Origin of the sequence: Burkholderia sp. BKH01 (assembly GCF_025685725.1) — a bacterium.
In the GTDB taxonomy this organism is placed as follows: Bacteria; Pseudomonadota; Gammaproteobacteria; order Burkholderiales; family Burkholderiaceae; genus Burkholderia; species Burkholderia pyrrocinia_C.
The window spans coordinates 112,077-167,315 of sequence record NZ_JAOTQT010000016.1; the positions used below are offsets into that span (position 1 = coordinate 112,077).

The following is a 55,239-nucleotide window of genomic DNA, read 5'->3' on the forward strand; positions in this document are numbered from 1 at the left end:
GAGCTCGCGAAGGCGGGCGCGGCTGTCGCGATCGCCGACCTGAACCAGGACGGCGCGAATGCGGTCGCCGACGAGATCAACAAGGCAGGCGGCAAGGCGATCGGCGTCGCGATGGACGTGACGAACGAGGAAGCCGTGAACAGCGGCATCGACAAGGTTGCCGAAACGTTCGGCTCGGTCGACATCCTCGTGTCGAACGCGGGCATCCAGATCGTGAACCCGATCGAGAACTACTCGTTCTCCGACTGGAAGAAGATGCAGGCGATCCACGTCGACGGCGCGTTCCTGACGACGAAGGCCGCGCTCAAGCACATGTACAAGGACGATCGCGGCGGCGTCGTGATCTACATGGGTTCGGTGCACTCGCACGAAGCGTCGCCGCTGAAGTCCGCGTACGTGACGGCCAAGCACGGGCTGCTCGGCCTCGCACGCGTGCTCGCGAAGGAAGGCGCGAAGCACAACGTGCGCTCGCACGTCGTGTGTCCTGGCTTCGTGCGCACGCCGCTGGTCGACAAGCAGATTCCGGAGCAGGCGAAGGAGCTCGGGATCAGCGAAGAGGAAGTGGTGAAGAAGGTGATGCTCGGCAACACGGTCGACGGCGTGTTCACGACGGTGCAGGACGTCGCGCAGACGGTGCTGTTCCTGTCGGCGTTCCCAAGCGCCGCGTTGACGGGCCAGTCGTTCGTCGTCAGTCACGGCTGGTTCATGCAGTAACGTCCTCGCCTCCCTAATGGGAGGCGATTCCCACACCTGGCGATGCACGTCCGCATCGGAACTTCCTGTTCCGTTTGAGCGCGTGCTTCCATGTGTCGTTGCAGAAGTTCCAGACGTAGTTCACCGCACGGCTCTGCTTGTTCAGGAGTCCGTTGAGCGACTTCACGCGATAGCGGTAGACAAGGATCATGCTGGTCATTCTAACGATGGAATGCCGTCTGTCGACGTCACTCCTTTCCTCTCCGCCATCGATGGCGGGATTTCTCGGAGCAACTGATGAAACCGCATGCCCGTACAGAAAAGCAGGCCGTCGATGAGACAGACCTGCACGAAGCCGGCGCGCCTACCGCTGCGCGGTCATTGCCGTACGAAACGATCGCGCTCGTCCTGCAGGGCGGCGGCGCGCTCGGCGCGTATCAGGCCGGCGTGTTCGAAGGGCTGCACGAGGCGGGCATTCCGCTCGACTGGATCGCGGGCATCTCGATCGGCGCGCTCAACACCGCGCTGATCGCCGGCAATGCGCCCGAGCATCGCGTCGAGCGACTGCGCGAGTTCTGGGAAACGATCTGCCAACCGGCGTTCTTTCCGGCGATTCCGGCCGCGTTCGAATTCGCGCTGTTCAACAGCATCGACCAGATCCGCACGTTCTTCACCGCGTCGCAGGCTGCAAGCGCGATGATGCAGGGCCAGCAGGGCTTCTTCTCGCCGCGCTTCCCGCCGCCGCTGCCGGGCGTGTCCGACCATCCGGAAAAGATCAGTTGGTACGACACGTCGGCGCTGCGCACGACGCTGCTGAAGCTGTGCGACTTCGACCGGATCAATTCGGGCGAGACGCGCATATCGGTTGGCGCGGTCAATGTCGGCACCGGCAACTTCGTGTACTTCGACAACTCGCGCATCCGTCTCGCGCCCGAGCATTTCATGGCGTCCGGCGCGCTGCCGCCCGCATTCCCGCCGGTCGAGATCGACGGCGAGTATTACTGGGACGGCGGCGTCGTGTCGAACACGCCGCTGATGGAAGTGCTCCGCGCACGGCCGCGCAGCGACACGCTCGCGTTCCAGGTCGATCTGTGGAGCGCGCGCGGGCCGCTGCCGCGCACGATGGCCGACGTCGCGGAACGCACGAAGGACGTGCAGTATTCGAGCCGCACGCGTTTCGTCACCGATACGCTGCAGCGCGAACAGCGCTACCGCAACGTGCTGCGCCACGTGCTCGAGCAGGTGCCGGAAGAGCAGCGCAAGAACGACCCGTGGTGCGTCGAAGCCGACGCGATGTCGAGCGGGAAGAAGTACAACATCCAGCACCTGATCTATCAGCAGAAGGCGTACGAGCATCACTACAAGGACTATCAGTTCGGTCTGTCGACGATGCGCGACCACTGGTCCGCGGGTCTCGACGACATCCGCAAGACGCTCGCGGTTAAGGACGGCCTCGCGCTGCCCAACAACGACGCGGGCTTCGTGACGCACGACATTCACCGCCGCCGGTGATGCCGTGTGCGACGGATCGGCGCGATGCATGCGCCGGTCCGTCCTTTTCTCCGATCTCCGATTCGACATGCCGATTTTCATCGCACTGTTCGCGCTCATCGCCATGGGATGGGGCGCGGTTCACCTGTTTCACGTCATCGCCGCGCAGTTCGGCCAGCCGGTCGCGATCGCGGCCGCCGTGCTCGCCGCCGCGATCCTGGTCGCGCTGGTCGCGTGGTGGATCAAGCGCCGCCGCGACATCGCACCGAATACGAAGGAAGAAGGCTGGACGCATATCGTGCATCGCGCGTGGGGCGAGTTGCGTGTGTCCGCGACGCAAGGGCTGCTGTGGCTGTCGCACGACGGCGCGGACGGTCGTTATACGCTGTCGCAGCTCGACGGCTGCCAGGCCGCGCCGATCGGCGGCCGCTGGCATCTCGTCGTGCGCGTGCGCGACGCGGTGCGCAGCGAATGGCAGCTGCCGATGACGGACAAGCGCGATGCGCAGCGCTGGGCGCGCGTGCTGACGCTGGCGAAGGACAACCGGCTGTAAACCGGCTGGAACAGGCGAACGGATCGGCGCCGTCGTCGCGCAAGTTCAATGGTGATTTGCACGACGTCGCGCCGCTCACGTTTCGACTTTGCGCGCCTGGCCGGTCACGCTCGGTTCATCTTCCCGTAAAAGCTCACCTTTGGCCGGCCTCAGGCCATATCGTCACCCGCCGCGGCATTCAGGCCGGCCAGCGTCTCCGCCAGAAAATCCACGCACACGCGCACTTTCGCCGACGCCGCGACGCGTTCCGGATAAACCGCCCAGATGTTCGCGGGCTGGATCGCGTCCGGCAGCACGCGGCATAACGCGCCGCGTTCGATCAGCGGCCCGGCTTCCCAGATCGAGCGCAACACGATCCCGCGCCCGGCCAGCGCCCATTGCACGGCCACCTCGCCGTGGTTCGTCGACAGTGCGCCGCCAACCTTCACCGTGGCCGTTTCTCCACGCACGTTCAGCCGCCAGACGCCGAACGGGTGATCGCGCTCCTTGATCGCGAGACAGTCGTGCGACGCGAGATCCGCGAGCGAACGCGGCGTGCCGCGTCGTGCGAGATAGTCGGGCGACGCGCACAGCACACGGTAGTTCGCGGCGAGGCGGCGCGCGATCAGGTGATCGGAGATCTCGTCGCCGATGCGCACGTCGAGGTCGTAGCCTTCGCCCGCGACGTCGACGAGCCGGTCGAACAGATCGAGCCGCACGTTCAGTTGCGGATAGCGTGCGGAGAAGTCGAGCAGCGCCGGCGCGACGACGTGCCGGCCGAAGCCGAAGCTGCTCGAAATGCGCAGCGTGCCGCGCGGCACCGTACGCGTCGTCGACACGTCCTCGACGAGATGATCGACGTCGTCAAGGATCTTCTCGGCGCGCGCGAACACGCGTTCGCCGGCTTCCGTGACCGTCACGCGGCGCGTCGAGCGGTGCAGCAGGCGCGTGCCGAGTTGCGCCTCGAGCAGCGCAATGCGCTTGCTGACATAGGCGGGCGACACCGCGAGCTGCTCGGCGGCCGCGCTGAAGCTCGTCAGGCGGACGACCAGGCTGAACACGCGCAGATCGTCGAGGTTCGGTGATTTATTCACGATTCGTGGAAAGTCGATTAACCTTTCATGCGATTTTAATCCGAATGGAAATAAATAAAATGGCGTGACGTGCCACTGCATCCCCGGCAGCAGGCCGACCAGCCAAGGAGCTTTGCATGACCGACAGGACCTACAGAATTGCCGTGATCCCCGGCGACGGCATCGGCCGTGAAGTGATGCCCGAGGGCCTGCGCGCGCTCGACGCCGTGACCGCGCGCTTCGGCATCCGCTTCGACTTCGTGCAGATCGACTGGGCGAGCTGCGACTACTACGCGCAGCACGGCCAGATGATGCCGGACGACTGGAAGGCGCAGCTGTCGGGCATGGACGCGATCCTGTTCGGCGCGGTCGGCTGGCCCGCAACGGTGCCCGATCACATTTCGCTGTGGGGCTCGCTGCTGAAATTCCGCCGCGAGTTCGACCAGTACATCAACCTGCGGCCCGCGCGCCTGTTCGACGGCGTGCCGTCGCCGCTCGCCGGCCGCCGCCCGGGCGACATCGATTTCATGATCGTGCGCGAGAACACCGAGGGCGAATATTCGTCGGTCGGCGGCACGATGTTCGAAGGCACCGACCGCGAAGTCGTGATGCAGCAGTCGATCTTCACGCGTCACGGCACCGAGCGCGTGCTGAAATTCGCGTTCGAGCTCGCGCAGCGGCGCGCGAAGCGCCTCACCGTCGCGACGAAGAGCAACGGCATCGCGATCAGCATGCCGTGGTGGGACGCGCGCGCGGCCGAGATGGCCGAACGCTATCCCGAAATCGTCGTCGACAAGCAGCACATCGACATCCTGTGCGCGCGCTTCGTGCTGCAGCCGGACCGCTTCGACGTCGTCGTCGCGTCGAACCTGTTCGGCGACATCCTGTCGGATCTCGGGCCGGCCTGTACGGGCACGATCGGCATCGCACCGTCGGCGAACCTCAACCCCGACCGCACGTTTCCGTCGCTGTTCGAACCCGTGCACGGCTCCGCGCCCGACATCGCGGGGCAGTACATCGCGAATCCGGTCGCGATGATCTGGTCGGCGGCGATGATGCTCGACTTCCTCGGCAACGGCGCGGGCCGCGAACGCGAAGCACACGATGCGATCGTCGCCGCGACCGAGGAGGTGCTGCGCGCAGGGCCGCATACGCGCGATCTCGGCGGCAGCGCGGGCACGCAGGAAGTAGGCGAGGCGATCGCCGCACGGATCGCAGGCTGACAGCCAGGCCCGGCGCGAGCGATCGCGCCGGGTAGCGGCTTCACGAATCGACCGGCGGTGAGCGACACGCGATGCGGCTGCGCACCTGTGCGGGTTCCGATGCGTGCGTGGTGAAGTCGAGCGGTGAGCAACGACACACTGCAACGCGCACTGCTTGCAGTGTCTTTCGTTGAAATTGATCCGATCGGTGAGTTGCACATCATGTTCACGCACACCGATCGCCAACGCACTGCCGAACCGACTCGATCGGTGAGATGCATCTCATGGTGAAGCACACCGTTGCGCGTCGATACGTGCATGACTCGATATCGTCGAACCGGTCCGATCAGTGAGTTGCATCGCATGATGAAGCACACCGTTGCACATCGATACGCGCATGACGCGATATCGACGTGACATGGCCGCCTCACCCGGCGCGATGCCACGTCGATCTGCGCGAAGCACACCGCCTGACGCGACATTTCACCCGGTCCCGAAAAATCTCACCTTTAGCGCATCAACTCCCGAATTTCCTCACCATCGAGCACGGCCGATGCGTTCGCCGAGCCGCTGAACTGGCGCGGCGAGCACGTCACAGCCCGAGATCGGACAGCCCCGGATGATCGTCCGGACGGCGGCCGAGCGGCCAGTGATAGAGACGGTCCGCCTCGCGAATCGGCAGGTCGTTGATGCACGCGTAACGATGCGCCATCAGCCCGTTTTCGTCGAACTCCCAGTTCTCGTTGCCGTACGAACGGAACCAGTTGCCTGCATCGTCATGCCATTCGTACGCAAAGCGCACCGCGATGCGATTGCCTCCGAACGCCCACAGCTCCTTGATCAAACGATAGTCGAGCTCGCGCGCCCATTTCCGCTGCAGCAGCCCGACGATCTCGTCGCGGCCGGTCACGAATTCCGCGCGATTGCGCCATCGGCTTTGCGGCGTATAGGCGAGCGACACGCGGTGCGGATCGCGCGTGTTCCACCCGTCCTCGGCGGCGCGCACCTTCTGGCGCGCCGTTTCGAGCGTAAAGGGCGGAACGGGTTGACGGACTTCGGGGGAAGCGGACATGGGTTGCTCCTGTTCAGGGTTCTGGCCGCGGACGACCGCGGCCGGTTCGGATTCGCTGCATCGACTACCGCGAAACGGTGTCGAGCAGCAGTTCGGCTGTCGCGCGTGCATCGCGCGCGGCGTTGGCATCGCCGCTGACGAGCGCCACGCCGATCGCGCCGTCGATCAGCACGAGCCACTGGCGCGCAAGGCGCGCGAGCCCGCGACGCTCGATTCCCGTTGCGTCGGCATACGCATCGAACCGCTCGCGCACGAATGCCAGCAGGCGCGCCTTGTGCATACGCGCGACGACGCGCACGGGATCGTCGGCGTCGGGAGTCTCGCCCGACGCGTTCAGGAAAGCGCAGCCATGAAAGTCGTGCTGCCCGAACCAGTCGCGCAGCACGTCGAACATGCCGAGCAACTGCGCGCGCGGCGCGTTGCCGCGTGCATGGGTTGCATCGACGAACCAGCGCATCCAGCGCTCGTCGCGGCGCTCGAGCGCCGCGACCACCAGCGCCTCTTTCGATTCGAACTGCGAATAAAAGCTCTTTCGTGCCGCGCCGGATCGTTTCACGATCGCATCGACACCCGTTGCGTGGATGCCGCCCGAATAGATCAGCGCTTCGGCCGCATCGAGCAGCCGGTCGCGAACGCCCGGTTCGCCGGAAGTGTCGTGTCGTGTGTTCATGCGTTTACGGTAGAACGATCGTTCTCCCTCGTCAACTCCTGTGTGAAATGGCCATGTCGGCGAAAGGGCTGAATCGCGGCCTGGCCACACAGCCGCCGTGCGATGCGGCCCGCCGCGTTTACGACATTTTTTCTTGAAGCGGATGCGTGACGCTCACTACACTTCGGTCACCCTGTCTGGGCGAAAGGACATCATGCAGCGACCGGAATCCGCGCGCCCCGCGCGCGCCTATGCGGCTTATGCCAAGCGGCTCGACGGCCGCGTCGTCGTGCGGCGCTTCGATCCGCGCAGCGATTCGTACGACGCGCTGACCGCACTGCTGCATCGCGCGTTCGCGCCGCTCGGCGCGCTGGGCTTCAACTGCCCGTGCGTCGACCAGCCGGCATCGGCGACACGCGAACGCGTGCTCACCGGCGAGTGCTTCGTCGCGCTCGGCAATGCGCATCTGGTCGCGACGATAACGATGCGTTCGCATGACCCCGATTCACGCTGCGATCCGTATCGCAGCCGGCGCGTCGCGACACTCGGCCAGTTGGCCGTCGATCCCATCTGGCAGGAACGCGGCATCGGCCGCTCGCTGCTCGCGTTCGCGCAACGGCGGGCGGCCGCGCGCGGCGCGACGCACCTCGCGCTCGACGCGCCGTATGCGGCGGTCCGGCTCATCGATTTCTATCGTCGCGAAGGGTTTCAACCGGTCGACGTGATGCGCTTCCCGGGACACAACTACGACAGCGCGATCCTGTGCAAATCCGTCAGCGTCGCGGACAACCGCATGCGTGCCTGCGACACGGCGCAGATCGACGTTGCGCGGCAAGCCGGTGCGGCGTCATGAAACACGATGTGCCGAAGCACGATAGCGATGACGATCGCGCGCAGCGCGCCGTCCGGCAAGCACGCGTGCGTGCGGCGCTGCGGCTGCGCGGTGTGATGAAGCTGACGATCGTCACGATCGCGGCCGCGCATGCGCTGACATTCGCGTTCGAAGGCCTGCTCGTCGCGGCCGGTTTCGCGCCCGAAGCCGCGACGTTGCTACTGTTCCGTTTCGTGACTTGCGCGCTCGTCAGCTTCTGGCTGCAAGCCGATGCGCTGCGCGCCTGTCGTTACGCGGTGCAGCACGGGTTCGTCACGGTTTCCGGCACGCACGACGATCCGATCGACGTTGCCCCGCAGTGCCCGAAGCGCTGGCTCGTCGTGTTGAATCTCCAGCTCGAACCGCAATGGTTGAAGGGTGAACAGAGCAAGTAGCGGGCAGCGCACCGGTCGATGCAGATTGCCGTGTGTATGAGTGAGTCGTAACGAGGTTCACCGACTCACGGTTGACGTCCCGGTTCGGCACGGCATCGCATGTGGTGCGTAGCGAGCGATCGACCGACAAGCGAGCAGTGAAGCGTGCGGAACAGGAAGAACAGGCGCCGAATGGCGCGATGGGGTGAAGCTCGGCGGGGGCTGACAGGTGAAGTGAACGTGCGATTGCGAGTCACCGATACGCGATCGCGTCGCGATTCGACGCGCAAACACAGCTCCCGAATAATCTCACCTCAAGCCCGGATTCGCGCATTCCGACTTCGACGACGCACGTGTAAACGAAAGCGGGGCTACGCGACAAACAAGTCGCGCTGCCCCTTCGGCACTCAGGCCGTCCAGTCGAGAATCACCTTGCCGCTTTCGCCGGACAGCATCGCGGCGAAGCCTTGCTCGTAATCGTCGGCCTTGAAGCGATGCGTGATGATCGGCGACAGGTCGAGACCGCTCTGCAGCATCGCGACCATCTTGTACCAGGTCTCGAACATCTCGCGGCCGTAGATGCCCTTGATCTCGAGCCCCTTGAAGATCACCTGGTTCCAGTCGATCGCCGTCTGCGCGGGCGGGATGCCGAGCAGCGCGACCTTGCCGCCGTGATTCATCGCCTCGAGCATGCTCGTGAACGCGCTCGGCACGCCCGACATCTCGAGACCGACGTCGAAGCCTTCGGTCATGTGCAGGTCGGCCATCACGTCGCGCAGCGACTCGCGAGCGACGTTGACCGCGCGCGTCGCGCCCATCTTGCGCGCGAGTTCCAGCCGGTAGTCGTTGATGTCGGTGATGACGACGTTGCGCGCGCCGACGTGCTTCGCGATCGCGACGGCCATGATGCCGATCGGGCCCGCGCCGGTGATCAGCACGTCTTCGCCGACGAGGTTGAACGACAGTGCCGTGTGCGTCGCGTTGCCGAACGGATCGAAGATCGACGCGAGATCGTCGGAGATCTCGGGCGGGATCTTGAACGCGTTGAACGCCGGAATCGCCAGATACTCGGCGAACGCGCCTTCGCGGTTCACGCCGACGCCGACCGTGTTGCGGCACAGATGCCGGCGCCCCGCGCGACAGTTGCGGCAAAAACCGCACGTGATGTGGCCTTCGCCGGACACGCGATCGCCGATCGCGAAGCCGCGCACTTCCTGTCCCATCTCGACGATCTCGCCGACATATTCGTGACCGACGTGCATCGGCACGGGAATCGTCTTCTGCGCCCAGTCGTCCCACTTCCAGATATGGATGTCGGTGCCGCAGATCGCCGTGCGGCGAATCTTGATCAGCACGTCGTTGTGGCCGACTTCGGGACGCTTCACACGCGTGAGCGTGAGGCCGGGGCCGCGCTCGAGCTTTGCCAGTGCTTTCATGGTCGCGCCTCCGTCAGACGATGCCGAGCGACTTGCCGACGCGCACGAACGCGGCGACCGCCTGGTCGATCTGTTCGGGCGTGTGCGCGGCGCTCATCTGCGTGCGGATGCGTGCGCGACCGCGCGGCACGACGGGGAACGAGAAGCCGATCACGTAGACGCCTTCGCCGAGCAGCTGGTCGGCCATGTTCGTGGCGAGCTGTGCGTCTCCGAGCATCACCGGGATGATCGGATGCGCGCCGGACACGAGCGTGAAGCCCGCTTCGGTCATCTGCTCGCGAAAACGCGCGCCGTTCTCGCGCACGCGCTCGCGCAGCTTCGCGCCTTCGTCGCTGCCGAGCAGTTCGAGCACCTTCAGCGATGCCGCGGCGATGCTCGGCGTGAGCGTGTTCGAGAACAGATACGGGCGCGAGCGCTGGCGCAGCAGTTCGACGACCTCGCGGCGCGCGGCGACATAGCCGCCCGATGCGCCGCCGAGCGCCTTGCCGAGCGTGCCCGTGATGATGTCGACCCGGCCTTCGACGCCGCAATGCTCGGGCGTGCCGCGGCCGTGCGCGCCGATGAAGCCGACCGCGTGCGAATCGTCGACCATCACGAGCGCACCGTAACGATCGGCGAGATCGCAGATGCCTTTCAGGTCGGCGATGATGCCGTCCATCGAGAACACGCCGTCGGTCGCGATCAGCTTGTGGCGCGCGCCCGCCGCATCGGCCTCCTTGAGCTTCGCCTCGAGGTCGGACAGGTCGTTGTTCCGGTAGCGGAAGCGCTTCGCCTTGCACAGGCGGATGCCGTCGATGATGCTCGCATGGTTCAGCTCGTCGCTGATCACCGCGTCGTTCTCGTCGAGCAGCGTCTCGAACAGCCCGCCGTTCGCATCGAAGCAGCTCGAATAGAGGATGCTGTCCTCGGTGCCGAGAAACGCGGCCAGCGCGCTTTCCAGTTGCTTGTGCACGGTTTGCGTGCCGCAGATGAAGCGCACCGATGCCATGCCGAAACCGTCCTGGTCGAGGCCGGCCTTCGCCGCGTCGATCAGGCGCGGATCGTTCGCCAGACCCAGATAGTTGTTCGCGCAGAAATTGAGCACGCCGGCACCGCCGGCGAGCCGCACGGCCGCCGCCTGGGGGCTCGCGATCTCGCGCTCGGTCTTGTAAAAACCGTCCGCGCGGATCTGGTCGAGCGTCCCGCGCACCTGGGCGAGAAAGGCATCACGCATCGCAAAGCTCCTGACAGGGATTCGCATTCCGCGGCGCGTCGCTCGTGGCGGCGGCGCAACGGCCTGCTACTGTTATAGTCGGTCGTTCGGTTGACCGCATTTATCCAATATTCCGAACTAGAATTCGAAATACCGAACAACTCTAAGCGAACGGAATTCAAATGGCAAGTTCCTCCGGATCGCGGCGCACGCCTGCCGGCGCCGCACCGCAGCCGCCGGCCGCCACGCCGCCGCGGGTCGGCGAGCAGATCCAGCGGCTGCGCAACGAGCGCAAGCTGACGCTCGACGACCTGTCGCGCGCGGCCGGCGTATCGAAATCGATGCTCTCCGAGATCGAGCGCGACAAGGCCAACCCGACGATCGCCGTCGCCTGGCGGCTGACCAACGCGCTCGGCATCACGCTCGACGAGCTGTTCTCGCAGCCGAAGGCGCCAGAGACGATCCGTGTAGACGGCCCGCACGACATTCCGACGCTCGCCGGGCACGACGGCCGGTACCAGTTGCGTGTGTGGGGCCCGATCGATCTCGCCGGCAAGTTCGAGTGGTACGAGCTGACGCTGCCGGGCGGCGGCGCACTGGTATCGAACGCGCACGAACCCGGCACGCGCGAACACCTCACCGTGCTGCAGGGCGCGATGGAAATCGAAGCCGCGGCGGCCAGCCGGCGCCTGAAGGCCGGCGACACCGCACGCTACCCGGCCGACGAGCCGCACGCGATCCGCAATCCCGGCAAGGCCGAAGCGCGGGCACTGCTGATCGTGATACATCGCTGACGGCGCGTATAGCTGGCCAAAGGGCCTGTTGCGGAAAATACTGTATGTTTGTACAGTATACGAACATTCCGCCATGCATGGGCCGGAGCCGGCGCACGGAGGCGCCCGCCCCGGTCGACAGGAGCCTGCGATGACAGAAGAACAAGATTTGGCCGCACTCAGCTTCAAGGCCGCCGCGCACGATCTCGAGCTGATCGTTCGCCATATTGCCGGGCGCTACATCCGCCAGCGCGTCCCGCTGACGTGGCGCCTGCTGCACGCGATCGAAGCCGAGGCGCTTGCCGATCTCGGCTTTGCCAGCCGGCACGACGCCGGCATGCGTCAACTGTTCGAACGGCCGTCGGACATGACGTTTCCCGAAACGGACGATCCGATCGACTTCGGGCGCTCGAATGCGCTGCCCGCCGTCTTTTCGTTCGCGGTTCTCGCATACGAAGCGGCGGCAACGTCGCACGACACGGCCCCCCCCGCGCGCGCTCACCGTCCGTCCAAGGCGTGGGGCGACTGACTGCCGACCCGGGCCGCCGCGCATGGCGGCCTGTCCAGCCTTTAGCTGCCCGAGACGTTGCGAAAAGGGCTACGATATACGCAACTAACGGAATAAATAACATGTCCCTTCCCGCCTCTCCCGACACTCCGGCACGCCCGGAAGAGAAGGATCTGTTCGACCGCGGCGCATCCGACTGGATCGTATCGCCCGAAGCCGCATTCGATGCGTGGCTAGCCATGCAGGACTATCGCCGCTCGTCGGCCGACGTCTATCGCACGCAATGGGGCGCGTTTCTCACGTGGATGCGCGCGCATCAGAAGAATCTGGCAACGGTCGATACGGCAACGATCGCGAACTTCGTCGGCGAATTGCCGATCCGGAAAACCCAGCGATTGCGCTATCTGAGGCTGATCGAGCGTGTGCTCGACCACATCCGGCGCACCGAGTATGCATCGACCAACCCGGCCCGTTTCATTGCTCAGGATGGCGAAGCGAACTGGCGCAAGGCACGCGACAACGAGCCGACCGGTTTCCTGACACCGGCCGAACGCGCAACGTTGCTCGCGTATCTGTTTTCGCCGATCGGCGTATCCGGTTCCGCGTACTGGAAGGAGCGGCGCGATCGCGCGCTCGTCGCCGCGTTTCTCGGCGCCGGCATTAAAACCGGCGAAGCGCGTTCACTTACGATTAGTTGCGTCAATACGAGCGGAACGTCGCTGCAGATCCAGTCAGCGCACCCGGCTTACGCGCGCGAAACCCATCTGGCGTCGTTCGCGATCGCGCTGCTCGAAGCGTGGCTCACGGAGCGCAAGCGCCAGGAAATTCCGGGCGAGCTCGTGTTCCCTGCGTCGCATGCCGGGCGGCCGATGCACAAGGCGACGATGCTGCGCGCGATCGATGCGATCGTCGAATCAGCCGGGCTCACGTCGTCGCGCACCGCGCGCGCGAGCCCGCAAACGCTGCGCAATACCTACGCGGCCGAACTGTTCGAAAACGACGTGCCGCCCGAACGGGTCGGCAAATGGCTGGGCTTCATGCGACCGATCTCGTCGAACCGCCTGCATCGTGCATGGAAAAACTGGCGCGATGGCCTGACCGACAGCAACGGTGACGGTGACGGTGACGCGTCCGACAGCGACGAAACTCACTGATCCGGAAACGGCTGCTCACGCGACACGATCCGTGAGCAGCCTTGCGCGGCGCAGCCTCACCGTTTCACAGCTCCCGAAAAACCTCACCTCAAGCGTCCCGGATCGTCTCACCTGTGCAGGTGCCGCCGATCTTCGGGTCAGGTGTGCGCAAAACGCGCGATCGCTTCGAATCGGGACGGCCATGCGCCCGAAGCGTGCTCGCATTCCGGGCACGCCACTTCAAAACCCTCCTCGCTCTGCGACAGCTCCGGTTCGCCGTCGCAACGCGGGCACTGGGCCGGTACCGGAATCTCTTGATCCAGCGACGTACCGATCACGGCAAACGCTTCCGCATCCAGTTGCCCGGCATCGGCCAAGCGCCGGATCAGCGCCGCAATTTCCGGGTTCATCCCGCGGCTCGCGCGCAACGAACTCGCGTCACGCGTCGCACGTTCCAGCTCATCGCTCTGGCTGCGCAACTGTTCTTCGAGCCGGTCGGCGCGTGCCTTGGCCGAGCTCAATTGCTGAAGGAAATCGAATTCCTTGCGCTGGACGTCGCGCAAACCGCTCTGGTAGGTCGACGCCATGCTGCGCAGCGAGTCGAGCTCGACCAGCATCGGCTTGACGCGGCGTTCTGCTTCGGCCACCGCGTCCTTGATTTGCTGAGCGTAGTGCTCGGTACGCTGCTGCAGTTCGGCTTGCAGCGCATCGATGCGATCGCGCAGCACCGCGTTTTGCGCCTGTTCCGCGTCGACGCGGCCGGCTGAGGCGGTCAATTCCTTCTCCAGTCGGGCGACTGTGGTGAGCAACGTCGCTTCGCTTGCCGAACCGTGCGTCGTCTGTGATACGAGCTGAACCTCGAGTTCGGTCACGCGCGCCTGCAATTGCTCGTTCCGGGCTTCGCCGCGCGCGAGCGCGCTTTCGAGCGTCTCATGGCGGACGGTTGCGTCGCGCAACCGCTGTTCGGCGTCGGCAATGCCGGCGCGAACCTGTTCGCGGTCGCCATCGAGACTGTCGCGTGCCGCTTTCAACGCTTCTTCATAGAGTGCGCCGAGCAGCGCACCGGCCTTTTCCTCGACGGCCTTCGGAATTGCCGCACCGTCGAGCCTGATCTTGGATGCAGAACGGATGCGCTCCCAGAAATGATCGATGTCTTTCGGGATGTCGCTGGCGCTGCCGGTTTGGGTGAGATCGCGGACGTTGGCGGCCGACGGCCGGATGCCGAGATCGAAGAACAGGCGCTTGCACGCATGCAATGACAATTCCTGGCGCCGCGCACCGCTTGCACGCAGCGATTCCAGTTCGTCCCGAATGACTTGGCGCATTTCGTCCAGGGTCATGGCAGAGCTCACAGACATTGAGATGTCGCAATCATAACGAAATACGTATCTATCGATACCTTTTCCAGGTCGACGTTGCGAATTTACGTCGCTTTGCACAGAAATCGGGTCTGTGAGCTTATCCGGACGAATGTGGTCCGGAATTCCGTGAAACAAAGCGAGGAAAGTCCGCCAAGTCTTTGTAATGCAAGCATTTTCCAGCAGACCCCGAAAATCGGCATTTGTTTCACATGACGGCCGATCCGATTCCCGGTGGGTGTTCAGGGTTAGGGGTCTCTGTGGAAAACTCGTCAGCGAATGTCTTGAGAGTATTAGAAGTAAACACCCTTGAACCCTTAGTTAAAAACGTTAACGCCACGGCACATCCTTATGTAGCAAGGCTTTCCGGCCGACAAGGTGAAGTTTTACGGGAGCCAAGGTGATCTTCTGCGGGAGCTGACGTGATGGGGTTCAGGGAGCTGCGTGAGCCGTTGCAGGAAAGGTCGTGAGCGGATTCGGGATCACAGTGAAACACGAGATTTCCCAAAGGTGAGGGTTTTCGGGGCCTCACAGCCACAGAACCCGCGCTGTGCCGGGCTGCACAGTTTTCTGCCTGTGCAGACATAGGTGAGAATTTGCGGGACCTTCTTCGCGCCCCGATTCTGCCCATCTTTTAGGCAGTTTTTGCGAAAGGTGAGGTTTCACGGGACTCCACGGGAATTTGGTGTGAGGATTTCCGGGAACCGAACGCCATTTTGCACAGCAAAAGTGCTCTCCGGGGCCTGTGATGCACTAAAGGTGAGGCTTTTCGGGAGGGGAATCCGGGTTTTCCTGCCCCGATCACGCTAAGGTGAGCTTTTTCGGGGCATGGATCACAGGCAGTGATCGCGGTCACAGGTGAGCATTTTCGGGAACGGCTTTTGCTCGAAAAATGGTCAAAGGTGAGGCTTTTCAGGACCTGCGAGCGGTCGGATTCGCCGAAAACCGCGCCAGGACTGGAAGAAACATCGTTTTTGCTGTGCCCCTTTTTGGCACAGGTGAGGTTTTTCGGGAGCCGACATACGGTTGTCGTATGAAGGATTTCCGTCGAAAGGTGAGGTTTTTCGGGGGATGTCCAACGGGCACAGCCAAATCCATTCTGTGCATAAGTATCGGAAGGCATTGGGAATTTTGATACCGCGACAGTTACGGTGAGGTTTTTCGGGAGCCATTCCCGTGCCCGTTGGCGTGCCGCATTTTTCCACTGAGGTGAGCGTTTTCGGGAGGCCCTGGCGGTCAATCCCGCGCGTGCCGGGGATTCGGTGGGATCCGACCGAAAGAACAAACTGTGCTCAAGGTGAGCATTTTCGGGACCCGACGCGGTTTGTGCGCTGTACAATGCGCGCCCGGGCCGGCAAAGCAGGCCCGATCGGGCGGCGCGGGCCGGTTTCGAAGGCATCTTTCCGGATGCCGGACCCGATTGCGATCTCCCGGTGAACCGCGCCTGTACATGCATACAGCCCGATGCGGCGCGATCGGAGGCGCACCGTGAGGTGCGATCGCGACGCTGTGGCGAACTCGCGGTCGTGCAGTCGCAAAATTACGACAAATTGAAAGGTGAGCCGATACGGGAGCGAGTTTCGCACGTGTCATGCACAGGTGAAATTCTGTGAATCGGCGCATCCCGCAGCACGTCTGGACGAGTCCGGAACGCCGCAATTCCGGACCGGTGAGCGTTTTCGGGAGCGGTTGGGGTGAGTGCCGTTTTGCACGCACGCTTCACCGGCTATGGTGAGCATGTCGTTCTGGACGCACATCACCGCAGGCGCTATCCTTCCGGAAAACTTCTCCTCCGACCCGACGTATGGCCACGACGAAGCGCGCCAAGAAAACCGATGTGGATGTGGTGAGTGCCAGTTCAGCCGAATTGCGCAAGGCCGTCGAGGCGATCGCAATTCAGCCGAAGAGCGGCAAGATCACGCTCCTGACCCGCAAGCTGTTCAACGTCCTGCTGGCCGTGGCGCAGCAGGCCGACGACTCGGGCGATACGTATCGCGCGCTGCTGTCGGATATCGTCGCCAACTCCGCCTTCGATTCGAACGACACCGCACTGGTGAAGGAACACCTGCGCCGCATGGTGTCGGTGCAGGTCGAATGGAGCACGGGGACGTCGAGCCAGAAACCGGGCCGCAAGTGGGGGATCTCGACGCTGATCGCCGACGCGGAAATTCTCGAGGATCCGGCGACCCGCCGCGTGTGGGTCGAATTCTCGTTCGCGCCGAAGATCAAGAAGAAGCTGCTCGACCCGGTCCAGTATGCCCGCCTGAGCCTGCAGTTCCAGAGCCAGCTGCGCAGCAGCGCCGGTCTCGCGCTGTACGAAATCTGCGTGCGCTATCTGACGAACCCGAGCCACCTGACGATGCGCGAGCCGTGGGAATGGTGGCGGCCGATCCTGTCGGGCACGCCCGACACCGAAGCCGGCGACGAGGCGAAGCGCGAGTACAAGTACTTCAAACGCGACTATCTGCGTCCTGCGATCGCGGAAGTCAACGCGGTCACCAACATCTTCGTCGAGCTGATCGAGCATCGTGAAGGGCGCCGGGTCGCGGAGATCCAGTTCCGCGTGACCGAGCGCAAGCAGCCGATGCTGGCGCTCGACGAACACCCGAACGTGTTCGACAGCACGCTGGTCGACCGGATGGTGAAACTCGGGATCCCGCTGAAGGAAGCGCAGACGCTCTACGCGGACAGCGAAGAGAACCGGATTCGCGCCGCACTGCAGATGACCGAGCAGCGGATGCGCAGCACGACGCTGCCGCCGGTGCGCAGCGCGCCGGCGCTGTTCAAGGATGCGCTGAAGAAGGGTTATGCGCCGCCGGTCGAGTCGGTCGACGCGCTGCCTGCCGGCACGCCGTCCGCGAAGGTTGCAGCGGCGCAGCCGGATGACCTGAAGGCACGCCTGCTGAGCGAATTCTCTGCGTTCCGCCGCAAGGAAGCGAAGGTGCTGTACGAGGAGCAGGGTGACGCCGAGCGCGAAGTGGCGCGCGAGTCGTTCGAGTCGGAGGCGCTGCCGACGATGGGCACGCATTTGCGTGACGACTGGCGCAAGCGCGGCCTCGATTCCAAGCTGGCCGAAACGGCCTTTTTCGACTGGCTGGCCCAGAAGACCTGGGGCGAGCCGACGGACGGCGACCTGCTGTCGTTCACGCTGAACCAGTCGCGGGCCGCCTGAGGCCCGCTGACGGGCCGCCGCCGGCCTCCCGCTCAGCCGGGCGAGCCCGGCGTCCTCACCGGGCCCTGCCGGCCGCTTCCATCACTCCGACAACAGCATCCGCTCGAGTTGCTCGAGGATCGCGTCGCGCTTGTCCTTCGGGAGGCCGCGCAGGCGCAATTCGATGCGGTCTTCGCCATACGACTTCAGGTCGCCGACCGACTTGCCGCCGAGCTTGATCTCGAGACGCTGCGCGTAGCGCTGACGGCCCGCGGCCTTCGGCGTCTCCTGCGCAGCGACGCGGCCCTTGACGATGTCCGACACCTGGCGCGTGCTGAGATCGTCCGACACGATCTTGTTGATCAGCCGCAGCGTGGCCTCGGTGCCGCGCGCATTGTGATATCGGCCGACCTGATACGCCATGTTCGAACCGAAGCGATCGGGACGCGCGACCATTTCCTGCATGATGGCTTCCGGCAACTTGCCGATCGACAGCGCGACTGCCACCGTCGACTCGTCGAGGCCGAGATGCTCGGAGAGCTCCTTCTGGCTCTGGAAATGCTTGTCGTCGAGGAAGCGGCGCCACACGACGGCGTTGTCGAATACCGTCTGCGAATCGCGCTGGACGTTCAGGTCGTAGCCGAGCTTGTAGCTCTGGATACCGATCGGCACGTCGATCACGATCGCCTTCACCGATTCCTTGTTTGCTTCCTTCAGCGCGCGCACGCGACGGCCGCCGTCGCTGACGAAATACGTGCCCGGATTGTCGTAATCCGGAATCACGTGGATCGCCTGCTGCTGCCCCTGCTTCGCGAGGTTGACCGCAAGTTCGGCAATCGACGACTTCAGATAGAAGTGCCGCGGGTTGAACGGGCTATGTTTGATCGCCTTCAGCGACAGCTCGATCACCTGCCCGGGGGCATAGCGGTTCTCGAGACGCCACGCGCGATATTGCGGCGATTCGTCGATCGACGGATCGAGCGTGAGCTCCGGAACGGGCAGCGGTGCGATGTCTTTCTTCGCGGATTTGGTCGGTGCCGCAGCGGGCGTCTCGGACTTGACGATGCCGTCAATCGCATTGAGCCGGTCGAGCGCCGTGCGCTTTTCGCTCGTCGTGATATCCGGGCGCGCTTGGAATCCTTTTGCAAATTGGGAAGGTTTCATGTGACTCCTTTATGCGCATAAAGTCAGGGCAGCATGGCGACGATTTCGTCGGCACATGCGCGAATTTCAGCGGCGGCCAGCTTGCCGCCGCGATCGTTCATCTGCAGCACGGTCTGACCGAGCGCCATCGCCTGCTTGTACGCTTCCCGCGTCGGGATCTGCGTCTTCAGCAACGGGAAGCCGAGTTCCTCGAGCGCGCGCTTGAGCTCGCGGGTCAGCATGCGCTTCTCTTCGGTCTTGTTCAGCAGGAATACCGCGCGGAGGTCTTCGTTCATGACCTGCGCCTGCTGGATCAGTTTGACCAGCCCGACGCTCGACCAGTAATCGGCCGGCGACGATGAAGTCGGGATCACGGCAATCGATGCGGCCAGCAGGACAACGCCGGATACCTTCTCGGTGATCGACGGCGGGCAGTCCACGACGATGATGTCGTAGTCGTTGATGAACTTCTTGATCTCGCGATGGATCTGGCCGTCGGCTTCGGCAAGATTGACGACCGGAAACGGAATACCGGTGTCGCTGTCGCCGGATGCACTCGACCAGTGAACCAGTGTGTTTTGACGGTCTGCGTCGATGACGAGGATGCGCTTCCCTTTTTCATGGAACGCGGCGCCGAGGTGCATGGCAATCGTGCTTTTGCCGACACCACCTTTTTGTTGAGTGACTGCAATGATTTCCGCGGCCAATTTTCACTCCTATTTTGGTCGTTGGAATTCTACAGGACGATATTTATATTTCAATGAAATTGTCGTTCGACAACTACGCGTTAGCCATTCGGGCTATCGGTTTATGCGCATAAACGACACGGCGATGGTCGGTGGCGTGAACGGATGGCGTGGTTGATGTCGGCGGACGGCGACGAACCGCGCGATGAATGCGTCATCGCGACGCTAGCCGTCGGCACGCGCAGCGGGTTGCGGGCGATATCGCAGTGCGCTGCCCTTTCACTTGATGGTGGTGGCTGGTCGTAGCTGGCAGCGGGTGAGTTTGTGCGCATAAACTCCGCAGCGACCGGGGAGGCCAAGCGTGCGGCAGGACAGCGGGACATTCGTGAGCGAGGGTGTGATCTTATCCACCCTGGTCAGATATGCAGATCGGGAGGGGCGCCATTGAGCCTATGGGCATCGGCATCACGCCATGCCGAGCCGCTACGTTTATGCGCATAAACCGCGGTCGATGGATGGCGAGTGCCGAGCGATCACGTGCCGACCCTGCATCAATTCGGCAAGCCAGGATGCCCGGACAGTGCATCACATCGATGCGACGATCGCTTCGGTGCCGCGATTGTCGACGCTCGTCGGCGCGATGAATCGCCCGGTACCCTGTCGCGCAATCGCAGGCTTTATGCGCATAAACCAATCGACGTACCGAGCTATCGCTTGCGCACCTTGCCATCCGAAACACCCATCACGATGCGCTGGCTTGCGAATCCTTACCCTTGCCGCGAGATAGCGCGCCGCACGAATTTATGCGCGTAAACACATCAGCCCTTTGAAGCCCGTCCCCGATGCAGCACCTTTCACGAGACCGTGTCGCTGGCGGCACCTTCCCGCCAACCAGCCTCTCCAAAGCATCGAATCCGCGCACCGCTACCCCACTGCCGCCCGCGTCGAAGCTCTCGATGCAGACTGGCTACAATACAGCCCTCTCCCATCCAGACCTGAATGATGATCACGATCTATCACAACCCCCGGTGCTCGAAGTCGCGCGAGACGCTTGCGTTGGTCGAAACGCTGAACACGACCGGCACGCCGGTGAACGTTGTCGAATACCTGAAGACGCCGCCGACGGTCGAGGAACTGGAAGCGCTGCATCGGCAGCTCGGCCGCCCGGTTCGCGACATGCTGCGCGACGGAGAGGAGCCATTCAAGACGCTGGATCTGGCACGTGCGGATCTGACCGATGCGCAAGCCTACGAGGCGATTGCCTCTCATCCCATTTTGCTGCAGCGTCCGATCGTCGTTTATCGCGGGAAGGCGGCCATCGGCCGGCCGCCCGAATCGGTGCAAGCGCTGTTCGAATAATTCTTGTCCGGCGTATTTTTCTTATTGCATCATCCCGGCGTGCACGCCTGCAATCGAAGCCGGAGCGATCGCGGGGCAGCACACACCCCACCGCCCGGACGATAGCGGCAACGCGGGCTGGGTCTAGCCTGCCCCGGACGACGTGTCGTCGTCGCCCGGTTCCCGCCCCGCCGCCGCTTTCGCGGCCGTCCGCAGCAGTGCAATCTGCCCGCGATAGGCTCTGCAGCCACTGCAGGTCGGCAGGTGCACGCGCACCTGCAAGCGCTCATGCAGGGTCAGATGCCGGTCCAGCGCATCCGACAGCAGTCGCGTCACGTCAGTACATTTCCCCGGCAGCATCTTCGGTCGTCAGTCCTTTTTCGCTCAGGCAGGTTCGCAGGCGCGTGCGAGCCCGATACAGCAGCACGCTGCAATGATTCGTCGTCAGCGTCAATTCGCTGCAGATGTCCATAATCTCGACGTCGAGGAATTCGCGCATCATGAACACGCGCCCGATCTGCTCCGGAAGGTGATCGAGGCAGGCCTGGAACAGCGCCCAGAACTGCTGCTGCTGCAACAGCGTTTCGGGGCGCGGCCATGGCCGCGGCTTCGCATGCGCGGCCCAGTGCCCGTTTTCCTTGAACAGCTCGCGATCGAGCACGGATTCGCCGTCGAGCTCGGCGTCGAGCGCGGACAGGCTCACTGTCCGCTGCCGCGCACGCAGCACGTCGATCAGCTTGTTGCGCAGGATGCCGAACACCCAGGTCTTGTGGGCCGACAGCCCCGCAAAATCGCCCGCGTGCGACCACGCGGCGGTCAGCGCTTCCTGCACGGCGTCTTCGGCCGCGTCGGCATCGCGGAGCTGGAGTCGCGCGAAGCGCAACAGGTCGCGCCGCAGTTGCGCGAGATAAACGGGGTCGTCGTACGCGGACGGCATGTCTGGGTAGCAGTGTCTCGAGGCGATCGCGCTTGCGCCACAGGGCGGGCGCATCGCGGTGCGAGCAGCTTACTGGGCGCGGCGCCGGCCCGCAACGTATGTTCCGTCACGAATTCACGAAACCGGCCGGCGCGCTGCGCTATGCTTGCCGAAACCCGTATCGCGCGTCGAAGGCGCCGCGCGGCGGGCAGTTTGTAACGTCAGAACATAACGGTCGAGTTATCCACAATTTCTGTGGAAAACCTTGTGGAAAGTCGGCCGGACGGCCCCGTGGGGCGGTTCGCGGGCTGGCTTGCCTATAAACAGACCTTTGTCGCCTGTTCGGAAGCAATCGATCCGATTCCTCACTCACCGGAAGGAGAACGTCATGTCCTATCGTATTGCGGTCGTCGTCGGCAGCCTGCGCCGCGCTTCGTCGAACCGCGCACTCGCGCACGCGTTGATCTCGCTCGCCCCCGCCGATTTTTCGTTCGAGTTCGTCGAGATCGGCGAACTGCCGCTGTACAGCCAGGACTACGACGCGGATTTCCCGGAAGTCGCGAAGCGCTTCAAGCAGTCGATCGAAGCCGCAGATGCGCTGCTGTTCGTCACGCCCGAATACAACCGGTCGATTCCGGGCGTGCTGAAGAATGCGCTCGACTGGGGCTCGCGCCCGTGGGGTTCCAACTCGTGGTCGGGCAAGCCGGGCGCGGTGCTCGGCACGTCGCCGGGCGCGACGGGCACGGCGCTCGCGCAGCAGCACCTGCGCAACGTGCTCGCGTACCTCGACGTGAAGACGCTCGGGCAGCCCGAGATGTTCATCAAGCATGACCCGGCGCGCATCGACGAGCAGGGCCAGATCGTCAGCGAGGACACCCGCAAGTTCCTGCAGGGCTTCGTCGATCGCTACGCGGGCTGGGTGCGCCTGCTGAAGTCGGCCTGACGACTTCGGCCCGAACGCCGCGGCCGTTCATGCCGCCGACGCCGGCGCCGGCCCGCACGCCGCGGGTTACGTGCCGGTGTGCCGCGCGTCGCGCGCTTCCCGGATGCCCAGCAGGATCTCGTCGAGCAGCGCGATGTCGAACGGCTTCGACAGTACGCGGACGTTGACGGTGCGCGTGCGGTCGAGCTCCTCCGCGTAACCCGTGACGAGAATCACGGGCAGCTTCCCCGGCCGTTTCTCGACCGCTTCGGCGAGGTCGATGCCGTTCAGGCGGCCGGGCATGTGGATATCCGAAATCACGAGGTCGAACGCGTCGTTCGCTGCCGCGCCTTCGATCAGGCGCAACGCGTCGTCGGCGGTGGGCGCATAGGTCACGCGGTGCCCGAGCAGCGAAAGCAGCGCTTCGGTGCCGGCCGCGACTTCGCTGTTGTCCTCGACGAGCAGCACGTGCAGCCCGGCGAGCGCGCTGGTGTCGTGCACGACGGCCTGCGGCCGAGCCACGACGTCCTCGGCGCGCGCGCGCGGCAGGTAGAGGCGCACCGACGTGCCGGCGCCGACCGCGCTGTCGATCGTCGCGAGGCCGCCCGAGCGTTCGCAGAACGCGAACACCTGCGGCAGCCCGAGCCCCGTCCCCATCCCCTGCGCCTTCGTCGTGAACAGCGGTTCGAACGCGCGCGCGAGCACGTCGGGCGCCATGCCCGAGCCCGTGTCGTCGAGCGAGATCTGCACGAAATCGCCGGTCAGCGGAAAGCCGTCCTCGCGGCGCAGCGTCACGTTGCGCGCGCCGACCGTGAAGCGGCCGCCGGTCGCCATCGCGTCGCGCGCGTTGACCGCGAGGTTGATCACCGCGAGCTCGAGCTCCGCGACGTCGACGCGGATCGGCCAGACGCCGGGCTCGATCGCGACGACCAGCGACGATTTCGAACCGAGCGACGTCTTCAGCAGTTCGCGGCACGTGCCGACCCATTGCCCGACGTCGATCGTCTCGTTGTGCAGCGGCTGCTTGCGCGCGACGCCGAGGAGCTGGCGCGTGAGCGACTGCCCGTTCTTCAGCGCGCGTTCGATCGCGCCGAGCTCCTTGTCGAGATGCTGGACGCCGCGCCGCCGCGCGATCTGCACGTTGCTCGAGATGATCATCAGCAGGTTGTTGAAGTCGTGCGCGACGCTGCCGACGAGGTTGCCGAGCGCCTGCATCTTGCGCGACTGCCGGTACGCCGATTCGATCGAGCGCCGCATCGATGCTTCCGCCTGCCAGCGGTCCCACGCCTCCTCTTCCGCCTTCAGCCGCTTGAGCGACAGCCAGATCACGGACCACAGCGCGATCGACGGCGCGAACATCGAGATGAACAGCACGCTCAGGTGTTCGTACCATTCATGCCAGATCGCCGACGTGCGGTAAGCGCAGGTCACGTAGACGGGATAGCTTCCGACCTGGCGGTACGCGACGATCTCGCTCGCGCCGTCGTGGCGAACGCGCACGACGCCCGCGCGCGGATCGTTGCGCGCGTCGCCGAACGTGGCCGTGCGATCGGTATGCGCGAGCGACGGCGGCGGCGGATACGACGCGATCACCGCGCCGTCCGAGCGCGCGAGCGCCATCGTCATCGGCGTGGCCGCGCCGCCGAGCAGGTCGCGGTAGAACGCGTTGAAATACGACGACTTCAGCGCGATCGACACCATCCCGGCGAACGAACCGTCGCTATGGCGCCGCGCGACGCCCGTGTTGAACACGGGAATGTTCTCAAGCTTGAGCGGCCCCATCATCAGCCGCGAGATATGTTCGATGACCTTGCCGTCGCGGATGCCGGCGAAGTCGTCGCGGTTCGCGATCGACGCATAGGGCGCCGGATAGTAGAGGCTGTTGGCGAGCAGCATTCCGCTCGCGCCGAAGATCGACACGGCGGCCACCTGCGGGTAGCCGCCGCCGATCGTGTTCAGTGCTTCGTGAATGTCGGATTCCCTGTTGCGCACGGTCGCGTCGTCCATGTCCTGCACGAGGTCGACGATGCGCGCATCGAGCGTTTCGCTCAGGTCGAACACCTTGAGCGCGTGCTCTTCGGCGACCCGCACGGTGCGCATCGTCACGTCGCTCGCGGCGGCCTCGCGCGCCTTCAGGTCGTTGTACGCCATCACCACCACGTAGATGCACGGCAGCACGATCGCCGCGACGAGCAGCACGATCAGCGTCACGCGGCGGACCGCGAAATCGTGCTCGGGCGCACCGGACGCGTAGGTGCCGTCATCCTGCCAGTCGTCGGCGGGAGTGGAGGCGGGATCGTGGGAGTCGGCAGGCCGGTCGGACGTCATCGAAGCAGCGGGTGAGGCGGGAGTGCCTGCCATCATAAACGAGTTGCGACGGCCCGCCGCGCCGCCCGTACGCGCGCGATCCTGTCGATTCAGACAGGGGGAAACCGTCAGATTGAAAACGCGACGAATCCGGCAGCGCAAACGTACACAAGGAAAAATTTTGCGTACTTATCTCGAAAATGGTCGCGGCTGTTTTCGGAATGACGCGCGATCGGATCGATTTTGTTCGAAATGGTGAATATGGCGAGTTGCATCGCCTCCGGTTTACTCAGAGAATCGCGCCTTGCTTTCCCTATGACAGATATATGCGCCCGCCGGCGTTCGCCGCGCGGTGCGTCGCGCGCACCTGCGTCGCGGCGCCCGCGCACGGCCGCAAGGCGGTTGCCCGCGCCCGAACGCATGGCGCCTCAAGAAGCGCGCCGCGCGGTCGTTAACGCGAGAGAGACCATTCCGTATACCGCTTCGCTCCATGCCTTTGCCGATTGTAATTGCCGACGATTCACTGCTCGCTCGCAAACTTCTGACAAAGGCGTTGCCGGGAGACTGGGACGTTGACGTCGCGTATGCAGCGAATGGTCGCGAGGCCTTGGCGCTCTATCGTGACGGCAAAGCTTCCGTGATGTTTCTGGACCTGACGATGCCCGACTTGAGCGGATATCAGGTACTGGAGACACTGCGCCACGAAGACCTGAACACGTTCGTGATCGTGGTATCCGCCGATATCCAGCCGCAGGCGCAAGCACGCGTGCGCGAATTGGGCGCGATCGCATTCGTTGCCAAGCCCGTGACGTCGGAGGCATTGCTGCCCATTCTCAAGGAGTATGGGTTGTATGCCTGAATCGGTGTTCACGGCGGAGCAACGCGACGCGTTGCAGGAGATCGCCAACCTTGCAATGGGCCGCGCCGCCTCGCGGCTTGCGTTGCTGCTCGGGCGCTTCATCGAGCTGTCGGTGCCGCGCGTGCGCGTCGTGAAAGCGGCCGACGCGGGCGACGCGCTGCGCGAGATGACGGGCATTCACGACAACGTGACCGCCGTGCGCCAGGGCTTCCGTTCCGACATCAAGGGCGAGGCGATCGTGCTGTGCCGCAGCGCGGGCGTCGCGCGGCTCATGACGATCGTCGACCGTACGTTCGGCGATGGCGTGTACGGCGGGATGGCGACGCCGGACGAGCTGATGTTCGACGTCGCGAACGTGCTGATGGGCGCATGCGTCGCGTCGATCCTCGACGAGCTCGGCCGCAAGCCCGTGTTCTTTCCGCCGGGGCTGCTCGGTTCGAACGTGTCGTTCGACGACGTATTCCAGCCGCCCGAACTCGCGTGGAGCGTCGCGCTGCTGCTCGAGGTGAACTTCGGGCTCGAGGATCACGCGTTCCGCGCCCACTTCGTGATGCTGATGGCCGAGGATTCGATCCGGCTGATGGGCGACGCGCTCGACGCGTTGCTGTCCGCGCTATGACGGCCGCCGCGCCGTCGCTGAGCGACCTCGTGATCGAGCGGGTGGGCTTCGGCCTGTTCGTGCTCGACCGTTCGATGAGCGTGCTGATGTGGAATCGCTTCATGCAGGACCACAGCGGCATCCCGGCCGCCGACGTGATCGGCCGCAACCTGTTCGACTGCTTTCCGGACCTGCCGCGCGCGTGGTTGACGCGCAAGCTCGAGAGCGTGTTCCAGCTCGGCAGCTTCGCGTTCAGCTCGTGGGAGCAGCGGCCCTACCTGTTCCGCTTCGAGCACGACCGGCCGATTACCGGTGGCGTCGACTACATGCAGCAGGACTGCACGTTCATGCCGCTCACGCGCGGCCGCGATGTCGAGGCCGTGTGCGTGACGATCTCCGACGTCACGCATGTGAGCGTGATGCAGCGCGAGCGCGAGGAAGCGGTCGCGAAGCTGCGCGAACACGCGAATCGCGACGGCCTGACCGGTATCGCGAACCGGCGCTTCTTCGAGGCGCGGCTCGGCGACGAATTCGCGCGCTGGCAGCGCTACGGCGGCGACATGTCGGTGCTGCTGTTCGACCTCGACCACTTCAAGACGATCAACGACCGCTTCGGGCATGCGGCCGGCGACGCCGTGTTGCGCGAGACGGCCCGTCGCGTCGCGTCGATCGTGCGTGCGCAGGATACGTTCGGCCGTTTCGGCGGCGAGGAATTCGCGCTGCTGCTGCCGTGCACGAATCTCGACGAGGCGATGCTGGTGGCCGACAAGGTGCGCGATGCGATCGGCAGCGTGCCGGTCGATGCGGAAGGCGTCAGCGTGCCGGTGACGGCGAGCGTCGGCGGCGCGTGCGCGAAGACGGGCGCGCCGACCTGCGATGTGCTCGTCAACGAGGCCGACGCCGCGCTCTATCGCGCGAAGCGGCTCGGGCGCGACCGTTCGGTCGCCTACGCATAGGCGCGCCCGCCCCGCATCGCGCGAAGCGGCTTCGCCCCGCGCGCGCCGCGCTCAGCTTTTCGCGATGTCGGCCAGCACGCCGGCCAGCACGGCCGGCTGCGACACGAACGGCGAATGGCTGCTGTCGAGCTGGTGCACGTGGGTCGGGTTGCCGGGCGCGAACGCGTCGGCTTCGTCGATGAAGCGCTGCTGCAGCGCGGGCAGGATCACGCGATCCTGCAGGCACTTGATGTAGTGACGGTCGAGCGCGCCCCAGCGCGCGGCGGTCGTCGGGATCGCGGTCGCGAACGGCGCGGCCGGCACGTCGCAGGTCATCAGGTTCGCGACGGCCTCGAAGTCGGCCTGCGGCACGTCGTCGTACAGCGCGCGCTTCATCGCGTCGCGATACGCGGTGTCGCCGCTGCGCGGATCGATGCGCAGCGCACCGGCCACGCGCGGGCTCGCGAGCATCAGCGGGCCGAGCATCTCGCCCTTGTTCTCGGGGGCGCGCACGTAGTCGAGGCCCGGCTCGCCCGACGCGGGCATGAATGCCGCGAGATAGACGATCTTCGCGATCTTTTCCGGCGCGCGCTCGGCGGCCGCCGTGATCGCGAGGCCGCCCATGCTGTGCCCGACCAGCACGACCTTGCCGCGGCCGAGCGCATACGCGTCGTCGACGGCCTGCATCACCTGCGTCGCGTAATCGTCGAGCGTCGTGTTCGCGACCGGCGACGGCTCGGCGCCGAACGCATCCTTGTCGAGCGGCCGTTCGAGGTAGGACCCGGGAAAGCGGGCATTGATGCCGTGCGCGGGCAGGTCGCGCGCGATCGACAGGTAGCCGCGCGCGGCCAGCGCGGCCGCGACGTGCGCGTAGCACCACGCTCCGTGCCAGGCGCCGTGCACGAGTACGAAGACAGGATGGTCGGACTGCGGGGGGGTGGTTACGGTCGTCTCCATGGCGTTCGTGTTTTTTCGAGAAAGGTGTCATCTTAGACGAACCCGTGCGCATCCAAGCGCGAACGCACGGCGCGATTGCGCCGCGGGCTGCGATCCGTCCCTCTTGTCTCGCGCAGGCCACATTTCGTCCGGATCCGATATGAATTTGAGCCGAAGCACGCTAAGTTGTTGCTTTGCTCGCGATTGCTCCCCATGAACGTCGACTATCTCTTCTACCGGAAGCCGGACAAACCCGGCCCCTATTCGCTCGACGACCTGGGCGACATCGCGCCGCCGATCGGCCCGGGCGATCTGGTGCGCGCGGGGATCGCGCGCGTGTTCGAGCAGATCGACTGGCAGGAATCGCCCGACGTGCCGGGCGCGTGGTTCGGCATGGGCGGCGCGGTATTCCAGTTCACCGTGGAGCCCGACGGCCGCGTGACGAGCTTCATGGGCTCGCGCCTCGAACGCCGCTCGATGCTGCAGCTCACCCGCGAAATGGGGCTCATTGCGCTCGACCTGCAGCGCGATATCGTTTACGGCTGACGGGCCGCCGGCGCCCGCTGGTGTCGAGCGGCGCCCGTTCCCGCCGAGGCCGGCCGCACCGGCCTGCCAACGGCTCCCGGCGCCCCGCCGGGCGTGGCGCGTGTCCGCCATCGAACTTCAAAGATTGCTATACTTTCGCCCAATTCCGGCTTCCGGCCGGTAATTTGTGCCTGTCTGCGTCGATCGTTCGCATATCTCGCACGCATTGACACCCTGACCATCCCAGCCGGGCATGGCTTCTTCAATCGCCCCCCGTGGGTGTCTCCGTGGAGCTTGTCTTGGCCGTTTCAAATTCCGTCGTGGACGAACAAGAAACCGACGCCGCTGCCGTCACATCGGGCAGTTCTTTCTATCTTGCGATGCGCATCCTGCCGGCCGTGCAGCGCGATGCGATGTTCCAGGTCTACGCGTTCTGCCGCGCGGTCGACGACATCGCCGACAGCGACCTGCCGCGCGCCGAGCGCACCGCGGGCCTCGACCGCTGGCGCGCGGACATCGACGCGTGCTTCGCGGGCCGCCCGCCGCGCCATCTGGCCGCGCTGGATCGCGAGATCCGCGCATTCAACCTGCAGCGCGACGATTTCCACGCGATGATCGACGGAATGGCGATGGACGCGGTAGAAGACATCTGCGCGCCCGACGAGCCGACGCTCGACCTCTTTTGCGATCGCGTGGCGAGCGCGGCCGGGCGGCTGTCGGTGAGGATATTCGGGATGCCGGAAGCCGAAGGGATCGAGCTGTCGCACCACCTCGGTCGTGCGCTGCAACTGACGAACATCCTGCGCGACATCGACGACGACGCGGCGATCAACCGCTGCTACCTGCCGCGCGAGCTGCTTGCGCGCGAAGGCATCGCGATCGCCGATCCGGCGACGATCGTGCGCGATCCGGCGCTGCCGCGCGTGTGCGCGACGCTCGTCGAGCGCGCGCTCGAGCACTTCCGCCAGGCCGACGCGGTGATGGATACCTGCCCGCGTGCGCAGGTGAAGGCGCCGCGCATCATGTCGGGCGCGTATCGCTGCATTCTCGAAGCCGCGGTCGCACGCGGTTTTGCCGCCCCGCGCGCCCCGCTGCGCAAGCCGAAAGCGCGCATGCTGATGATCGCCGCGCGCTACGCGCTGTTCTGAGCCGACCGAGTCGATGCCCAGAACCGTCCACGTGATCGGTGCCGGACTCGCGGGCCTGTCGGCCGCGGTCGAGCTGCAACGCCGCGGGCGGCACATCGTGCTGCACGATGCGCACGCGCATGCGGGCGGGCGCTGCCGCTCGTGGTTCGACGGGATGCTGAACACGACGCTCGACAGCGGGCTGCACGCGGTCTTCGCGGGGCAGGCGGCAACGCAGCGCTACCTGCGTGCGATCGGCGCGGCCGATCAGCTGGTCGGGCCCGCGCTGCCTGAATTTCCGGTCGTCGACGTCGCGTCGCAGCAGCGCTGGACGCTGCGCTTCGGCAACGGGCGCTTGCCGTCGTGGCTGTTCGATGCGGCGTCGCGCGCGCCGGGCACGACGCCGCTCGACTACCTGGCGCTCGGGCCGCTCGCGTTCGCGCGCACGGGTCGCTCACTCGCACAGACGATGCGATGCGACGGCGTGCTGTGGGATCGTTGGCTGCGGCCGTATTTGCTCGGGGTGCTGAATGTCGAGCCGCGCCACGCGAGTGCCGAACTCGCGCGCGCAGTGATGTGCAGCATGTTTGTCGCGGGCGGCCCCGGTTGCCGTCCGCTCGTCGCGCGCCACGGGCTCGGCAGCGCATTCGTCGAACCGGCGCTGCGGATGCTGCAGCACGGCGGCGCGCAGATCCGGCTGAACTCGCGGCTCGACGCGTTCGAGTTCGGCGCGCACGGCAATGCGGTCGACGCGGCCGTGATCGGCGGCGAACGCGTCGATCTCGCGCCGGGCGACGCGGTCGTGCTGGCCGTGCCGCCCGAGGTCGCGTTGCCGCTCGTGCCCGAACTCACCGCGCCCGACACATTCAGCGCGGTCGTGACCGCGTATTTCGCGGTCGAGCCGCCGGCCGGCAGCCCGCTGCAGACGACCGTCGTCAACGGCGTCGTCGATGCAGTGCGCGCCGGCGGCGGCCAGCTCGCGGCGACGATCCGCGATGCGGGCCGCTGGCTCGACATGCCGCACGACACGCTCGCGCGGCGGATCTGGGAAGACGTCGCGCGCGTGACGGGCGCGAACCCGGAAACCATCCCCGCGTGGCAGCTCGTCGTCGAGCCGCGCGCGGGTTTTGCGGCGGTGCCGTCGCAGGAAATGAAACGTCCGGCCGTGCGTACGCGCTGGACCAATCTCGTGCTGGCGGGTGACTGGATTGCCACCGGCTTGCCCGCCACGATCGAGGGCGCGATCCGTTCCGGCCAGCTGGCCGCGGACGTGCTCCAGACACAATAAGAGAGGGACCGATGAACGATCTCACCGAAATGGCTACCCTGTCCGCCGGCACCGCGCCGGCCGGCGTCGACGCGGCCGTCGCGCGTGCGACCGACGCGCTGCTGGCCGCGCAGAACGCGGACGGACACTGGGTCTACGAACTCGAAGCCGATTCGACGATTCCCGCCGAATACGTGCTGCTCGTCCACTATCTCGGCGAGACGCCGAACCTCGAGCTCGAACAGAAGATCGGCCGCTATCTGCGCCGCATCCAGCAGGCGGACGGCGGCTGGCCGCTGTTCACCGACGGCGCGCCGAACATCAGCGCGAGCGTGAAGGCGTATTTCGCGCTGAAGGTGATCGGCGACGACGAGAACGCCGAGCACATGCAGCGCGCGCGCCGTGCGATCCACGCGATGGGCGGCGCCGAGATGTCGAACGTGTTCACGCGCATCCAGCTCGCGCTGTACGGCGCGATTCCGTGGCGCGCGGTGCCGATGATGCCGGTCGAGATCATGCTGCTGCCGCAGTGGTTCCCGTTCCACCTGTCGAAGGTGTCGTACTGGGCGCGCACCGTGATCGTGCCGCTGCTCGTGCTGAACGCGAAGCGCCCGCTCGCGAAGAACCCGCGCGGCGTGCGCATCGACGAGCTGTTCATCGACCCGCCCGTCAACGCCGGGCTGCTGCCGCGCCAGGGGCACCAGAGCGCCGGCTGGTTCGCGTTCTTCCGCGTGGTCGACCATGCGCTGCGCGCGGTCGACGGCCTGTTCCCGAGCTACACGCGCGAACGCGCGATCCGCCAGGCCGTGTCGTTCGTCGACGAGCGCCTGAACGGCGAGGACGGCCTCGGCGCGATCTATCCGGCGATGGCCAACGCAGTGATGATGTACGACGTGCTCGGCTACGCGGAAGATCATCCGAACCGCGCAATCGCGCGCAAGGCGCTCGATAAACTGCTCGTCGTGCAGGAGGACGAAGCATATTGCCAGCCGTGCCTGTCGCCGGTGTGGGACACGTCGCTCGCGGCGCACGCGCTGCTCGAAACCGGCGATGCGCGCGCCGAGGAAGCCGTGCTGCGCGGCCTCGACTGGCTGCGCCCGCTGCAGATCCTCGACGTGCGCGGCGACTGGATCTCGCGCCGCCCGAACGTGCGGCCCGGCGGCTGGGCGTTCCAGTACGCGAATGCGCACTACCCGGACGTCGACGATACGGCCGTGGTCGTGATGGCGATGGACCGCGCGCAGAAGCTCAGGCAGTCGGATGCGTACCGCGAATCGATGGCGCGCGCACGCGAATGGGTCGTCGGCATGCAGAGCAGCGACGGCGGCTGGGGCGCGTTCGAGCCGGAAAACACGCAGTACTACCTGAACAACATCCCGTTCTCCGATCACGGCGCGCTGCTCGATCCGCCGACCTCCGACGTGTCGGGCCGCTGCCTGTCGATGCTGTCGCAGCTCGGCGAGACGGCCGCGAACAGCGAGCCGGCCCGCCGCGCGCTCGACTACATGCTGAAGGAACAGGAGCCGGACGGCAGCTGGTACGGCCGCTGGGGGATGAACTACGTGTACGGCACGTGGACCGCGCTGTGCTCGCTGAACGCGGCCGGCCTCGGGCCGGAAGATCCGCGCATGAAGCGCGGCGCGCAGTGGCTGCTGTCGATCCAGAACAAGGACGGCGGCTGGGGCGAGGACGGCGACAGCTACAAGCTGAACTACCGCGGCTTCGAGCAGGCGCCGAGCACCGCGTCGCAAACGGCCTGGGCGCTGCTCGGCCTGATGGCGGCCGGCGAGGTGAACAACCCGGCCGTTGCGCGCGGCGTCGACTACCTGGTCGCCGAGCAGAACGAAGAAGGTCTGTGGGACGAGACGCGCTTCACGGCGACGGGTTTCCCGCGCGTGTTCTACCTGCGCTACCACGGCTATCGCAAGTTCTTCCCGCTGTGGGCGCTCGCGCGCTACCGCAACCTGAAGCGCGACAACGCGACGCGCGTCACGGTCGGGATGTAACGCGTGGGCGCATCACGGCACAACGGCGCATTGCCCGTCATCGCGGTGACGGGAATGGCGTTCGAGGCGCGCATCGCACGCGGCGACGGCGTCGAGGCGGTGTTCGCCGCGCGGGCCGACCGGCTCGAGCGTGCGCTGGCCGATGCGACCGCGCGCGGTTGCGCGGGCATCGTGAGCTTCGGCACGGCGGGCGGGCTCGCGCCCGATCTGGCGCCCGGCGCGCTCGTGATCGCGAACGCGATCGACGGGCCGTTCGGCCGCGTCGAGACCGATACGGGCTGGAGTGCGCGGCTCGTCGCCGCGCTGCACGACACGCCGGTATGGGCGCGCGTCACGCGCGGCACGATCGCGGCCGTCGGCGCGCCGGTCGTCAGCGCACGGGAAAAGACCTCGCTGCACCATGCGAAGGGCGCGCTCGCGGTCGACATGGAGTCGCATATCGCGGCGGCCTTCGCGGCCGCGCGCGGCGTGCCGTTCGTGGCGTGCCGCGCAATCGTCGATCCGGCGTGGCGCACGCTGCCGCGCGCGGCGACGGCCGGCCTGCGCGACGACGGTAGCACGGCGATCCTGCCGATCCTGCGCGAATTGCTGAAGCAGCCGTCGCAGCTCGGCCCGCTGCTGCAGGTCGCGAGCGATGCGCGCGCGGCGCGCACGACGCTGATCCAGGCGCGGCACGCGTTCGAGCGTGCGGGTGCGATGCGGATCGTCTGAGCGGCACGCGCCGCGTATCCGTCTCTCCCCCTCTTCCCGATTTCCCGATTTCCCGTTTCGCGCGGACAAAAAAAGAGCGCTGCATAATGCAGCGCTCTTTGTCTTTGCGGCGGTTGCCGTTGCAGCGTTACTGCGCGGCCGGACTGCTCGCGGGCATTGCCGGCGCGGCGGGCGTGACGTCGGCGGCCGGTGCCGTCGCCGGGCCCGACGATGCCGCCGTCGGTGCCGCGGCAGGCGCGCTCGCGGGCATCGCATTGTCCGCACCCGGATCGTCATACTGCGGCAACCCCGGCGCGGCCGGGGCATTGTTCGGCGCGGCGCCCGATGCACCGCCCGACTCGCCCGGATCCTCGTAGTTCGGCAGCCCCGGCACGGCCGGCGTCGCGGCCGGCACGGCGCCCGATTCGCCCGGCTCGCTGTAGTTCGGCAGCGCGGCCGACGACGACTGGCTGCGATACGTCAGCGACTTGCGCTGCTGCAGGTACGCGTCGCGCACGAACGAATACGGATCGAGCGCGGCCTGCTTCAGCAGGTCGGTCGCGCCGAGCAGGTCCGAACGCGCGCTGATGAACTGCGCGATGTACATCGGGTTGCGCGCGGCCGGCTCGATGTAGTTGAGCAGGTTGAAGCGCACGTCCACCGCGCGGCCGACACCGTCGCGGATCGTGCTCGGCCCGAACACGGGCAGCACGAGATACGGGCCGGACGGCACGCCCCAGCGCGCGAGCGTCAGGCCGAAATCCTGGTGATGCTTCGGCAGGCCGGCCGGCGTCGCGATGTCGATCAGGCCGGCGACGCCGAACAGCGAGTTCATCGCCACGCGCATCAGATCCTGCGTCGCATCGGTGATGCGCAACTGCAGCAGGTTGTTCGCCATGTTGCCGAGATCGCCGAGGTTCGAGAAGAAGTTGCTGATCGCGGTGCGCACGGGCGTCGGCGTGACCTTCTGGTAACCCTTCGCGATCGGCACGGCGATGTTCGAATCGACGGTGTCGTTGATCTTGTACATCGTCCGGTTCATCGGCTCGAACGGGTCGTTGGGATTGCGGTTCGGCCCCGTCGCGCAGCCGGTCAGCATCGCGCTGGCGGCGACGGTCGCCGCAATGATTCGCACCTTATTCATTGATTCCTTGCGATTGGTTCTTGGCGCGTTTGACGCGCGGTTTGCCCATCAGGACGGGCTGGAACACCACGGCGCCGATCAGCGTGCAGGTCAGTGCCAGCGCGAGCAGCTTGCCCATGCTCGACGTGCCCGGGTGGTGCGACAGCCACAGGCTGCCGAATGCGGTCGCCGTCGTCGCGGCGCTGAACAGCACCGCATGCGTGAGGCTCGATTGCAGCAGCCCCGTCTGCCCCGCGCGCCACGCCATCACGAAATACACCTTGAACGCGACGCCGACGCCGAGCATCAGCGGCAGCGCGATGATGTTCGCGAAGTTCAGCGGCATGCCGAGCACGACGCACATCTCGAGCGTCACGATGCCCGACACGAGCAGCGGCACCAGCGTGCGCAGCACGTCGCCGAAGCGGCGCAGCGTGATCCACAGCAGGATCGTGATCGAAATGATCGACCACAGCGCCGCATGCAGGAACGCGTTGATGATCGTGTCGGCCGAATGCAGGATCGAGATCGGCCCGCCGGTCGTGCCCGGTTCCGCGGCCTTCACGGTCTGCGCGAAACGGCGCAGCATCGTGTCGTCGTTCGGGTCGACGCCCTTCGGCACTTTCGGCGAGATCTGCACGAGCGCGTGGCCGTCCGGTGCGACCCAGTCGCGCACGAGCGGCGGCGGCAGCGATTCGCGCGTGATGTCCTGCGGCTGCAGCAGCGCCGCGAGCTGGTCGAGCGCGATGCGCAGCGTATCGGAGAACGCGCGTTCGGCGCGGTCGCGCGTCGCGCTGTCGGCGGCGGCGAGCTTCGCGAGCGACGCGGACAGGTGTTGCGCGGCGGCCGCGCCCGGGCCCGGGTGATCTTCCGCCGCGTAGCCGAGCAGATCCGACACGCGCTTGAGCGCGGCGACGCGCTGCGCGTCGGTCGCGGGCGGCGCGGCCGGCTGCGTCAGCGCGGGCAGCAGTTCGCTCGCGGCCGCGGCGATCGCCGCGCGCTTGGTCGGCTGGTCGGCGGGGATGAAGGTCGACAGGGTGGTCGTGCGGCCGACCTCGGGCAGCGCGTCGAGGCGCTTCGCGGCCGCATCGGCTGCGGCGAGCGACGGCGCGAGCAGCGTGACGTCGTTGACGGCTGCTTCGGGCGAATCCTTAAGCGCGAGCAGCGTCGCCATCGATTCGCTGTTCGGATCCTTCAGGTGCAGCGGGTTGAAGTCGAAGCGCAGGAACGCGAGCAGCGGCAGCGCGCCGATCACGACCACGAGCGTGCCGATCAGGATCGGTTTGCGATGGCGATCGAGGAAATCGTCGACCGGCGCGAGCCACGGAAAGCCGGGCGTCTTCGATTCGCCCGGCGGCGCGAACAGGCGCAGCAGCGCGGGCAGCAGCGTGAGCGTGGTCAGCAGTGCGACGAACATCCCGACGCCCGCGATCAGGCCGAGCTCGGACACGCCGCGATAGGCGGTGGGAATGAACGAGAAGAAGCTTGCCGCGACCGCCGTGGTGGCCAGCGCGAGCGGCATGCCCATCGAGTGCGCGGCGCCGATCAGCGCGTGATCGATACGCTGGTCGCGGAAGCGTTCCTCGCGGTACTTCACGCCGTACTGGATCGAGAAGTCGACGCCGAGGCCGACGAACAGCACCATGAACGCAACCGAGATCATGTTCAGCGAGCCGACCATCGCGAGGCCGAGCGCGGCGGTCACGACGAGGCCGACGAACAGCGTGACGAGCACCGAGCCGATCATCCGCTTCGAGCGCAGCGCAAGCCACAGGATGACGAGCACGGCGAGCAGCGTGAGCGCGCCGTTGAGCGCCGCGCCGTCCTCGACGGACGCGAATTCGTCGTCGGCGAGCGGTTGTTCGCCGGTCAGGCGCACGGCCGCGCCGTAGCGCTTCTCGAGGTCGAGCGAACGGGCAGCGTCGCGGATCACCTGGCTGGTTTCCGCGCCGGCCTTCAGCGCGCCGTAGTTGACCACGGGCTGCACGGTGACGAACGCGCGCGCGGGCTGCCGCGCCGAATCGCTGTCGACCAGCGCGCGCCACGAGAACGCGGCCGGCTTGCCGGCCAGCACGTCGTCGACCGTCGCGGCGCTGCGCGCGAGCAGCTTCGCCATCGCGGGCAGTTTCACCTGGCCGGTCAGGAGCGGCTGGCCGAGCGTGGTGGCCAGCGTCGTCGCGAGCCCGGTCAGGCTCGGGTTCTTCGCGAGTTCGTTGACGAGCGGGCGCGCGCTCGCGAGCTGCGACGTCGTATCGGAGACTTCCTGCGGCGACAGGAACAGCAGCCCGTTGTGCTCGAAGAACGGCCCGCCGCCGGGTTCGGCGACCTGGCCGATGCGGCCGGCTTCGGCCTGCTTCTGCAGCGCTCCGGTCAGCGCATGCGCGGCGGCATTCGCGAATTCGGGCGCGGGCGCTTCGACGACCGCGAGGATCGTGCCGTTGCGTTGCGGGAACGCTTTATCGACGGCCTGGCCGAGCGCAGCCCATTGCGGTTCCGCATCGACGAGCTTGCTGATGTCGGTGTTGATCTTGAAATGCTGCGCGACGTAGACACCGCTGAGGGCAGCGATGACGAGCGACAGGACGACGACCCAGACGGGACGGCGCACCGACCACGCAACGAGTCGGACGATGAGAGATGTCACCATGTGGCGGTGGGGAGCGGCTGGCAAGGGGCAAAGTAGCCAAGTATACCGGCGTGGCGTGGCGAAGGACGTGACGTTGCGGGTTTCGGGGCGGGAAGGAGATTTGTTCGCGGCGGCGGAATCGATGCCGGCGGTCGGTTGCTTTGTAAGGGGATATTTACATAATCGGAGCTGAGCTCAGCTGCGCCCTCGTGCCGTCGCCCGCGCCTGTGACAAATGAAGCTGAAAGGTAACAGTCGGTCACGGCGCGGCAACCGGGCGTCCGGCCCGGTATACTTTGCCCCACCGGCCGATGCAAGGAGCCGGTCGTTTTTTCCCATTGAGCGCGAATATTCGTATGAAACGTCATCTGTTTGCTTTCGTCGCGGCCGCCGCCGTGTCGGTTTCCGCTTTCGCGCAGAGCGCGCCGGTCGATATCGTCCGCAATGCGGTCGAGGGCACCGTCACCGCGATGAAGGCCGATCCGGCCGCCCGCGGCGGCGACATGGCGAAGGTCACGCAGGTCGTCGAGCAGCGTTTCCTGCCCGCGACCAACTTCGAGCGCACGACCCGCATCGCCGTCGGCGACGCGTGGAAGCAGGCGACGCCGCAACAGCAGCAGGAGCTGTACAAGCAGTTCAGGCTGCTGATGACGCGTACCTACGCCGCGTCGCTCGCGCAGCTCGGCAGCCAGGACGCGAAGTTCTCGTTCAAGGCCGGCGGCGCGTCGGGCGCCGACGCGCTCGTGCAGTCGACGGTGACGACGCCGGGCGACAGCCAGTCGGTCGGCTATCGGCTCGGCAAGGTCGGCAACGACTGGAAGATCTACGACATCGACATGTCGGGCGCGTGGCTGATCCAGGTCTACCAGGGCCAGTTCAAGAGCCAGCTCGCGTCGGGCGGGATCGACGGGCTGATCGCGTATCTGCAGAAGCACAATTCGCGGACGAACTGACGGCCGCTGCGCGGTCCGCAGTCCGGATGCATGAAGGGCGCCCTCGGGCGCCCTTGTTCGTTGCGGGCCGCGCGTCACTCGCCGGCGCCGAGCATCGGCAGGCAATCGCCGACGACGGCGTCGTGCGTGACGTCTTCACGGCCGGAATGATGCGGCGTGCAGGCGGTTGGTCGCGTCTTCCGCGGCGGATCGCCGCGTCGTCGCGCTGCCCTACCGCCGCCGATGCTCGACCGCGAACTTGATCAGCTCGGCCTGCCCTTCGATCTCGAGCTTGCGCTTCAGATTGAGCCGGTGCGTTTCGACCGTGCGCACCGACAGCCCCGTCTGCTGCGCGATCTGCTTGCTCGACAACCCCTCGGCCAGCGCATCGAGAATGTCGCGTTCGCGCGGCGTCAGCCGATCGAGCGGCGACGCGGTCGCGCTTGCGTGGATCATCCGCGCGGCGAGCCCTTCGCTGAAGAACGTCTGGCCGGCCAGCACCGCGCCGATCGCGCGGACGATCTCGCTCGCGGGCGAATCCTTCAGCAGGTAGCCGCTCGCGCCGGCACGCACGGCCTGCGTCACGTATTCGAGGTTGTCGTGCATCGACAGCATCAGCACGCGGATGCCGGGAAAGCGCTCGTGGAACACGCCCGCGAGCGTGATGCCGTTCATCCCGTTCATGCCGACGTCCATCAGCGCGAGATCGGGTTCGAGCGACGCGGCGAGCGCGAGCGCCTCGTCGGCGTTGCCGGCTTCGCCGACCACGGACAGGTCGGCCGCTTCGAGCCGCATCCGCAGGCCGTCGCGCACGAGCGGGTGATCGTCGACGAGCAGCAGTCGGGCGGCGGGCCGGGCGGTGTCGGGGGCGCTCATATGTGAAGGGTCTCCTGTTATGGGGCGCATCGTCACGCGGCGCTGCGCAGCGGCACGCGCGCGGCGACGATCGTGTGGCCGACCTGCGACGTGATCGTCAGCATGCCGCCGAGCGCGTCGAGGCGCTCGCGCATGTTGCGCAGGCCGATGCCGCGGCGCACGTCGGCCTGCGAACGTTCGGCGTCGAAGCCGCAGCCGTTGTCGGCGATGGTCAGCGTGACGGATAACGCGCCGACGTCGAGCGTGACGGCCGCGCGCGTCGCCTGCGCATGATGCACGATGTTGCTGAGCGCTTCCTGCGCGATCCGGAACAGCGCGGTGTTGACGGCCGCGGGCAGCGGCCGCGTGCCGCTGTGCGCGACCTGCGTATAACCGATGTCGATGCCGCTTTCTGCGCCGAGCTCGCGGACGAGCTGCTCGAGCGCGGCCGCGAGCCCGAGATCGTCGAGCATCGACGGACGCAGCGCATGCGAGATGCGCCGCACTTCGCGCAGCGTGTCGCCGAGCCGCCCGACACCCGACACGAGCGCCTGCTCGGCCTCGGGCACGCGCGACGTGCCGCGTTCGAAGCGCGCGAGCGCGGATTCGAGCATCAGCTTCGCGGACACCATCATCTGGCTGATCCCGTCGTGCAGTTCGCGCGACAGCCGCGCGCGCTCCTGTTCCTGCGATTCGACGACGCGCTGCGCGAGCAGCTTGAGCTTCGCGTCGGCGCTGCGCGACTCGCTGACGTTCAGCACCAGCGCGCACACCGCGATCGCCGCCGCGCCGGTGAGCGCGATCGCGGTGAGCCAGCTCATCGTGCGCTCGATGTTCGCGGACGCGCGCGCGTCGATGCGCTGCAGCGCGGTGTCGACGTCGTCGAGATAGATGCCCGTGCCGACCATCCAGCCCCAGCGTTCGAGCGCGACGACGTAGCCGAGCTTCGGCGCGACGCGGCCCGTCGACGGCCGCTGCCATGCGTAGCGAACGTAGCCGCCGCCGTGCGATGCCGCGCCGATCAGCTTCTGGATCGTCAGTGCGCCCTGCGGATCGCGCATCGACCAGAAGTTGTGGCCGACCCGCTCGGGCTCGCGCGGATGCATCAGCGAATTGCCGTGCAGGTCGTACACGAAGAAGTAGCCGTCGGGCCCGAAATCCATCTTCTGCAGCATCGCGAGCGCCTGCGTGCGCAGCAGCGCGTCGTCGCGCGCATTGCGGCCGCTCGCGTCGTAGAGCGGCATGATCGCGCTGGTCGCGAGCTCGACGTAGTGCTTCAGCTCGACTTCCTTGCTCGACAGGTACGCGGCCTGGATCGTCGTATGCTGCGTGCGCGCGAGCGACGTCGCCTGCTGGCGCACGCCGAAGCCGATGCCGGCGATCGCGAGCAGGAACGGCACGATGGCCAGAAGGAAGATCTTTGCCTTGAGTCTCATGATGGTGCGAGGCGGCCGCGACCCGGTGCGAACCGGCCGGGCGCGTCAGCCGCGCGGCGGCGTATCGAGCCGACATTGTCGGCGATTTTGCACGCGGGCGGCTGCGACCGGGCGGCCGCCCCGCCGCGGCTCGGGTGCCCGGGCGCTCAGGCCCGCCGCGACTCGAGATGGTCGGGAGACGCGGGCGTCAGTACGACGATGCGGTTGCGTCCGCCTTCCTTCGCGCGATACAGCGCATCGTCGGCGAGCTTCAGCGCGGCCTGCATGTTGTCGTCGAGTTCGGGATAGCTCGTCGTCACGCCGATGCTGACCGTCAAGCGGCCGGCCGTGCCGGCGTCGTGCCGGATGCCGAGATCGAGGACGCCGGTGCGGATCGTCTCGGCGATCGTCACCGCGCCGTCCGTGTCGACGTCGGGCAGCACCACGACGAACTCCTCGCCGCCGTAGCGCGCCGCATAGTCGGCCGGACGGCGCAGGCAGCCGCCGATGCAATGGCCGACCGCGGCGAGCGCGTCGTCGCCGGCCTGGTGGCCCTGCGTGTCGTTGTAGCGCTTGAAGTAATCGACGTCGATGAACAGCAGCGACAGCGCATGCTGCGAGCGCGCGGCGCGGCGCCATTCGCGCGCGAGCGTGACGTCGAGCATCCGGCGGTTGTCGAGGCCCGTGAGGCCGTCGGTGCGCGCGAGCGCCTGCAGCTCGGTTTCCGCGCGGTGGCGCTTGCGCAGCTGCACGTCGAGCAGCAGCGACAGGCCGACGAAGCCGATCGCGAGCGCGACCATCGCGGAGCCGATCGGAATCGCACGGTCGTACCACGCGGCGTAGGTGTCCGCTTCCGAGCGCGCGACCATGATGATGAGCGGCAGGTGATCGAGGTGCCGGAACACGTACAGGCGCCGCACGCCGTCGATCGTCGCGGTGTCGGCGAAGCTGCCTTCGCTGGCGGTCATGAAATGCCGGAACGTGCTGGCGCGGCTGATGTCGCGGCCGACGATCTTCGGGTCGTACGGTTCGCGCGCGAGCATCAGGCCGCTCGTGTTCATCAGCGCGACCGAGCCGCGATCGCCGAGCGACAGGCGCGAGAACAGGTTCTGGAAATATTCGAGCCGGATCGACATCACCGCGACGCCGCCGAACGACCCGTCGGGCTTCGTGATCCGCCGGCTGAGCGCGATGCTCGGCGAGCCGCCGCGCAGCCGCGAATGGTACGGATTGCTGACGTACAGGCCGATGTCGGGGTGGTCGCGGTGGATCGTGAAATACGGCTCGTTGCCGAAGTTGGCCTTGCGCGGCACGTCGCTCATGCCGTCGACCGCGATGTCGCCCTTTGCGTCGAGCACATAGATGCCGCCGAGGTACTTGGCAGTCGTCGCGCGGTCGAACAGCACCTGGCGCCGCAGCGGCATCGGCAGCCCGGTGACCGCGGGGTCGTTCGCGCCCTCGACGACGGCCTGCAGCGACAGCGAATAGATCTCGATGTTGCGCTCGATGTCCCACGACGCCATCAGCGCGAGGTTCTGCTGCATCGTGCGCGAGCGGTCGCGCGCGTCGATGCGGCCTTCGTACAGCAGGACGCCGCACAGGAGCAGCAGGACCAGCGCGATCAGCAGCCCCGTATAGAAGATCAGGTGCGGCAGCAGGAACCGGCGCAAATGAGCGGCGACACGGCTTGTCCGGCCGGGTTCGCTGGGCATTGCGTAGTCGGTTTCTGCCATGGTCCGTGGATCGATGGGCATCGTCGCCAGGCGGCGGGCCGATGCGATTGTTCGTATGACGTGTCGGCAGCGATCCGATGCGCGGCCCTTCCGGCGCCTCTTTCCCTCCCGGCGGAGAAAATGGACACCGATTATCGGTAATCGCGGCCAGATATACCGGTAAATCCTGAATTCATTGGCGGCATCTGCCGCGATTCTACGATCCGACGAATCGGGCGGCGCGGATTCAACGGAGTATAACGCGCGCATTCGGGTGCGCGGAAAATGTTGCGACCCGTTGATCCGGATCAAATTACGGTGAAATCCCGGGCTTGCCAATATCGGGAAGATCGTTGCAGCGCAAGGCTTTGCTTCGAGGCGGGTGCGGGCGCGCCGCGTACGGCCGCCGATTCCGGCAGTTTAACGGCCGGCGCATGCGAACCGTGAAAGCGCGCGATATGCGCCGATTATCGGTTTCAACATACCGTTTCAACGGTCGTGCGAACGTAAAAATGAAAACGGGCGGCCATGAAGGCCGCCCGTTTCGTGAAGCCGGCGTACGGGCTCCCGGCGTACGGGCTCCCGGCATACGGGCCCCCGGCATGCGGGGCGGGCCCCGCATGCGCATGCTCAGGCGCCGTGCTGTTGCGCCTTGAACGCGAGCCGGAACCGGTGCAGCAGCGGCTCGGTATAGCCGCTCGGCTGCGACGTGCCCTGCAGCGCGAGCGCGCACGCGGCCTTGAATGCGGTCGACTGGTCGTAGTCGGGCGCCATCGGGCGATAGTTCGGGTCGCCGGCGTTCTGCTGGTCGACGACGCGCGCCATCCGCTTGAACACGTCGAGCACGAACGCCTCGGTGATCACGCCGTGGCGCAGCCAGTTCGCGATGTGCTGGCTCGAAATGCGCAGCGTCGCGCGGTCTTCCATCAGGCCGACGTCGTGGATGTCCGGCACTTTCGAGCAGCCGACGCCCTGTTCGACCCAGCGCACGACGTAGCCGAGGATGCCCTGCGCGTTGTTCTCGACCTCGTGCAGGATCTCGTCTTCGCTCCATTCGGCGCGCTCGACGACCGGCACGGTCAGCAGGCCTTCGAGCAGCGCGTCGCGCTCGCTCGCGTACGGCGTCTTTTCGAGCTCCTGCTGGACGGCCTGCACGTCGACGAGGTGGTAGTGCAGCGCGTGCAGCGTCGCGGCGGTCGGCGACGGCACCCACGCGGTGTTCGCACCCGCGCGCGGATGCGCGATCTTCTGCTCGAGCATCGCGTGCATCAGGTCCGGCATCGCCCACATGCCCTTGCCGATCTGCGCGCGGCCGCGCAGGCCGGCCGACAGGCCCGCGAGCACGTTGTTGCGCTCGTACGACGTGATCCAGGCCGACGACTTCATGTCGCCCTTGCGGATCATCGGGCCCGCCTCCATCGCGCTGTGCATCTCGTCGCCGGTGCGGTCGAGGAAGCCGGTGTTGATGAACGCGACCCGCGCGGCGGCCGCCGCGATGCATGCGGCGAGGTTCACGCTGGTGCGGCGCTCCTCATCCATGATGCCCATCTTCAGCGTATTGCGCGGCAGGCCGTACAGATCCTCGATGCGCGCGAACAGCGTATCGGCGAACGCGACTTCGACCGGGCCGTGCATCTTCGGCTTCACGATGTAGATCGAGCCCGTGCGCGAGTTGCGCTTCGCCTTCAGGTCGTGCAGCGCGCACAGCGTCGTGACGACGCCGTCGAGGATCCCTTCCGGAATCTCGTTGCCGTCGCGGTCGAGCACCGCGCCGTTGGTCATCAGGTGGCCGACGTTGCGCACGAACAGCAGCGAGCGGCCGTGCAGCGACAGCGTGCCGCCGTCGGGCGTCGTGTAGTCGCGGTCGGCGTTCAGGCGGCGCGTGAAACTCTTGCCGCCCTTCGCGACTTCTTCGACCAGCGTGCCCTGCATCAGGCCGAGCCAGTTGCGGTAGAGCTGGACCTTGTCGTCGGCGTCGACCGCCGCGACCGAATCCTCGCAGTCGATGATCGTGCTGACCGCGGCTTCGAGCACGACGTCCTTCACGTTCGCGAGATCGGCGCGGCCGATCGGCGTCGACGCGTCGATCTGGATCTCGATGTGCAGGCCGTTGTGCTTCAGCAGGATCGCGGACGGTGCGTCGGCCGTGCCCTGGTAGCCGACGAACTGCGCCGGCTGCGCGAGATGCACGACACCCTTCCCGGTTTCGACGGCGAGCTGGCCGTCCTGCACGCGGTAGCGCAGCGCATCGCGGTGCGAGCCGCTCGCGAGCGGCGCCGCGTTGTCGAGCACGTCGCGCGCGTAGTCGATCACGCGCTGGCCGCGCGTCGGGTTGTAGGTCGCGGTGCGTTCGGCGCCGCCGTCCTCGGGCAGCGCGTCGGTGCCGTACAGCGCGTCGTACAGGCTGCCCCAGCGGGCGTTCGCGGCGTTCAGCGCGTAGCGCGCGTTCGACAGCGGCACGACGAGCTGCGGGCCGGCCTGCGTGGCGATCTCGCTGTCGACGTTCGCGGTGGCTGCCGCGACGTTCGACGGGACCGGTACGAGGTAGCCGATTTTTTCGAGGAACGCGCGATAAGCGGCGTGGTCGCGCACGGGACCGGGGTGCGCGCGGTGCCAGGTGTCGAGTTCCTGCTGCAGGCGGTCGCGTTCCGCGAGCAGTTCGCGGTTACGCGGCGCCAGATCGTGCACCAGGGCCGAGAAACCGCTCCAGAACGCGGCCTTGTCGATGCCGGTGCCCGGCAGCGCTTCGTTTTCAATGAACTGGCTCAGCGCTGGCGCGACTTGCAGTCCTGCTTGGTCGATCATCGTTATCCTCCCGGGGAAAAATGCGCGCGCGGCCAGAGGGCCTGCTCACGCTAATAACGGGCTTGCGAACGAGCCTTGCCGGTCGTAGTGCAAGGAGCAAGGAGCGCCGTTTGGCCGAGCCAAACAAGCGACGCGCGACGCCGCAATGCGGCCGGCAAGGCTCGTTCCCGTGATTTAAAAAACCATTTGTGGGACTGGCCACCAGAAGGGCCGATCGCGGCGTCATGCTCCTTGCGAATACGTCGAGTATTCGCTTCGTCGCAGTCCTTGCGCTCGGCCCTTCTGGTGGCCAGCGCAAGCCCGTTATTAGCGTGAGCAGGCCCTCCTTTATGTCGCGACGCTTTGTGTGCCGGCGCGGGCGATCTGCGCGTCCTGCTCGGACTTTACGCCAGACACGCCGATCGCGCCCGCAATCCGGCCGCCGACCGTGACCGGCACGCCGCCTTCGAGCAACCCCGTCAGCGGCACGCTGAGAAACGCGGTGCGGCCACCGTTGATCATATCCTCATAAGCCTTCGTCTCGCGACGGCCGAGCGCCGCCGCGCGCGCCTTGTCCTGGGCGATGGTCGAGCTGGCCGGCGATGCGCCGTCCAGCCGCGCGAACGCGAGCAGGTGACCGCCGTCGTCGACGACGGCGATCGACACGGCCCAGCCGTGGCGCTCCGCTTCCGCGCGCGCGGCGGCGAGCATGCGGTCGGCATCGGCGAGTTCGAGTTCGGGTTTTGTCTGCATGGATGTCCTCCGGAACCAGGTCAGTTGACGAGCCGGTTGTCGACGAGCTCGATCCAGTGGCGCACGGGCGTGCGGCCCGCGCCGTTCAGGTGAGTCTGGCAGCCGACGTTGGCCGTGACAATCAGGTCCGGCCGCGCGGCTTCCAGCGCGTCGAGCCGGTTGTCGCGCAGTTTCGTCGCGAGTTCGGGCTGCGTCAGCGAATACGTGCCGGCCGAGCCGCAGCATAGATGGCCGTCGGCGACATTCGTCAGATCGAAGCCGAGCCGCGTCAGGATGCTTTCGACCGCGCCGCCGAGGCGCTGCGCGTGCTGCAGCGTGCACGGGCAGTGGACCGCGACGCGGCGTGGCGTCGCATCGGCCAGCGCGTCGAGCGGCTCGGCCGCGATCACCTCGGCGAGATCGCGCGCGAGCGCGCTGACGCGCCGCGCCTTCTCCGCATAGACGGGGTCGGAGCGCAGCAGGTCGCCGTATTCCTTGACGAACGCGCCGCAGCCGCTCGCCGTCAGCACGATCGCTTCCGCGCCGGCCTCGATCGCGGGCCACCACGCGTCGATGTTGCGGCGTGCGCGGGCGAGGCCCGCGTCCTGCGCGTTCAGGTGATATTCGGTCGCGCCGCAGCAGCCGGCCTCGCGCGCCGGGCTCACGCTGATGCCGAGCCGGTCGAGCACGCGCGCGGCGGCCGCATTGGTGTTCGGCGACAGCGACGGCTGCACGCAGCCTTCGAGCATCAGCACGCGTCGCGCGTGACGCACGGCCGGGCGCGGCGCGGCCGCGGGGACGGCGGCCGGGATCTTGTCCTGCAGCGCGCCGGGCAGCAGCGGGCGCAGCGCGCGGCCGGCTTTCAGCAACGCGGCGAACGTCGCCGGGCGCGGCACGACGTGCCGCAGCCCCGCGCGCAGCAGGCGCTCGCGCGCGGGACGCTGCGCGCGCTTCTCGGCTTCCGCGCGGCCGATGTCGAGCAGCGTGTGGTAGCGCACGCCGGACGGGCAGGTCGTCTCGCAGTTGCGGCAGGTCAGGCAGCGGTCGAGATGCTGCTGCGTGCGCTCGCCGCACGGCTCGCCTTCGAGCAACTGCTTGATCAGGTAGATGCGGCCGCGCGGCCCGTCGAGCTCGTTGCCGAGCACCTGGTAGGTCGGGCAGGTCGCATTGCAGAAGCCGCAGTGCACGCACGCGCGCAGGATCGCTTCCGCTTCGTCGGCCCGGGCGAGGGCCTTGCTTGCTTCGCTGAGATTGGTTTGCATCGGCGGGTCGCTTCGAAGGTCAGAGGTCGGCGTACAGGCGCCCGGGATTGAAAATCGCGTGCGGGTCGAGCTGCGCCTTGAGTTGCCGGTGCACGCGCAGCAGCGCAGGCGGCAGCGGCTGGAACGGCTCGTGCGTCGTGCCCGGCGTGAAGCAGGTCGCGTGGCCGCCGCATTGCGCGGCAAGCCGCTGCACGTCGGCCGGCGCGGCATCGCTTTTCAGCCAGCGCTGTGCGCCGCCCCAGTCGGCGAGCAGCGCGCCGGGCAACGCGTCGAGCGGCGCGGCGGCCGGCACCGATACGCGCCACAGCGGGCGCGGATCGTCGAAGAACGGCAGCGCGAGATCGCGCAACCGTGCCCAGAACGCGTCGTCGATGTCGTCCATCCGGTCGCCGCCGATCGTGTCGCGCGCGGCCTTCACCGAACCCTCGCCGCCTTCGATCCGCACGCGCAGCACACCGTCCGCGTGGCACGCGCCCGCGAGCGGCAGCCCCGCGCGCCGCCACGCGGCGACGCGCTGCACGGCTTCGCCGGCAGCGAGCGGCAACGCGAGATCGCCCGTCGCGCGCGGTTTCGGCAGCACCTTCAGCGACACCTCGGTCACGACGCCGAGGCAGCCGAAGCTGCCGGCGAGCAGCCGCGATACGTCGTAGCCCGCGACGTTCTTCATCACCTCGCCGCCGAAGCGCAGGTGCTTCGCGTGGCCGGTGATCACGCGGCAGCCGAGCACGAAGTCGCGCACCGCGCCGGCCCACGGGCGGCGCGGCCCCGACAGCGCCGCCGCGAACATCCCGCCGACCGTTGCCGCGCCGCCGAACGACGGCGGCTCGCACGGCAGCATCTGGCCGGCCGAGTCGAGCATCGCTTCGAGATCGGCGAGCGGCGTGCCCGCGCGTGCGGTGACGACGAGTTCGGTCGGGTCGTACGCGACGACGCCGCGATGCGTGCGCACGTCGAGCGTGCGGCCTTCGACGGGGCGACCGAGGAAAGCCTTGGTGCCGGCGCCGCGGACGTGCAGCGGCTGGCGGTCGTGGAGTGCGGCGTCGACCTGGGCGACGAGCGCCGCGCTGTCGTCGATCGATTCGATTTCGCGTCGCATCAGAAGCGCTCCAGTTCGGGAAACGGCAGCTTGCCGTGATGGACGTGCATCGCGCCGAATTCGGCGCAGCGATGCAGCGTCGGGATGTTCTTGCCGGGATTGAGCAGCCCCTGCGGATCGAACGCGGCCTTCACCGCGTGGAAGAACGTGATTTCGTCGGCGTTGAACTGCACGCACATCTGGTTGATCTTCTCGCGCCCGACGCCATGCTCGCCGGTGATGCTGCCGCCCGCCGCGACGCACAGCTCGAGGATCCGGCCGCCGAGCGCTTCGGCGCGGTCGAGCTCGCCGGGCCGGTTCGCGTCGAACAGGATCAGCGGGTGCATGTTGCCGTCGCCCGCGTGGAACACGTTCGCGACGGGCAGCCCGTATGCGGCGGACAGCGCGGCGATCCCTTCGAGCACGCGCGGCAGCTCGCGGCGCGGGATCGTGCCGTCCATGCAGTAGTAGTCGGGCGACATGCGGCCGACCGCGGGGAACGCGTTCTTGCGGCCGGCCCAGAAGCGCTGCCGCTCGGCCTCGTCGCGTGCGACACGGATCTCGGTTGCGCCCGCGTCGCGCAGCAGCGCGGCGACGCGTTCGGCGTCCTCGTCGACGTCGCTCGCCGCGCCGTCGAGCTCGCACAGCAGGATCGCCTGCGCATCGACCGGATAGCCCGCGTGGATGAAATCCTCGGCCGCGCGGATCGCGAGGTTGTCCATCATCTCGAGGCCGCCCGGAATCACGCCCGCGCCGATGATTCGCGCGACCGCCGCGCCGGCCTCGGCGACGTCGTCGAAGCTCGCCATCAGCACCTTCACGCACGGCGGCAACGGCCGCAGCTTCACGGTCACTTCCGTGACGATGCCGAGCATGCCTTCGGAGCCGGTGAACAGCGCGAGCAGGTCGAAGCCCGGTGCGTCGAGCGCGTCGGCGCCGAGCGTGAGCGTGTCGCCGTCGATCGTCAGGATCTCGACCTTCAGGATGTTGTGCACCGTGAGCCCGTATTTCAGGCAATGCACGCCGCCCGCGTTTTCGGCGACGTTGCCGCCGATCGAGCACGCGATCTGCGACGACGGATCGGGCGCGTAGTAGAGGCCGTGCGGCGCGGCCGCCTGCGAGATCGCGAGGTTGCGCACGCCGGGCTGCACGCGCGCGGTGCCGGCATCGGGGTCGATGTCGAGAATCCGGTTGAACTTCGCCATCACGAGCAGGATGCCTTTTTCGAGCGGCATCGCGCCGCCCGACAGCCCCGTGCCCGCGCCGCGCGCCACCACCGGCACGCGGTGCGCGGCCGCGACGCGCAGCACCGCGCGCACCTGCTCGACCGTGTCGGGCAGCACGACCGCGAGCGGCACCGTGCGGTACGCGGCGAGGCCGTCGCATTCGAACGGCTTGAGCGCCTCGCGTTCGTGCAGCACGTCGAGGCCGGGCGCCGCCGCGTGCAGTGCGGCGACGAGCGTGTTGCGGTCGACGGTTGCCAGCGGTCCGTCGATCCGTTCGTCGTAGATGAAACTCATCGGTGTGTCTCCGTCTCCACCATGCGGGCGGCCGCGCGATGCGCGACACGCCGGATGGACGGGATTCTTGGCGGGCCAGGCGCGCATGTCCAGACGTCTTCCATGTGGTCGTACCAGTTTTTATGAAGGCACCCGAAAGCCGCCATGCGGAGAACCAGAAGACCAAAGAAGAACAAGGGTTTGTGAGAAAATCGCCCATATCCGTCCAAAGTGGTCGTACCAGTATGGAAATGCAGGATCGAGAAGGGCCGGCGCGACGCGTGGCCGATGTCGTCGCCGAGCGGATCGAGAAGCTGATCGTCGACGGCGTGCTGAAGGCCGGGCAGGCGCTGCCGTCCGAACGGCGGTTGACCGAGAAGCTCGGTGTGTCGCGCACGGCCGTGCGCGAAGGGATGAAGCTGCTGCACGCGCGCGGGATCATCGACACGATGCACGGCAAGGGTTCGTTCGTCGCGAGCCTGACCCCGCAGCGCGAAATCACGCCGATGATGCATTTGCTCGGCTCGCAGCCGCGCACGCTGTACGACCTGTTCGAGGTGCGCGGGATGCTCGAGGCCGAGGCCGCGCGACTCGCCGCGCTGCGCGGTACGCCGGCCGATTTCATCCTGATCAAGCGCCGCTACGACGAAATGACGGCGGCCGACGCGCAGGATCTCGATCCCGCCGCGCGCGCGAAGCTCGATCACGCGTTCCATCTCGCGATCTGCGAGGCATCGCACAACCCGGTGCTCGTCAACACGCTGCAGTCGCTGACGGATCTGCTGCTCAGTTCGGTGTTCGCGTCGGTGAACAACCTCTATCACCGCGAGCCGCTGAAGAAGCAGATCGACCGGCAGCATGCGCGGCTCTACAACGCGGTCACGGGGCGGCTGCCCGAGCAGGCGCGCAAGGCCGCGAGCGAACATATCCGCCAGTGCGTCGAGTATCTGCGCGAGATCGAGCAGGAGGAGCAGCGGCTCGTGCGTTCGACGTTGCGGCTTGAAGGGTGGACGTGAGCGGGCGCCGAATCGTTCGCGCGATGATGTGAATCAAGCAAAGTGCGTTGACGATGCGGCGCCACAATCTAATATGTCACGGTGTGATCTATGTTGTGTGCGCCTCGTCATGACCTGCGCACATCCGCGCGGCACGCGTTTCGAGCCGTCGAGCGTGGCGCGCCGCCGATACTGAAAGGAGGATGCCGCATGTCGATTCCGACGCGTGGTGACGGGCCCGACGCCCGCGCCGTCCAGATTCCGCATGAACGCCGCACCGCGCTGCTGGCGGCGCTCGACGAACTGCTGGAGGCCGAGCGCGCGGGCGCGCGTGTCGCTTCCGAGACGGCGGTCGAGGTGACGGACGACCCCGAACTGCATCGGCTGATCGCACATATCCGCCAGGACGAAGCGCACTGGTGCAGCGTGCTCGTCGACGCGATCCGGTCGCTCGATGCGACGCCGACGCAAGCGACCGGCACGTTCTACGAAAAGGCGATGGCGATCGGCGATCTGGCAGAGCGGATGGCGTTTCTGAACCGCGGCCAGCGCTGGGTCGTCCGCAAGCTGCAGGCTGTGCTGCCGACGCTCGCGGATCCGGACATCCACCACGCGCTGTCGCTGATGCTGGTTGCGCACGAGAAGAACATCGGCGCAGTGGATGCGCGGTTGCGCGACGAAGGGGCGGGTAGCGTGTAGTGGCGGCCGCACGAAAAACCGGTGCTTCGCGCAATGGCGGGGAACACGGGGAAATGGGCGCGGCCGGCCCATGTCGACGTGCGCCCGTAATCAATCGCCGCCGAGTTTCAGCGATCGAAAAACCATGCAACCGGCCCCAAGCGCAATCAGCGCCAGTGCGATGGCAAATGCAGTGGCACCGGCCGCCAGGCCAAAGAAGTCGATCGCGTAGCCGGTCATGACGGGCAGCAGCCCTGCTGGCAGATAACCGCCGATATTCATGACGGCAATGGCTTCGGCCCTGCGCGTGTCCGGCACATGCAGGCCGATGAGCGTCAGGCCGCCCAACTGCCCAAGGCCCTGCGCTACCCCCGCGAACAGCGCAGCAGCCACCAGAACGGATGCCGACAGCATATGCACCGCGGCACATAGTGCGCACATCGACAGTACGGTCGCCGCCGTACCTGCCACGAACAACGCACGTACCGACCAGCGCCGCACGGCGAACTGAACGCCCGTTGCGGCGAGAAACATCGCGCACGCCATGCCGCCGGCGAGCATCGGGCTGCGAACTTCGAGCAGACGGGCGAGTAACGAAGGCCCCAACGCAAGCACGAACGATGTCGCGGTAATGCCGGGCCCGAAAACGCCGATACCGGCCGCGACGTGCCGCCGATTCATCGCCGGAACCGACGGCAGATGCAGACGCGCGACATTGCCGGTTGCCCTTGCCGGCCGGCCAAGGGGCAAACGCCACGCGATGACGAGAGCACTCAGCAGTACCAGGAATTCGATCCCGAAAACCGGTGCTACCGGATGCGCGACCGTTTGCGCAGCGCCACCGGCCAGCAGCGGCCCGAGGCCCGCGCCGAGAACCATTGCTACCGATGCGAGCAGGGCTGCCTGGCGACGACGCTCGCCACCGCCCAGGTCCGCCACTGACGCCATCCCTGCCGACACGATGACACCGACCGAGACACCCGTCAGCAACCGGGCAACGGCAAGCGTCGCGGTGGACGTTGCACTTGCGAACAACGCACATGCGACCAGCGCGACAACGATACCGGGCAGCAGTACCGGCTTGCGGCCGTAACGATCCGATAGCTGCCCGGCGACCGACAGCGTGCCCAGTAGCCCCAGGATGTACAGGGCAAAGATGACCGTCAGGGTGCCGGATGAAAAACCGAGCGCGCGCTGCCAGACCACATACAGCGGCGTCGGGGAATTGGACAGCATGAACACGGATGTGACCGTCCATGCGGCGCGCCACATGTCGGGGGAAATGTGCGCGGACGCGCGGCGGGATTGCACTGCGGCAGTGTCGGACACGACGATCTTCCTTGTACGAGTTTTTTCGAACTATAGCTTAGTTCGAAAAAACTCGTACAGTGATATAGTCGTGAACATGAAACGCACGACCCACCCCGACCTGGCCGCCGCAGTGCCTGCCGACCTTCCCGATCCGCTGCCGGAACCGGCAGTGTCCGATTTGCGCCTGGACGCGATATTCAGTGCACTGGCCGACCCGCTGCGCCTGACGATCGTCCGCCGGCTGCTGCTGGAATCCGAGGCATACGATCACCCGTGCAGCTGGTTCGGTTTCAACCGTGCGAAATCGTCTTTGACCCATCACTTCAAAGCGCTGCGTGAAGCGGGCGTGATTCGCCAGCGTCAATACGGGCTCGAGCGACGCAGCCGCGTGCGAACCGAGGATCTGGATTCGCGATTTCCAGGGCTGCTGCAACTGGTGGTCGCATGGGAGCCGTCCGGCGACGAACAGGGCTGAGTCGGCCCGCGTCGTCTAAAGGGCGGATCGATGGCTTCGTCGCACACGTTGCTCGCATCGCCTCGTCGCAGCCGGCGCCAGGCAGCCAGCGGGTGTTTCGAACGGCTGATGTTGAGAGACCCGAGCGTCTCTTCAGGGTCGATCAGCGTCACCCATGGAAATCCGCGCCGCATGAAAAAAGCCCGCCGAAGCGGGCAACCTCACGATGCGGAGGAGGAGATGCGTGAGCGCGGGCGGCGCGCGTTCAGCCTTTCGTCGCGCCGAACGTGAGCCCTGCGACGAAATGCTTCTGCATCGCGAAGAACATCGCGACCGACGGCAGCGCAGCCAGAATCGACCCGGCCGACACAAGATTCCACGACGTCGTCCACTGCCCCTTCAGCGCCGCGACGCCCGCCGTGATCGGCGCCGCCTCGTCGCCTTGCGTGAGACACAGCGCCCAGAAGTAGTCGTTCCACACGAACGTGAACACGAGGATCGCGAGCGCCGCGAGCGCCGGCCGGATCAGCGGCAGCACGATCCGCCAGAACACCGTCCATTCGCCCGCGCCCTCGATGCGCGCGGCTTCGATCAGCTCGAACGGCAGCTGCTTGATGAAGTTGCGCAGGAATAGCGTGCAGAAGCCGGTCTGGAACGCGACGTGGAACAGGATCAGCGCTTCGACGGTATTGAACACGCCGAGCCGGAGCGACAGGTCGCGCACTGGAATCATCAGCACCTGCACCGGCACGAAGTTGCCGGCGACGAACGTGCCGAACAGCGCGGTATTGCCGCGAAACCGGTAGGTCGCGAGCGCGAAGCCGGCCATCGCCGCGAGCGCGATCGAGCCGAGCACGGACGGCACGGTGATCTGCACGCTGTTCCAGAAGTAATGCAGCATCGGCGACGTCGTCAGCGCGTCGCGATAGTTCTCGACCATCGCGAAGTGCCGCGGCCAGCCCCAGTAGTGCCCTTCGACCAGTTCCTCGGTCGAGCGCACCGACGTGACGAACACCGCGATCATCGGCAGCAGCCAGATCAGCAGGGCGACGGGCAGCGACAGCTTGTACAGCCGGCGCGTGACGGGCTTCCATTGGGCAACGGGAGTCGGAAACATGATGGCCACCGGTCGGGTTATTGCTCGTTGCGCAGCATGCGGCGCAACTGGAACACGATGTAGACGAGCATGATCGCGAACAGCACGACCGCGATCGACGCGGAATAACCGAGCCGGTAGTACTTGATCGCCTGGTCGTACATGTAATACGCGAGCACGGTCGAACTCTCGAACGGGCCGCCGCTCGTCATCACCGAGATCAGGTCGAAGCTGCGCAGCGCGCCGATCACCGTGACGACGATCGCCATGAAGGTGGTCGGCCGCAGTTGCGGCAGCACGACGTGCCACAGCAGTGCGAAGCCGCGCGCGCCTTCCATCCGCGCCGCTTCGATCTGTTCCGGGTTGACCGACGTGAGGCCGGTCAGGTACAGGATCATGCAGTACGCCGTTTGCGGCCACAGCGCGGCGAATACGATGCCGAGCGTCGCGTAGCGCGCATCGCCGAGCACCGGGATGCCGTGCCCGGCGAGCAGCGCGAGCAGCCCGAAGGTCGGATCGTAGAACCACGAGAAGATCAGGCCGACGACCACGCCGGACAGCACGAACGGCGCGAAGAACAGCGATTTCACGAGCCGGATGCCGCCGACCGCCTGGTTCAGGTACAGCGCGAGCGCGAGGCCGAGCGGCGGCGCGAGCATGAACAGCGCGAGCCAGATCACGTTGTTGCGCAGCGCGGTGTAGAACGTCGGCGCATGCAGCAGTTCGACGTAGTTCGCGAGCCCGACGAAACTGCGCTCGGTCATCCCGTCCCAGTTGTACAGGCTCAGCCACAGCGTCGACAGGATCGGCCAGATCACATAGACGGCAACCATTGCGCAGGCCGGTGCGAGAAAGAGCCACGCGGCGCGCCGTTGCCGCCGCACGGCGGGCGACGGGCGGCGCGCGGGCAGCGCGGCGGCGGATGCTC

At 66.6% G+C, this 55,239-nt stretch carries 49 protein-coding genes and 2 pseudogenes (1 of these 51 cut by a window edge); 24 read left to right on the top strand and 27 right to left on the bottom strand.

Annotated elements, in window-relative coordinates; all coding sequences use genetic code 11:
- A protein-coding gene (locus tag OEJ37_RS22505) for a 3-hydroxybutyrate dehydrogenase (RefSeq protein ID WP_175917225.1) crosses the window boundary here: on the top strand, positions 1–714 show its 3' portion. It extends 72 nt beyond the left edge of the window; the window shows 714 of its 786 coding nt (coding positions 73–786); its start codon lies off the left edge, out of view; it ends in the stop codon at positions 712–714.
- A 49-nt stretch (positions 715–763) separates the two neighbouring features.
- On the opposite strand, the pseudogene OEJ37_RS22510 reads toward OEJ37_RS22505, so the two are convergent.
- Positions 764–904: pseudogene (locus OEJ37_RS22510) on the bottom strand (RNA-guided endonuclease TnpB family protein); the annotation flags it as partial.
- Between the two features lie 86 nt (positions 905–990).
- Between OEJ37_RS22510 and OEJ37_RS22515 the strand changes: the two are divergent.
- Together OEJ37_RS22515 and OEJ37_RS22520 are read left to right on the top strand one after the other, a co-directional pair.
- Entirely contained in the window at positions 991–2,205 is a 1,215-nt protein-coding gene (locus OEJ37_RS22515; protein WP_193727052.1) for a patatin-like phospholipase family protein, read from the top strand.
- A gap of 67 nt (positions 2,206–2,272) precedes the next feature.
- Positions 2,273–2,737, top strand: a complete 465-nt coding sequence (locus OEJ37_RS22520) for a hypothetical protein (RefSeq protein WP_174419623.1) — start codon at positions 2,273–2,275, stop codon at positions 2,735–2,737.
- Between the two features lie 149 nt (positions 2,738–2,886).
- Here OEJ37_RS22520 and OEJ37_RS22525 read toward each other — a convergent pair whose 3' ends face one another.
- Positions 2,887–3,810 (bottom strand): LysR substrate-binding domain-containing protein, encoded by a 924-nt coding sequence (locus OEJ37_RS22525; RefSeq protein WP_175942847.1) that lies wholly within the window; start codon positions 3,808–3,810, stop codon positions 2,887–2,889.
- A gap of 116 nt (positions 3,811–3,926) precedes the next feature.
- Between OEJ37_RS22525 and OEJ37_RS22530 the strand changes: the two genes are divergently transcribed.
- Positions 3,927–5,012: a tartrate dehydrogenase gene (locus OEJ37_RS22530; protein ID WP_263345729.1), complete on the top strand. Its 1,086-nt coding sequence runs from the start codon at positions 3,927–3,929 to the stop codon at positions 5,010–5,012.
- Positions 5,013–5,583: 571 nt separating this feature from the next.
- On the opposite strand, the gene OEJ37_RS22535 is transcribed toward OEJ37_RS22530, so the two are convergent.
- Positions 5,584–6,063 carry a DUF1348 family protein gene (locus OEJ37_RS22535; RefSeq protein ID WP_174419620.1) on the bottom strand — a complete coding sequence of 160 codons (480 nt, stop codon included), beginning with the start codon at positions 6,061–6,063 and terminating at the stop codon, positions 5,584–5,586.
- A 64-nt stretch (positions 6,064–6,127) separates the two neighbouring features.
- The gene (locus OEJ37_RS22540; protein ID WP_263345732.1) at positions 6,128–6,733 is read right to left on the bottom strand and encodes a TetR/AcrR family transcriptional regulator; all 606 of its coding nucleotides are present in this window, start codon (positions 6,731–6,733) and stop codon (positions 6,128–6,130) included.
- Positions 6,734–6,926: 193 nt separating this feature from the next.
- Between OEJ37_RS22540 and OEJ37_RS22545 the strand changes: the two genes are divergently transcribed.
- Together OEJ37_RS22545 and OEJ37_RS22550 are read left to right on the top strand one after the other, a co-directional pair.
- Positions 6,927–7,565 (top strand): GNAT family N-acetyltransferase, encoded by a 639-nt coding sequence (locus tag OEJ37_RS22545; RefSeq protein WP_263345735.1) that lies wholly within the window; start codon positions 6,927–6,929, stop codon positions 7,563–7,565.
- Positions 7,562–7,978: a hypothetical protein gene (locus OEJ37_RS22550; protein ID WP_263345736.1), complete on the top strand. Its 417-nt coding sequence runs from the start codon at positions 7,562–7,564 to the stop codon at positions 7,976–7,978. The genes OEJ37_RS22545 and OEJ37_RS22550 overlap by 4 nt, the downstream gene beginning before the upstream one ends.
- 386 nt (positions 7,979–8,364) lie before the next feature.
- Here OEJ37_RS22550 and tdh read toward each other — a convergent pair whose 3' ends face one another.
- Complete coding sequence (tdh, locus tag OEJ37_RS22555; protein ID WP_096475501.1) at positions 8,365–9,393, bottom strand: L-threonine 3-dehydrogenase; 1,029 nt, start codon at positions 9,391–9,393, stop codon at positions 8,365–8,367.
- A 13-nt stretch (positions 9,394–9,406) separates the two neighbouring features.
- Entirely contained in the window at positions 9,407–10,606 is a 1,200-nt protein-coding gene (locus OEJ37_RS22560) for a glycine C-acetyltransferase (protein WP_263345739.1), read from the bottom strand.
- Between the two features lie 161 nt (positions 10,607–10,767).
- On the opposite strand from OEJ37_RS22560, the gene OEJ37_RS22565 reads away from it, so the two are divergent.
- From OEJ37_RS22565 to OEJ37_RS22575, 3 genes are all read left to right on the top strand, one after another.
- A complete protein-coding gene (locus tag OEJ37_RS22565) occupies positions 10,768–11,379 on the top strand; it encodes a helix-turn-helix domain-containing protein (protein WP_047902095.1) in 612 nt (203 codons plus the stop codon).
- Positions 11,380–11,509: 130 nt separating this feature from the next.
- On the top strand, positions 11,510–11,887 hold the full coding sequence (locus OEJ37_RS22570) for a DUF2471 family protein (protein ID WP_175917219.1): 378 nt from the start codon (positions 11,510–11,512) through the stop codon (positions 11,885–11,887).
- Positions 11,888–11,988: 101 nt separating this feature from the next.
- Positions 11,989–13,020, top strand: a complete 1,032-nt coding sequence (locus OEJ37_RS22575) for a tyrosine-type recombinase/integrase (protein ID WP_175917218.1) — start codon at positions 11,989–11,991, stop codon at positions 13,018–13,020.
- A 137-nt stretch (positions 13,021–13,157) separates the two neighbouring features.
- Here OEJ37_RS22575 and OEJ37_RS22580 read toward each other — a convergent pair whose 3' ends face one another.
- Positions 13,158–14,339, bottom strand: coding sequence for a DNA-binding protein (locus OEJ37_RS22580; RefSeq protein ID WP_175943152.1), 1,182 nt, complete (start codon positions 14,337–14,339; stop codon positions 13,158–13,160).
- 1,822 nt (positions 14,340–16,161) lie between these two features.
- On the opposite strand from OEJ37_RS22580, the gene OEJ37_RS22585 reads away from it, so the two are divergent.
- Positions 16,162–17,529, top strand: a complete 1,368-nt coding sequence (locus OEJ37_RS22585) for a replication initiation protein (protein WP_072444964.1) — start codon at positions 16,162–16,164, stop codon at positions 17,527–17,529.
- Positions 17,530–17,610: 81 nt separating this feature from the next.
- On the opposite strand, the gene OEJ37_RS22590 is transcribed toward OEJ37_RS22585, so the two are convergent.
- Both OEJ37_RS22590 and parA read right to left on the bottom strand, forming a co-directional pair.
- Positions 17,611–18,672, bottom strand: coding sequence for a ParB/RepB/Spo0J family partition protein (locus tag OEJ37_RS22590; RefSeq protein WP_175942857.1), 1,062 nt, complete (start codon positions 18,670–18,672; stop codon positions 17,611–17,613).
- A gap of 23 nt (positions 18,673–18,695) precedes the next feature.
- Complete coding sequence (gene parA, locus OEJ37_RS22595; protein WP_034181507.1) at positions 18,696–19,358, bottom strand: ParA family partition ATPase; 663 nt, start codon at positions 19,356–19,358, stop codon at positions 18,696–18,698.
- Positions 19,359–20,336: 978 nt separating this feature from the next.
- On the opposite strand from parA, the gene arsC reads away from it, so the two are divergent.
- Positions 20,337–20,696, top strand: coding sequence for an arsenate reductase (glutaredoxin) (gene arsC, locus OEJ37_RS22600; RefSeq protein ID WP_263345752.1), 360 nt, complete (start codon positions 20,337–20,339; stop codon positions 20,694–20,696).
- A gap of 123 nt (positions 20,697–20,819) precedes the next feature.
- Here arsC and OEJ37_RS22605 read toward each other — a convergent pair whose 3' ends face one another.
- Both OEJ37_RS22605 and OEJ37_RS22610 read right to left on the bottom strand, forming a co-directional pair.
- Positions 20,820–21,035 carry a zf-HC2 domain-containing protein gene (locus OEJ37_RS22605; RefSeq protein WP_034181509.1) on the bottom strand — a complete coding sequence of 72 codons (216 nt, stop codon included), beginning with the start codon at positions 21,033–21,035 and terminating at the stop codon, positions 20,820–20,822.
- Positions 21,013–21,612, bottom strand: a complete 600-nt coding sequence (locus OEJ37_RS22610) for an RNA polymerase factor sigma-70 (protein ID WP_263345756.1) — start codon at positions 21,610–21,612, stop codon at positions 21,013–21,015. Before OEJ37_RS22610 ends, OEJ37_RS22605 begins: the two co-directional genes overlap by 23 nt.
- A gap of 367 nt (positions 21,613–21,979) precedes the next feature.
- Between OEJ37_RS22610 and OEJ37_RS22615 the strand changes: the two genes are divergently transcribed.
- A complete protein-coding gene (locus OEJ37_RS22615) occupies positions 21,980–22,534 on the top strand; it encodes an NADPH-dependent FMN reductase (RefSeq protein WP_174419610.1) in 555 nt (184 codons plus the stop codon).
- A gap of 66 nt (positions 22,535–22,600) precedes the next feature.
- Here the strand turns inward: OEJ37_RS22615 and OEJ37_RS22620 are convergent, their stop codons facing one another.
- A complete protein-coding gene (locus OEJ37_RS22620) occupies positions 22,601–24,841 on the bottom strand; it encodes a hybrid sensor histidine kinase/response regulator (protein ID WP_175942862.1) in 2,241 nt (746 codons plus the stop codon).
- A 107-nt stretch (positions 24,842–24,948) separates the two neighbouring features.
- The gene (locus OEJ37_RS22625; protein WP_174419551.1) at positions 24,949–25,242 is read right to left on the bottom strand and encodes a hypothetical protein; all 294 of its coding nucleotides are present in this window, start codon (positions 25,240–25,242) and stop codon (positions 24,949–24,951) included.
- Positions 25,243–25,310: 68 nt separating this feature from the next.
- On the opposite strand from OEJ37_RS22625, the gene OEJ37_RS22630 reads away from it, so the two are divergent.
- From OEJ37_RS22630 to OEJ37_RS22640, 3 genes are read left to right on the top strand one after another with little or no spacing between them, the layout of a single operon-like run.
- Positions 25,311–25,679 carry a response regulator gene (locus tag OEJ37_RS22630; RefSeq protein ID WP_174419608.1) on the top strand — a complete coding sequence of 123 codons (369 nt, stop codon included), beginning with the start codon at positions 25,311–25,313 and terminating at the stop codon, positions 25,677–25,679.
- Positions 25,672–26,298: a chemotaxis protein CheC gene (locus OEJ37_RS22635; RefSeq protein ID WP_174419607.1), complete on the top strand. Its 627-nt coding sequence runs from the start codon at positions 25,672–25,674 to the stop codon at positions 26,296–26,298. The genes OEJ37_RS22630 and OEJ37_RS22635 overlap by 8 nt, the downstream gene beginning before the upstream one ends.
- Complete coding sequence (locus tag OEJ37_RS22640; RefSeq protein ID WP_174419606.1) at positions 26,295–27,233, top strand: GGDEF domain-containing protein; 939 nt, start codon at positions 26,295–26,297, stop codon at positions 27,231–27,233. Before OEJ37_RS22635 ends, OEJ37_RS22640 begins: the two co-directional genes overlap by 4 nt.
- 51 nt (positions 27,234–27,284) lie before the next feature.
- Here the strand turns inward: OEJ37_RS22640 and OEJ37_RS22645 are convergent, their stop codons facing one another.
- Entirely contained in the window at positions 27,285–28,169 is an 885-nt protein-coding gene (locus OEJ37_RS22645; protein ID WP_174419605.1) for an alpha/beta fold hydrolase, read from the bottom strand.
- 192 nt (positions 28,170–28,361) lie between these two features.
- Here OEJ37_RS22645 and OEJ37_RS22650 point away from each other — a divergent pair, with 192 nt between their 5' ends.
- The 5 genes from OEJ37_RS22650 to OEJ37_RS22670 all read left to right on the top strand — a co-directional run bounded on the left by OEJ37_RS22650 (position 28,362) and on the right by OEJ37_RS22670 (position 33,784).
- A complete protein-coding gene (locus tag OEJ37_RS22650) occupies positions 28,362–28,694 on the top strand; it encodes a hypothetical protein (RefSeq protein ID WP_174419604.1) in 333 nt (110 codons plus the stop codon).
- Between the two features lie 278 nt (positions 28,695–28,972).
- Entirely contained in the window at positions 28,973–29,821 is an 849-nt protein-coding gene (gene hpnD / locus OEJ37_RS22655) for a presqualene diphosphate synthase HpnD (RefSeq protein WP_034181518.1), read from the top strand.
- 13 nt (positions 29,822–29,834) lie between these two features.
- On the top strand, positions 29,835–31,088 hold the full coding sequence (gene hpnE, locus OEJ37_RS22660; protein WP_263345765.1) for a hydroxysqualene dehydroxylase HpnE: 1,254 nt from the start codon (positions 29,835–29,837) through the stop codon (positions 31,086–31,088).
- Between the two features lie 11 nt (positions 31,089–31,099).
- The gene (shc, locus tag OEJ37_RS22665; RefSeq protein WP_263345766.1) at positions 31,100–33,073 is read left to right on the top strand and encodes a squalene--hopene cyclase; all 1,974 of its coding nucleotides are present in this window, start codon (positions 31,100–31,102) and stop codon (positions 33,071–33,073) included.
- A gap of 54 nt (positions 33,074–33,127) precedes the next feature.
- A complete protein-coding gene (locus OEJ37_RS22670) occupies positions 33,128–33,784 on the top strand; it encodes a phosphorylase (RefSeq protein WP_217443128.1) in 657 nt (218 codons plus the stop codon).
- 127 nt (positions 33,785–33,911) lie between these two features.
- On the opposite strand, the gene OEJ37_RS22675 is transcribed toward OEJ37_RS22670, so the two are convergent.
- Positions 33,912–34,907 carry a VacJ family lipoprotein gene (locus OEJ37_RS22675; RefSeq protein WP_263345770.1) on the bottom strand — a complete coding sequence of 332 codons (996 nt, stop codon included), beginning with the start codon at positions 34,905–34,907 and terminating at the stop codon, positions 33,912–33,914.
- Entirely contained in the window at positions 34,900–37,533 is a 2,634-nt protein-coding gene (locus OEJ37_RS22680) for an MMPL family transporter (RefSeq protein WP_174419599.1), read from the bottom strand. The genes OEJ37_RS22675 and OEJ37_RS22680 overlap by 8 nt, the downstream gene beginning before the upstream one ends.
- 334 nt (positions 37,534–37,867) lie before the next feature.
- Here OEJ37_RS22680 and OEJ37_RS22685 point away from each other — a divergent pair, with 334 nt between their 5' ends.
- On the top strand, positions 37,868–38,464 hold the full coding sequence (locus OEJ37_RS22685) for a phospholipid-binding protein MlaC (RefSeq protein ID WP_034181524.1): 597 nt from the start codon (positions 37,868–37,870) through the stop codon (positions 38,462–38,464).
- Positions 38,465–38,674: 210 nt separating this feature from the next.
- Here OEJ37_RS22685 and OEJ37_RS22690 read toward each other — a convergent pair whose 3' ends face one another.
- The 8 genes from OEJ37_RS22690 to glcD form a co-directional block, all read right to left on the bottom strand.
- Positions 38,675–39,319 carry a response regulator gene (locus OEJ37_RS22690; protein WP_034181525.1) on the bottom strand — a complete coding sequence of 215 codons (645 nt, stop codon included), beginning with the start codon at positions 39,317–39,319 and terminating at the stop codon, positions 38,675–38,677.
- A gap of 32 nt (positions 39,320–39,351) precedes the next feature.
- Positions 39,352–40,734, bottom strand: coding sequence for a cache domain-containing protein (locus OEJ37_RS22695; protein WP_175942878.1), 1,383 nt, complete (start codon positions 40,732–40,734; stop codon positions 39,352–39,354).
- 146 nt (positions 40,735–40,880) lie between these two features.
- Positions 40,881–42,446, bottom strand: a complete 1,566-nt coding sequence (locus OEJ37_RS22700) for a sensor domain-containing diguanylate cyclase (RefSeq protein ID WP_175942880.1) — start codon at positions 42,444–42,446, stop codon at positions 40,881–40,883.
- 609 nt (positions 42,447–43,055) lie between these two features.
- Complete coding sequence (locus tag OEJ37_RS22705; protein WP_263345778.1) at positions 43,056–45,230, bottom strand: malate synthase G; 2,175 nt, start codon at positions 45,228–45,230, stop codon at positions 43,056–43,058.
- A gap of 327 nt (positions 45,231–45,557) precedes the next feature.
- Complete coding sequence (locus tag OEJ37_RS22710) at positions 45,558–45,962, bottom strand: GlcG/HbpS family heme-binding protein (protein WP_174419595.1); 405 nt, start codon at positions 45,960–45,962, stop codon at positions 45,558–45,560.
- 20 nt (positions 45,963–45,982) lie between these two features.
- Positions 45,983–47,203, bottom strand: a complete 1,221-nt coding sequence (gene glcF / locus OEJ37_RS22715) for a glycolate oxidase subunit GlcF (protein ID WP_263345781.1) — start codon at positions 47,201–47,203, stop codon at positions 45,983–45,985.
- Positions 47,204–47,222: 19 nt separating this feature from the next.
- Positions 47,223–48,299: a glycolate oxidase subunit GlcE gene (glcE, locus tag OEJ37_RS22720; protein ID WP_175942889.1), complete on the bottom strand. Its 1,077-nt coding sequence runs from the start codon at positions 48,297–48,299 to the stop codon at positions 47,223–47,225.
- Positions 48,299–49,798 carry a glycolate oxidase subunit GlcD gene (gene glcD / locus OEJ37_RS22725; protein WP_174419592.1) on the bottom strand — a complete coding sequence of 500 codons (1,500 nt, stop codon included), beginning with the start codon at positions 49,796–49,798 and terminating at the stop codon, positions 48,299–48,301. Before glcD ends, glcE begins: the two co-directional genes overlap by 1 nt.
- Before the next feature lie 224 nt (positions 49,799–50,022).
- On the opposite strand from glcD, the gene glcC reads away from it, so the two are divergent.
- Positions 50,023–50,793, top strand: coding sequence for a transcriptional regulator GlcC (gene glcC / locus OEJ37_RS22730; RefSeq protein WP_152855812.1), 771 nt, complete (start codon positions 50,023–50,025; stop codon positions 50,791–50,793).
- Between the two features lie 126 nt (positions 50,794–50,919).
- A pseudogene (locus OEJ37_RS22735) lies at positions 50,920–51,471 on the top strand (DUF6306 domain-containing protein); the annotation flags it as partial.
- 90 nt (positions 51,472–51,561) lie between these two features.
- Here OEJ37_RS22735 and OEJ37_RS22740 read toward each other — a convergent pair.
- Entirely contained in the window at positions 51,562–52,779 is a 1,218-nt protein-coding gene (locus tag OEJ37_RS22740; protein ID WP_263345786.1) for an MFS transporter, read from the bottom strand.
- Between the two features lie 76 nt (positions 52,780–52,855).
- On the opposite strand from OEJ37_RS22740, the gene OEJ37_RS22745 reads away from it, so the two are divergent.
- Entirely contained in the window at positions 52,856–53,236 is a 381-nt protein-coding gene (locus tag OEJ37_RS22745) for an ArsR/SmtB family transcription factor (protein ID WP_175942894.1), read from the top strand.
- A 244-nt stretch (positions 53,237–53,480) separates the two neighbouring features.
- Here OEJ37_RS22745 and OEJ37_RS22750 read toward each other — a convergent pair whose 3' ends face one another.
- Positions 53,481–54,332: a carbohydrate ABC transporter permease gene (locus OEJ37_RS22750; RefSeq protein ID WP_174419590.1), complete on the bottom strand. Its 852-nt coding sequence runs from the start codon at positions 54,330–54,332 to the stop codon at positions 53,481–53,483.
- A 17-nt stretch (positions 54,333–54,349) separates the two neighbouring features.
- Positions 54,350–55,239 (bottom strand): carbohydrate ABC transporter permease (locus OEJ37_RS22755; protein ID WP_263345789.1); only part of this gene is annotated, 890 nt, incomplete at its 5' end.

Excerpts from the sequence above, each read along its gene's own strand:
- OEJ37_RS22675 (WP_263345770.1), bottom strand. The coding sequence starts at position 34,907 with ATGAATAAGGTGCGAATCATTGCGGCGACCGTCGCCGCCAGCGCGATG.
- OEJ37_RS22530 (WP_263345729.1), top strand. The coding sequence starts at position 3,927 with ATGACCGACAGGACCTACAGAATTGCCGTGATCCCCGGCGACGGCATC.
- OEJ37_RS22680 (WP_174419599.1), bottom strand. The coding sequence starts at position 37,533 with ATGGTGACATCTCTCATCGTCCGACTCGTTGCGTGGTCGGTGCGCCGT.
- OEJ37_RS22565 (WP_047902095.1), top strand. The coding sequence starts at position 10,768 with ATGGCAAGTTCCTCCGGATCGCGGCGCACGCCTGCCGGCGCCGCACCG.
- OEJ37_RS22570 (WP_175917219.1), top strand. The coding sequence starts at position 11,510 with ATGACAGAAGAACAAGATTTGGCCGCACTCAGCTTCAAGGCCGCCGCG.
- OEJ37_RS22540 (WP_263345732.1), bottom strand. The coding sequence starts at position 6,733 with ATGAACACACGACACGACACTTCCGGCGAACCGGGCGTTCGCGACCGG.
- glcF (WP_263345781.1), bottom strand. The coding sequence starts at position 47,203 with ATGCAAACCAATCTCAGCGAAGCAAGCAAGGCCCTCGCCCGGGCCGAC.
- OEJ37_RS22535 (WP_174419620.1), bottom strand. The coding sequence starts at position 6,063 with ATGTCCGCTTCCCCCGAAGTCCGTCAACCCGTTCCGCCCTTTACGCTC.
- arsC (WP_263345752.1), top strand. The coding sequence starts at position 20,337 with ATGATGATCACGATCTATCACAACCCCCGGTGCTCGAAGTCGCGCGAG.
- OEJ37_RS22685 (WP_034181524.1), top strand. The coding sequence starts at position 37,868 with ATGAAACGTCATCTGTTTGCTTTCGTCGCGGCCGCCGCCGTGTCGGTT.
- OEJ37_RS22520 (WP_174419623.1), top strand. The coding sequence starts at position 2,273 with ATGCCGATTTTCATCGCACTGTTCGCGCTCATCGCCATGGGATGGGGC.
- hpnE (WP_263345765.1), top strand. The coding sequence starts at position 29,835 with ATGCCCAGAACCGTCCACGTGATCGGTGCCGGACTCGCGGGCCTGTCG.
- OEJ37_RS22575 (WP_175917218.1), top strand. The coding sequence starts at position 11,989 with ATGTCCCTTCCCGCCTCTCCCGACACTCCGGCACGCCCGGAAGAGAAG.
- OEJ37_RS22750 (WP_174419590.1), bottom strand. The coding sequence starts at position 54,332 with ATGTTTCCGACTCCCGTTGCCCAATGGAAGCCCGTCACGCGCCGGCTG.
- glcC (WP_152855812.1), top strand. The coding sequence starts at position 50,023 with ATGGAAATGCAGGATCGAGAAGGGCCGGCGCGACGCGTGGCCGATGTC.
- OEJ37_RS22635 (WP_174419607.1), top strand. The coding sequence starts at position 25,672 with ATGCCTGAATCGGTGTTCACGGCGGAGCAACGCGACGCGTTGCAGGAG.
- shc (WP_263345766.1), top strand. The coding sequence starts at position 31,100 with ATGAACGATCTCACCGAAATGGCTACCCTGTCCGCCGGCACCGCGCCG.
- OEJ37_RS22610 (WP_263345756.1), bottom strand. The coding sequence starts at position 21,612 with ATGCCGTCCGCGTACGACGACCCCGTTTATCTCGCGCAACTGCGGCGC.
- OEJ37_RS22700 (WP_175942880.1), bottom strand. The coding sequence starts at position 42,446 with ATGGCAGAAACCGACTACGCAATGCCCAGCGAACCCGGCCGGACAAGC.
- OEJ37_RS22550 (WP_263345736.1), top strand. The coding sequence starts at position 7,562 with ATGAAACACGATGTGCCGAAGCACGATAGCGATGACGATCGCGCGCAG.
- OEJ37_RS22585 (WP_072444964.1), top strand. The coding sequence starts at position 16,162 with ATGGCCACGACGAAGCGCGCCAAGAAAACCGATGTGGATGTGGTGAGT.
- OEJ37_RS22695 (WP_175942878.1), bottom strand. The coding sequence starts at position 40,734 with ATGAGACTCAAGGCAAAGATCTTCCTTCTGGCCATCGTGCCGTTCCTG.
- OEJ37_RS22645 (WP_174419605.1), bottom strand. The coding sequence starts at position 28,169 with ATGGAGACGACCGTAACCACCCCCCCGCAGTCCGACCATCCTGTCTTC.
- OEJ37_RS22640 (WP_174419606.1), top strand. The coding sequence starts at position 26,295 with ATGACGGCCGCCGCGCCGTCGCTGAGCGACCTCGTGATCGAGCGGGTG.
- glcE (WP_175942889.1), bottom strand. The coding sequence starts at position 48,299 with ATGCGACGCGAAATCGAATCGATCGACGACAGCGCGGCGCTCGTCGCC.
- OEJ37_RS22545 (WP_263345735.1), top strand. The coding sequence starts at position 6,927 with ATGCAGCGACCGGAATCCGCGCGCCCCGCGCGCGCCTATGCGGCTTAT.
- OEJ37_RS22690 (WP_034181525.1), bottom strand. The coding sequence starts at position 39,319 with ATGAGCGCCCCCGACACCGCCCGGCCCGCCGCCCGACTGCTGCTCGTC.
- OEJ37_RS22620 (WP_175942862.1), bottom strand. The coding sequence starts at position 24,841 with ATGACGTCCGACCGGCCTGCCGACTCCCACGATCCCGCCTCCACTCCC.
- OEJ37_RS22745 (WP_175942894.1), top strand. The coding sequence starts at position 52,856 with ATGAAACGCACGACCCACCCCGACCTGGCCGCCGCAGTGCCTGCCGAC.
- OEJ37_RS22605 (WP_034181509.1), bottom strand. The coding sequence starts at position 21,035 with ATGCTGCCGGGGAAATGTACTGACGTGACGCGACTGCTGTCGGATGCG.
- OEJ37_RS22710 (WP_174419595.1), bottom strand. The coding sequence starts at position 45,962 with ATGCAGACAAAACCCGAACTCGAACTCGCCGATGCCGACCGCATGCTC.
- OEJ37_RS22615 (WP_174419610.1), top strand. The coding sequence starts at position 21,980 with ATGTCCTATCGTATTGCGGTCGTCGTCGGCAGCCTGCGCCGCGCTTCG.
- OEJ37_RS22705 (WP_263345778.1), bottom strand. The coding sequence starts at position 45,230 with ATGATCGACCAAGCAGGACTGCAAGTCGCGCCAGCGCTGAGCCAGTTC.
- OEJ37_RS22625 (WP_174419551.1), bottom strand. The coding sequence starts at position 25,242 with ATGCGTTCGGGCGCGGGCAACCGCCTTGCGGCCGTGCGCGGGCGCCGC.
- OEJ37_RS22650 (WP_174419604.1), top strand. The coding sequence starts at position 28,362 with ATGAACGTCGACTATCTCTTCTACCGGAAGCCGGACAAACCCGGCCCC.
- OEJ37_RS22515 (WP_193727052.1), top strand. The coding sequence starts at position 991 with ATGAAACCGCATGCCCGTACAGAAAAGCAGGCCGTCGATGAGACAGAC.
- tdh (WP_096475501.1), bottom strand. The coding sequence starts at position 9,393 with ATGAAAGCACTGGCAAAGCTCGAGCGCGGCCCCGGCCTCACGCTCACG.
- OEJ37_RS22630 (WP_174419608.1), top strand. The coding sequence starts at position 25,311 with ATGCCTTTGCCGATTGTAATTGCCGACGATTCACTGCTCGCTCGCAAA.
- OEJ37_RS22580 (WP_175943152.1), bottom strand. The coding sequence starts at position 14,339 with ATGACCCTGGACGAAATGCGCCAAGTCATTCGGGACGAACTGGAATCG.
- OEJ37_RS22560 (WP_263345739.1), bottom strand. The coding sequence starts at position 10,606 with ATGCGTGATGCCTTTCTCGCCCAGGTGCGCGGGACGCTCGACCAGATC.
- glcD (WP_174419592.1), bottom strand. The coding sequence starts at position 49,798 with ATGAGTTTCATCTACGACGAACGGATCGACGGACCGCTGGCAACCGTC.
- OEJ37_RS22590 (WP_175942857.1), bottom strand. The coding sequence starts at position 18,672 with ATGAAACCTTCCCAATTTGCAAAAGGATTCCAAGCGCGCCCGGATATC.
- OEJ37_RS22670 (WP_217443128.1), top strand. The coding sequence starts at position 33,128 with ATGGCGTTCGAGGCGCGCATCGCACGCGGCGACGGCGTCGAGGCGGTG.